This is a genomic window from Massilia mucilaginosa (genome assembly GCF_011682145.1).
Lineage (GTDB): Bacteria > Pseudomonadota > Gammaproteobacteria > Burkholderiales > Burkholderiaceae_D > Telluria_A > Telluria_A mucilaginosa.
Genome location: NZ_WHJH01000017.1, coordinates 1 through 56,536 on the forward strand (window position 1 = coordinate 1; position 56,536 = coordinate 56,536).

A 56,536-nucleotide genomic window follows, 5' to 3' on the forward strand; every position below is an offset into this window, starting at 1 on the left:
GCGGATCGGTGACGATCCGGCTGGTCCGACTGGGATAGGCAAATGTGTAGCGCTGCGCACCGCCGGCGTGCTCCGACAACACGGCTTGCCCGTCGCCGTTGTATGCATACGTGGCAAAGCGTTTTCCGTGTTCATCGGTAATGCCGGTGAGGAGGAAGCGATCGTTGGGGGCTTCGTAGTGATACGCGCGCGATGACAGCTCGGAACCGGAACGGTCGAGGTGATGCACACCAATCAGGCGGTCCATGCCTTCGATGGGTCCGTCGCCGGGTACGACAGCATGCTCATACTCGTAGCGCACACTGCCGGTGGCATTGGAGATCGACGCGATGACGTCACCCTCCCACGTGATCGCTAGGCTGCGACCGCTGGTGTCGACAATTTTGCTGAGCTGGTTTTTTGCGTCGTACGTGTAATGCGTGGCTATGCCGGTGCGCGTATGAACGCTGCTGAGCCTGAAGTCATCGCCATCCCGGAGAAAACGTTCGACCGTGCCGTCCGGCGTTGTCAGAATCCAGACAGTTTCATCGGGGCCCTGCACTTCCAGAGCCGTGCCTCTGTCGTGGCTGGATTTGTATGGGCCATTGCCCTGCCGCGAGAACTCAAAAAAAGTGCCGTCGCTGAGTGCGCCAATAATTCTCTGCCTGATACCGCCAAACAATGCACGCGGGGCGAAAAAGGCCCGCTCGAAGGAAAACGACCAGCCCATGCCAGCTGATTGCCCGAGTCCGTTTTCGCGCGCACTGCGGTAGATGCGCCGAACGGCCAGGGCGTCATTGGCGCCGCCGCCCAGATCGGTTTCATGCTGGACTTTGGTGCCGCTGGCGAACTGGACCGGGTTTCCCGCTGTCTCTCCGCATTTCAAGGGTACAGGACGCTCCGGCCTTACCTTACGACAAACGCCCTGCGAATACGCTCGATAACCCGGTTTACAGTGCAGGATGGCATCCGCAAGCCAGACGCCGCGGCCTTCTGACGCGTACCACCGATAGGCGCACTCAAACATGTCGCGGCGCCCTGGGTATGGCCGCATTGCGGCCAGCGGCTGTCGCGCGTGGTTCCACGCAGCGTTTTTACAGGCAGTAATCGGGTCGGATGCATAACGAGCGTCACTGTTTATTCCGCTGTAATACCACCAGCCAAGCGTTCCCTCTGGCAGGCCACTCTCTGCGCGGACACCGCCGTGAACTAAGGGCAGCAAGATCAACGCGGAACGTGCGAGATAAGTAAACGATGGAAACAGGCGTGCATTCGGCATGATCATGGTTTTCCTGTCCTCTACGAGAGAATGCCGGCGGCATTGCCAGCAGGAAAACCAAGAATATTCATTTCAATAATTCGAACATTACCGCATCGCAAACGATTAACTGCACCGACCAGTTCCAGATCAACCTTACCCGGCCGACTACTTCAGTGCCCGACAATTTCCCCTCCGTCCGAACTTCTCCCATGCAAAACGAAAGCCGCTGACACAGCGGCTCGATCCGCCTGCTCGCACCTTGCAACTGGCACGCCGCCAGGACTGCGCGATATCGCCTCGGGTAGCGCCTCGCCCCTGATCGGGCAACCCTTGTTTTTCCCAGTTTACGACTGTACATCCATACAGTATATTAACTCCCGGTTACATCGTTTTCCAGCTCCCACGCACAGCCCGGGGCGCCGGCGTGCGTCCATCGTTTCTTGTGTATTGAGCTCAACAATTTTGACAGGGATGCTATGAAGAAGAAACTCGCGGTTGGCGTGATGATGGTGTTGATGGCGGGCGGCCGAGCATGGGCCAGCCCCGCGGCAGCCGGCGTGGACACCGTCCTCCCACCGATCATGCACGATGAGGCATCGACATTGCACCCGGCCGGCACCGCGCCGGCGACCATTGTGGGCACGGCGTTCGGTGATCATCGGTCACTATGCGCCTCTGCGGGCCTGTTCCGACACGTTGCCGGCGGCGATCCACTGGCCAACCTGCGCGACGCGCACAAAGATCCGCAGCGCTGCAAATTATCGATTTGCATACCCGCCTCGATCAATCTGGATGCTGTCTGCGAGCTGACGACCGCGCGCGATAGCGAAGGCCGTTACAACTGCAGAATGGTGATCAACGATTTTCTGCGACATTGCGCGGCAAGCTGCCATAGCGGCGACTGGAGCTGGCTGGACAACTATCGCGGCCCCTATTAATACCCTTCCGCCCGGCGAACTACCCATTCCTTTGCACGGTCCAATCCATTTCCCTGACTTGGAGATGGCATATGGAACAGCTGAAGGAAACCTACATCAGGGCGTGTCAGTTAGTCGTGCAAGGCAACTATCCCGATGCCTTGGAAGCATTCGTCTGGCTGCACGACAATCCGATGCCGGACGAACCCATCTCGGAAGTGTTCAGACGGGCGTGCGGCTTTCAGGCATGGGGACTATTAGGCAGGGTGTATGCGCCGGCCGCGGAAAAAATGCACGAGATCCTGTCGATAAAGATCGTTTCCATGAACAAAGGCAAGCCGGACAAAGCGGTCGAATCCGATATTTTGGTGATGAAAGGTATTCTCGCCACCATCAACAATCCGTCGCCCGATCAGACCGCCGCACAATGCCGCTGAATCCCGCCCGTGCGGCAAGCAGATACGTCGACGGTTTGTGTGCGGGGTTCTTTTTGTTCGAAGCCAATGTCGCCCCCCAGCGCGCATCGGCGCACACCGCAAGCAGCGCCTGTCAGTTGCGCGGTGTTGCCTGGGCCTTGAGCGCGACCGCCGCCGTACGCGTACAGCCGTTCCGCGCCTTGGGCAATCGCGATGCGGGCGTCGCGCTCGCCACGCATCGTGGCCAGGCGTCCGATTTCCTCAAGCGATTCTTCGGCGGACGGCGTCGCGCGCTCGGCAGCCATAGCCGGGACCGCGATTAACGGCGCGGCGCTCAGCGCAAGGAGAGCGAAAAATTGGCGCATATTTGTCAATCAGCAAGTAAAAATGCATCGTGATATATATACAGGTGCTTGGGAATTGCCATCAAAAACTATTCGCCTGTGTAGGCTGGCATCGTCACCCCGGCGTACAGGCCGCTGATAGCGGCCTGTCCGGGAAGCAAAGGTTTACGCCATGCGTGTGGCCGAGTCTTCCGGCTCGAAGCCGATCTCGGTCACCAGGCCGGCTTCATCGAGGAAGAAGGTAACCCGGCCGGCGATATATTCCAGCGTAATCACCTCGCCAGGCCGCACCGTGCGGACAGGTCGGCCGATCACATCGCGCAGGGAGAGTGGCACGCTTTCCGGAAATTTCCAAGGCAAGGTGTAATGGTCCATATTGTTCTCCAATCGTTGACATGAGCAAGCTGCGGCAGTCGGCACGGCTGTTGAACGATCATAGCGGCGTGGCCGCGCCCGCATAGCGATCACATCAACGATCCGCAGGATCGGCCACGCCCGGTCCACAGCATCGCATTGGAGCAGCTAAATACACAATTTCCAATTAGAAATTTTGGTCAAATCATTAGCTTGAGTGCCCTGCAACTACAAAACGGGAGCGTTAACTTCCTGATCGAGTTCAGACAACATGAAAACACTTACCTTATCGCTTGCCATGCTGGTGTTGCTGGCAGGCTGCGCGGGCGGCGTCAAAATGCCCAAGCCGACTTACCCGGCGTCGTATGACGCCAACCTGGAAGCCGATTACGCGCCATTTCTGGTGGACGGCACGGCTGAACTCAGCGGCCAGGCCTTCCTTGTCCAAAAAGGCGGCGGAACAGTCAAGGCTGCGGGTCGCGTCATCACGCTCGGCCCGGTGACAACCATCAGCCAGAACTGGTGGATGCAAGCGGGCCGCGTGTGGATCCACCGCGCTTCCCTGCCGCCATCCGAAGGCTTCACCAAGGCGCGCCCCAGCGTCACCGCGGATGCGGACGGCCGCTTCAACTTTACCAAGTTGTCAGCCGGCTCTTACTACGTGCGTAGCGAATTGACCTGGACTGTGCCTTTCCACGGCGTTCAGGGCGGCTTGTTAACCTCGAGCGAAGATGTTGCTGCTGGCGAAACCAAGACAATCATGCTGAACGGCACGAAGTAAAGCGTGCCCGGCCGGCCCCAACGCTCCCAAAGGGGCCGGCCAGGCTGGCACTCAGCGCTTGCTCAAAGCGGCAAGTGCCTCGCTCAGCTGTGCCGCTATCTCGGCGTCGATTGCCTTGCGGTAGTCCGCGCCGCGCTTTTTCCGCAAATGCGCGTCCATCACGGCGTTGTACGCCGTGGAGTAGGCCGCCTGCCAGCGCGCCGCCTGCATGTCGCAGCCGCCGGCGCTGATGACCGCCTCGATCCCATGTTTCTTCATGACCTGCACCGGAATCTCGGCGTGCAGCCGCAGGGGCTCGACTTCTTCCGGACGCGGCGGTGGCCCGCCGCCCACACTGAGTTGCAGCCGGTCCTTGCCTTGCGCAATCGCAATGCGCGCATCGCGCTCCCCTTCCCTGGCCCGCTTGACGACGTCCGGATCGGGCGCGGACTGGGCATCCTCAGGCTTGGGCTGCCTGGCCTGGTCCGCCGACCAGGCCAGCGTGGCCAGCCCGGATACAGCGCTCAAGGCCACGATGGCGAAAAACAGACGCATGATTGTCACTCAGCAATTAAAAGTCCATAGTGACATACATACAGGCGCTTTTGGATGGCGGCGCTGGACTTAACCCTTCCAGGTCCGTTTCAGCCCGGTATCGGCATGAATCCAGCCGCCGCGCGGTCCGGAACGGTAGTAGTAGCCCACCCCGCCCTGGCGGAAGCTGCGCACCAGGCCGCCGAGCACTTCGCTGTTCAGGTTGGCGATACGGATATCGGCCGCCTTGCCTTCGATATGCAGCGACTGGCGCGCCGCCGGTACGCCCGCCTCGCGCAGCTTGTCGTTCGACTTGGAGGTGCGGTAGCCGGACAAAATCTCCAGCGGCTGAGCGATCCCGTAGCGCTCCAGGAAAGCCTGGGTGCCCCACAGGGTCTCGAACAGCTTGGGATCGATCGGCGCGGTTTCCTTGCCATTGACGTCGCGCATCAGGTGGCACAGTTCCTGGTAGGCGGCATCGATGACCTGGCCATCCTTCCAGTACAGCACCTTGGTCTTTTCGCCGCTTTGTGGACGAATCATCGTCAGCACGCGCGGCTTGAGCCAGAAATCGAGATCGAGTGCTTGCGCATCGAAAATGTCGGGAGGGGGCGCCAGTTCGCCCGCAGCGGACGCGGCGCCGGGTGCTGCGCTACGGGACACCGGCGCCGCGGGGACGGACTTGCCCGCTTTGCCGGCCTGGACCGGCCGCCTGGCTTTGTCGGAAGCCGACGGGGCCGCGCTGGCGCTGCCGCAGCCAATCAGCGGAACGGAAATCATGCCCATGGTGGACAGGCATAAACCTTGATGTAGAAAATCTCTGCGCGTGGCCATGACGAATACTCAGTAAACAAGGCGCACACTATAGCGCAAGCTTGCCCTGCGCACAGGGCGCACGCGTCTTATTGACCGCTACAGTGACAAAAACGTTTGCCCGGGGCCGGATCGCAGGCCTCGGTCGCGTTCAACTTCTTCCAGAAGAAGTCGCATTCCAGGCCATAGCAGCTCATTTCCTTGCCCGCGAGGATGTAGCCGTTGCGCTCGTAAAACTTGCTGGCGGTGACCGTGCTGTTCAGACGCAACACGCTCACGCCCCAGGCGCGGGCCTGGGCTTCCACGCCCTGCAACAGGGCCTTGCCGACACCGCAGTACAGCGCTTCGGGCAGCACGTAGCACAGCGACAGTTTGCCGGCCTGGGTCAGCAGGGCCACCCCCACCACCACGCCGTCGCGCTCGGCGATGAGGACGTGGTTGGCCGGCGACACGAACCAGCTCGCCACATTCTGCGGCGTCTTGTTGCCCAGCCACGCCTTGAGCAGGCCGGGGTCGTTGCGATGATCCGCCACGCAGCACTCGGAAATCGAGCGGCGCAACACATCGCACGCGGCGAACGCGTCATCAGGCCCAGCTATGCGAATCTCAATACCCATGTGCGATCACAATTAATAACAAGAAGAAATAATTGTTGCCAATACTCAAGCGCAACTCACCAACTATACCAAGAACAGGCCGGATGACCTGTTGCGAATTTGCCCAATCCAATCAGCCTACCCCGACCCGCGGCCGAACCCAACGAAGAAAATCAAGGAAGCTTATGCAACACTACCCGCATGGTGTATCTAAGCATATGACAAAACAATCCTTCCGTTTTGGCTGCGGATTTTAGACCATGCGTCTCAGTTCCTACAATAGAAAGCCGAAGAGAACACCATGAAAACAACATGCAATTTGCGTACCCGCCGCGCGATGCTGGCGCTGGCAGCCGGCCTGACCATCCTGCCGCTCGGCGCCAGCGCGGCCGACGCCCAGTTACTCAACGTGTCTTACGACGTGGCCCGCGAGCTGTACAAGGAAATCAATCCGGCCTTCATTGCGCACTACAAGAAGACCACCGGCGCCACGGTCAGCATCAACATGTCGCACGGCGGCTCGAGCAAGCAGGCGCGCTCGGTTGCGGACGGGCTCGAAGCGTCGGTGGTGACCATGAACCAGGCCAACGACATCGACATGCTGGCCGACCGCGGCGCGGTGTCGCCCGACTGGGCCAAGAAATTTCCCCACAATGCAGCACCGTTCTATTCCACGATGATTTTTTTGGTGCGTAAAGGCAACCCGAAACAGATCAAGAACTGGGACGACCTGGCCAAGCCGGGCGTCAAAGTGGTCATTCCGAACCCGAAAACGGCGGGCAACGGCCGCTACACCTATCTGGCCGCCTGGGGCGCCACGATCAAGAAGGGCGGCACCGAAGCCCAGGCGCGCGAGCTGGTCACGCGCATCTTCAAGAACGTGCCGGTACTCGACGGCGGCGGCCGCGCGGCCACCACCACCTTTACCCAGCGCGACATCGGCGACGCCCTGGTGACCTTCGAGAGCGAAGTGCAAATGGTGCGCACCGAATTCGGCGACAACTTCGAGGTGGTCTATCCGCCCGTCTCCATCCTGGCCGAATCGCCCGTGGCGGTGGTGGACAAGGTGGTCGACAAGCGCGGCTTGCGCAAGCAGGCCACCGCCTACCTGAACTTCCTGTACTCGGAGGCGGGCCAGACCATCGGCGCCAAGCACTTCCTGCGTCCGCGCTCGGAAGCGGTGGCCAAGAAGTTCGCCGCCAACTACAAGCCGATCTCGCTGTTCACGGTCGACGACGTCTTCGGCGGCTGGAAAAAAGCCCAGAAAACCCACTTCGACGACGGTGGCGAGTTCGACAAAATCTACCAGGCCAAGTAAGCATGGCCGCCGCTTCCGCCACCGGCGCGGAAGCGGTTTTTCGCCCCTCCTCCTCCCCCTTCCGGTAGCATTTTCGCCACCCACATAGCATACGAGAAACTTTGCTTTCTTGAAATAATTCAGGCACTTACGTGACTTTATTAAGGTGTTTATTGCGCTCGCGCTCGTTTTGCCGCGTGCACGCTAGACATAGCCGCGCCTTTGATGCTATCGTGCCCCTATAGTAGTTGCCACATAGAATTAATCCATCCAGCAGCTGCCGCGCCTACCTGGCGCCGCCCTTGACCCAGCCTTACTGCAAAGACCCACCACATGATCAAGAAATTGCTTGTCACCCTACTGATGTCGATGTCGGCCGCGGCCGCCATGGCCGTGCCATTCGGCTCGCAATCGGTACTGGTGATCGAGGACGACACCGGCAAGGTTCTCCTCGAAAAGAATGCCAACCAGGTCGTTTCGATCGCCTCGCTGACCAAGCTGATGACCGCCATGGTCGTGCTCGACGCGAAGCAGAACATGAACGAACTGATCGCCATCGACCAGCGCGATGTCGACATCGTCAAGCACAGCACCTCGCGCGTGCCGGTCGGCGGCGTGATCAGCCGCCAGGACGTGCTCGCGCTGGCCCTGATGAGTTCCGACAACCGTGCCGCCGCCGCCCTGGGCCGCACCTTTCCGGGCGGCGTGGTGGCCTTCAAGTCGGCCGTGCGCGCCAAGGTGGCCGCGCTGGGCATGACGCAAACGGTCATCGAAGAGCCGACCGGCCTGTCGCCGAACAACAAGTCGACCGCGCTGGACCTGGTCAAGATGGCCAAAGCGGCGTCGGCGTATCCGGAAATTGCGCGCATCACGACCGAGTCAAGCGACACGATCAATATCAGCGGGCGCGAGGTCGAGTACCGCAACACCAACCGCCTGGTCGGCGCCAAGGGCTGGGAAATCGGCCTGTCGAAGACCGGGTATACCGAAGAAGCGGGACGCTGCCTGATCATGAAGATCAAATCGGCGGGCAAGAATGCGACCCTGGTGCTGCTCAATGCCAAAGCCAGTTCGGCGCGCATCGTGGATGCGCTCAGCATCCGCCGTTTTATCGCCGGCGATGAAGCACCGGCGCCGGTGATTGCCCGCGCCAGGGCGCGCCAGCGCACCAACCAGCCGGTGATCGTGCTGGCGTCGGCGGCGCGTGCCCCGGTGATCAAGGCCAGCCTGCGCGGTCATGGACGCCATCAACCGCGCGTGGTGGCCTCGGCCAAAGCCCCGGTGGTCAAGGCGCGCCTGAACAGCCGCGTGAAGCTAAAGCAGAACAAGCCAGTCATCCACGTTCACCGCCGCGCTTGATCGAAACACGGCACGGCACCGGGGTGCTCGCGCAAGCCGTCACCCCGCAATCATTTCCCTTAGCCCGCTGGCGCGCTGCGTGCGCTGCGCAATCGACTCCCCCAAAATCGCCGCCCCCGGCGACACCAGGGTGAACTGCGCGCTGGCCCGCGTAATCCCCGTATAAATCAGCTCGCGCGCAATCATCGCCCCGCGCTCGCGCGGCAGCACCAGCACCGTGTGGGCAAACTCCGATCCCTGCGATTTGTGCACCGTCATCGCGAACGCGGTCTCCACGTGCCGCAACCTGGTCGCCAGCACGCTGCGTACCTTGTCGCCCTCCAAAAAGTACACGCGCAGCGATCCCGGACGCGCCGGATCGCCCAGGGTCAGCCCGATATCGCCATTGAACACACCGGTGCCGTAATCGTTCCGCGTAATCATGACCGGCCGCCCCACATACCACTCGCCCCGGCGCCGGATCAACCCCGCCCCATCGAGCCGCTGTTCGATCGCGTCGTTCAAACCACCCACGCCCCACTCGCCCTCGCGCACCGCGCACAGCACGCGGAACGCCTCGAAACGGTGCAGCACCGCGCGCACCCAGGTCTCGTGCGCCTGGCCGCCATCGCCCTCTTTCAACAACGACAGATACGGCGCATAGCCGTCGAACGCCAGCTGTACCACATGCTGCTGGTGCCCGTGCTCGATCCAGCGCACCGTGCCGTCGCCTCCGCGCAGCACTTCCTCGGCACGCGCCACATCGCCCGCGTTCACCGCCAGCGCCAGTTGCCCGATCGGGCCACTGAAACGGCGGCTGCTGCGCAGCATGACGGTCTGCTGCGCCAGCGCCCCGCCAGTGCCGCCATACTCGGCCGGAATGGTCTCGCCACTGGCCGCCAGCGCATACGCCATCGTGGCCGCCGAATAGCCGCCCGCCTGGGCGTCGCGGCACAAGTCGCCCAGCACCGCGCCCGCCTCCACCGACGCCAGCTGGTCTTTGTCGCCGAGCAGGATCAAGGTCGCGCCGGCGGGCAGCGCGTCCAGCAGGGACGCCATCATTTCCAGATGCACCATCGACGCTTCGTCGACAATGAGCACGTCGATATCGAGCGGATTGCCCTTGTTGTGCGCGAAGGTGCGGGTGTCCGGACGCGCACCCAGCAAACTATGCAAGGTGCGCGCCGCGCCCATGCGGGCGGTCAGGTCGCGCAGCGGCAGTGTGGTGCCAACCTTGTCGGCCAGCTCGGTGAGCGCCTTGTCGATCGATTGCTTGAGGCGCGCCGCCGCCTTGCCGGTCGGCGCGGCCAGGGCGATGCGCTGGCGTCCGGCGTCCGGCGCCACCGCGAACAGCAGTGCCAGCAGGCGCGCCACCGTGTAGGTCTTGCCGGTGCCCGGACCGCCGGTGATGATGGCGATCGCGCCGCGCAGCGCGATCGCGCAGGCCAGCTTTTGCCAGTCCGGCCCCTTGACGCGGCGCTCGGACGCGAACAGCACATCGAGCCAGATGCGCACCGCCGGCGCATCGACCTCGCGCACCTGCTCGGCACGCGCGCGGATGGTGTGCGCGACCAGGGTTTCGTCGCGCCAGTAACGGCGCAGGTACAGGCGCTCGCCGTCGAGCACCAGCGGCTGGTCGAAATCGAGATCGCCCACGCGCCACACCTGGCTTGATGCCGTCAGCTGGTCGATCCAGCCCTTGCGGTTCTTCGGCAGCGCCCCGGCCGACTTGGCCAGCGCATCCCATTGCTCCTTGTCCCAGGCCATCAGGGTGGCCGGGTCGAGCGCCAGCTGGTCGAGCATCAGGCAGCTGTGGCCACGCCCCTCCAGCTCCGACAGCAGCACGCAGGCCAGCATCAGCGCCGGCGTGGCGCTGCCGAGCGAGCCGACGAAGCGCGCAAAGGTGCCGGACAGGCGCCGCAACTGGCCGTCTTCGGTCAGCGTGGCGACCTCGATCCACAGGGCGTCGAGCGTGATCGCCGGCTTCATGCGTCACCCCGCGTCGACACGCCAAGCAGCGCGTCCAGGGCATCGAGCAGCATCACGTCCGGCTCTAACAGGTAGCAGCCGCGCGTGCTGGTGTTGGCGATCCCGCGCAGGAACAGGAAGATCGCGCCGCCCAGCTGGCGCGCCGGCTCGTACGCCTCGCCCAAACGGCTCTTGAGCAGGCGATGCAGGGCCAGCATGTAGATGGCGCCCTGGATGTCGTAGCGGTGCGCCGCCATGCCCACCGCCATCCCGGCCTTGCTGTAAGCGGCGTCGCTTGGGCCGAGCGCGTTCGATTTGTAATCGATCACCCAGTAGCGGCCCTCGTGCTCGAACACCAGGTCGGCGAAGCCCTTGAGCATGCCGTGCAGGTAGCGCTCCGGCAGCGACGGGCGCGCCGTCTTGCCGAGCAGGTTGGCGCTGCACAGCCGGTCCAGCGCGGCGCTGTTCAAGTGCTCGCTGGGGAACCAGAATTCCATCTCGGGGATCACGCGCCCGAGCGCCGCCAGCGGCGCGCCAAGCTGCGGCAGCGGCGTGGTCGCCACCGCGCGCAGCCAGGTCACCGCATCTTCCTGGCGATGGCCCCAGCCGGCGCGCTCGCAGCGCTGGCCCAGGCGCGCGCTGAACTGCTCGTCGTCGGCAATCGCAAAACCCTCCTGTCCCATCCACTCAAGCTGTTCGTGCAAAAAATTCCCGGGCACGGAACCGCGCGGGAAGCGGTGCCAGGGCGCGTCGTCGGTACGCGGCGCCTGTTGTTGCTGTTCTTCGTCGAACAGCGTCTCTTCCTGCGCGCGCATGGGCGCCGCGTTGGTCTGGCGCGTGAGGGACGTGAACGACCCCACCGCCCAGTTGCGCTCGAAACTGGCGCCGAATGCGGCCGCGTCCACCAGCGCCGGACGGGCTTCGTCGCGCGCCAGCATGGTGATGCCTTGCGGCGTATCGAGCGCCTGCAGGTCGATCGCTTGCGAGCCGCCGCGCAGCTTTTCCCAGTACGGGCCGATGTCGGCCGCGCCAATCGGCTGCCCGCCCGTAAGCAGGTAGCCGAGCGCCGATTCGTGCAGCTTGTTGTCGCCCGCCTTGCGCGCCGTGACCGCAGCCACGCCCAGCCACAGGAAGTGGCGCGCACGCGTGACCGCCACGTACAGCAGGCGCAGGTCTTCTTCGATGCGCGCGCGGTCGACCGCGTTCATCGCTTCGTCCGACAGCGCCAGGTCGATGCGGCGCACGCCATCGCGTCCGACGAATTCGAAAAAGCTGCGGTTGCGCCGGTCGGTGGTGCGCGCCGTGACCGCGAACGGCAGGTACACCAGCGGATACTCCAGCCCCTTGGACTTGTGCACCGTGACCACCTTGACCAGCTCCGCATCGCTCTCCAGGCGCAGCACGCGTTCGTCGCCGCCCTCGCCCACCCCGGCAAGCTGCTCGGCGAACCAGCGGATCAGCGCCTGCTCGCCTTCGAGCTGGCTGCTGGCGCTTTGCAGCAGTTCGGCCAGGTGCAGCAGGTTGGTCAGGCGCCGCTCGCCGCCGGCCTGCCGCAACAGCGCGGCGGGCAGGCGCATGTCGTGGATGAAGCGGCGCAGCATGGCCAGCACGCCCTGGCGCTGCCACACAATGTGCAGACCCTTCAACTGCTCGACCCGCACTTCCCACGCCAGTTCGTCCGACGACAGGCGCGCCAGTTCGCCCAGCGACAGGCCGGATGTGCGGGTGGCAAACGCCGCGCGCGCCAGCGCCCCGTCGAGCGGATTGGCCACCGCCTGCAACCAGCGCAGCACGTCGGCCGCCTCTTCGCTTTCGATCACCGAGTCCTTGTCGGACAGGTACACGCTCGGTATCTTGCGCTGCGCCAGCGCGCGCCGGATCGCGGTCGCCTCGCGCCGGTCGCGCACCAGGATGGCGATATCGGCCGGGACCAGGCGCGTGAAGACGCCGTTTTCACTAAAACCGGCCTGCGGATCGTTCAGCAGGCCGACGATATGCTCGGCGCTGTGATGGGCAAAAAATTCGCGGTAGTCGTCGGCTTTCAGGTCGTCGCGGTCGGTGCTGCAAATGGCCAGCGCCTGATAGGGCCCGTCCACGCCCACCAGTTGCTGGTCCCGGCCTTTGGCCGCCACCGCGTCGAACGGCAGCGGATTGACGCCGCCTTTGCGGAAGCGGAAGGCGCCGGCGGCAAAGCCGGGATGGCCGTCGCGCCCTTCGGCGTGCAAGAACAGCTGGTTGACCGCTTCCACCAGCGCCGCCGTCGAACGGTAGTTGGTGCCGAGCTGGTAGTGGCGCCCTTCGGTGGCGGCGCGCGCGTCCAGGTAGCTGTGGATGTCGGCGCCGCGAAAGCCGTAGATAGACTGCTTCGGGTCGCCGATCAGGAACAGGCCGCGCGCCGGATCGTTGTCCGCCACCCGGTACAGCAAGTTGAAGATCGCGTACTGGTCGGGCGAGGTGTCCTGGAATTCATCGACCATCGCCACCGGGAACTGGTCGACGATGCGCTGGCGCAGCGCTTCGCCGTTGGCGCCTTCGAGCGCGCTTTTCAGGCGCTCGAGCATGTCGGCAAAACCGAACTGGCGCTTGCGGCGCTTGAGTTCCATCATGCGCCGCGCGATATGAAAGGCGGCGTGCCGGTACAGCGCGTGCGCCAGCGGGTCGATGGCCTTGAGCGCTTCCCACAGGTCGGTGGTGGCCTCGAAACATGGCGGAATCTCGGCGGAAAAGCCTTTGCTGAAAGCATCCGTGATGCCGTCGGGCGTGAGGCGGTGCCAGGCCGTGTCGGTCAGGGCCGGCATCAGCATGGCGGGCGCGCGCGCCCAGATGCGCAGCGCGTCGAACCACTTCACCAGCGAATCGGCGCGCAGCTTGTTCCCGTTGAAGCACTTGGGGGCGATCTCGCGCTGGCCGGCGATCCACTGTTCCATGGCGTCGGCGCGTTCGGCCCAACCGGCTTTGAGCCTGGCCAGTTCGGCCGCCTGCGTGCGCTCGACCCGGTCGATCGCTTCTTCCAGCGATTCGTCGGGCGGATCGCCCAGCACCGCGACCCGGCGCACCAGTTCGCGCACGGTGTTCTTGAGCGCGCGCACATCGGGCCAGCACGCGAGCAGCGCGCCGAGCGCACCGCTGTCGAGCGGGTACACGTTCTGGCGCCAGTAGTCATGCGCCGCGTCCTCGAACAGCGCGTGTTCGTCGCTGACCAGTTCTTCGTCGAACAGGCTGCCGCTGTCGAACGCGTGCTCGCGCAGCATGCGTTGGCACCAGGCGTCGATGGTGAAGATCGCCGCTTCGTCCATGGTGTCGGCGGCCAGCATCAGGCGGTGCGCGGCGACCATGCGCTCGCCCTCGCTGCCGCAGGCGTCGGCCAGCGCGTTCAGGTAAGGATCGACCAGATCGAGCTCGCCCCGGAAAAATCCCGCGGCTTCGACCAGGCGCTCGCGCACCCGGTTCGACAGCTCGCGCGTGGCGGCGCGGGTGAACGTCATCACCAGTATTTCGGACGGCAGCAGCGCGCGCGCAAAGCCGTTCTCGCCGCCGTGGCCGAGCACCAGGCGCAGGTAAAGGGCGGCGATGGTCCAGGTTTTTCCGGTGCCGGCGGACGCCTCGATCAGGCGCGTGCCGGACAGCGGAAAATTGAGTGCGTCGAGCAGCTCGCTCATGGCGTATCCCTGTCCATGGCCGCGATTTCGATGTGCTGGCCGAGCCAGCGCGCCAATGGTCCGTACAGCGCTTCGGCCACCGCCGGGAACTCGCCGCTGGCGGTCAAGGCCGCATAGTCGGGCCACAGGCGCGCCAGGCACTGGTCCAGCACTTCGCCGGACAGCTCGAAGCCGCCGTCGTAGGTGCTGCGCGGTTCGCCCTGCTGCAACAAGGCGAGCGCGGTCTTGCAGGCCACCGGCAGCGGTTGATCCATGTTGCGGCGCCACAGCGCCACCAGCTCGGCCAGCTGCGCGTACGATTCGTCGCGCTCGAGCGGCGCCAGCATGACGATGGCGTCGCGCGCCACCAGGTAGCCGGTGACCGGCTGGCCGACCGCCGCCGCCGCCAGTTGGCGCAGCCACGGGGCGATCAGCTTGTCGCCGCGCGGCGCGCCTTTCTTGTCGAGCACCTTGGACGAGATTTGCAGCAGCCACGCCGTTTCGCTGGCGTTGCGGCGCAGTTTGTCGACCCAGTCTTCCAGGTGCACGCCGTTCAGGTCCAGGCTCACCGCCAGCTTGGGGGCGATCTCGCCGAAGCGCGCGCCCAGGGTCAGCCAGGCGGTCCGCACCGGCACCAGGCCCTCGACCAGCTGCTCCTGCCACTGTTTGCCGACCAGGCCAATCGGCAGCACGCCTTCGCGCTTGAGGCGCTCGGCGCGCGCGCTCAAGCTGTCGCGCACTTCGTGCAGTTCCTCTGGCGTGGCGGCATCGTCAAGCAGGCTGTCTTCCAAAAAATAGCGTTCCAGCGCGTCGAGCGAAAACGGTTCTTCGTCCTCGCCCACGGCCTGGGCATCGCCGAACGCCACGCCCAGACGGCGCCGGAAGAAGTAGCGCGCCGGCTGGCGCAGGAAGTTCGCCAGTTCGCCCAGCTTGAGGCGGTATTCGGCTTCGAGTTCGAACGGCGGCAGCACCGCGTCGTCGAGTGAGTCGACAGCGCCATGCGCGGCGCGCCATTCGGCGGCGTAGGTCAGCATGCCGCCCTGCTCGAAATAGCGCCGGCTGAACGGTTGCAGCGCATGCTCGGTGGTCATGGCGGCCAGGTCCAGGTCCCAGCCCTCGGCCAGGTAGTCGCGCAGCTGCGAGACCAGCACCGACGCCGGCTGCTCGCTGTTGTCGCGCACATTGCGCCCGACCCAGCTGACGTACAGCTTGTCGCGCGCGGCCAGCACGGCTTCGAGCATCAGATAGCGGTCGTCGTCGCGGCGCGAGCGGTCGCCCGGGCGCGCCATGCCGGGCAGCGCCAGCAAATCAAAATCGGCCTGGCGCGCGCGGCGCGGGAAGTCGCCATCGTTCATGCCGAGCAGGCACACCACCCGAAACGGCACGGCGCGCATCGGCATCAGGGTGCAGAAGGTCACGCCGCCGGAAACGAACTGGTGGTTCAGGGTCGGTTCGTCGAGGGCGCCCAGCCATGCTTCGCGCAGCACCGCCAGCGGCACCGCTTCGTCGAAGCCGGCGCTGTCGCAGGTCTCGAGCCAGCGTTGCAGGGCGTCGTGCAATTGCGCGAGCGTGAGGCGGTCGCCTTCTTCGGACGCGGCGAAAAATGCCGCCAGCAGCGCGCGCGCCTGCTCGCCCCATTGCGCCGGCGTGCGCGACTCGGCCAAGGTGGCGCGCCAGGCCAGCAGGGTTTCGATCAGCTGCGCCAGCGAGCCGGCCAGCGCGGCGTCCAGCCCGCCCACTTCGGCGTACGGTTCGATTTGCCGGAAGCTGCCGCCGGCGCCGCTGGCGTAACCGAGCAGCATGCGGCGCACCCCGAAAATCCAGGCATTCTGCTCGCCCGCCGAACCGAGACCCAGGCCGTCGCGGTGCTGCTGGTCGAGGCCCCAGCGCACGCTGGCGCCCTCGATCCAGTTGCCGAGGATCGGCAGTTCGTCGTCGGTCAGGCCGAAGCGCGCGGCCAGCGCCGGCACGTCGAGCAGGTCGCGTACTTCGCTCTGGCGGCAGCGCTGCTGCGGCAGGCGCAACAGCCATTCGAGCGACACCAGCAGCGGGTTGACGCTGCGGTCCTTGACGTCGCCGATTTCGAACGGGATGAAGCGCGGGTCGCTGCGCTTGTGCTGGTCGAAGACGGCGTGGATGGCGGCCGAAAAGGTGTCGATGTCGGGCACCATGACCACCACGTCGCGCGGACGCAGCCTGGCGCCGGGCGTGCCGAACCACGAGAGCAGCTGGTCGTGCAGGACCTCGACTTCGCGCTGCACACTATGGGCGACGTGGAATTCGATCGAGTCGTCGCGCGGCGCAGGGTTGGCCAACGCGCCGGGTTGCGCCTGGCCCCGGGCGCACGGATGCTCGCGCAGCGGCAGCATGTCGCGCACGGCCGCCTGCACCTGCGCCAGCAGCGTATCGCCCTCGCCTTCGCTGAACAGGTCGATGCGCAGCTTGTCGGCGCGTTCGGCGGACTCGGTGTCGAATTCGTCGAGCATGCGGATGAAGTCGCGCCCTTGCCTGCCCCAGCTGGCCAGCAGCGGATGGCTGTGCGCGTGCAGTTCTTCGAGCGGCACGCCGGACAGGTCGATGCCGCCGCGCTGGCGCTGGCGCTTGTGGGCGGCCTTGAGCAGTTCGCGCCCTTCGATGATGTCGCCCCAATAGAACTGGCACGGGTTCGGCACCGCCAGCAGCACCTGGGTGTGATGCGAGAGCGAGGCAATCGCCTGCAAGGTCTGGTACGGCAGGGCCGACATCCCGAACAGCACCACGCGGCGCGGCAGGCGTCCGGCCGGCGCTGCGCCGCTCTCGGCCGCGCGCACGAACTGCTGGTGGATGGTGGCGCGGCCCGACTCGCGCAACTGGGGCGGCAGGCTGTCGTTGACGGCGCGCCACAGGCAGCCCTGCCAGCGCTGGTCGGGCGTGAGCGGGGTCAGGTCGCCGCGCGCGCTGCGCAGGCGGTCGCGCCCCGCGCTCCAGTCGTCCAGCCAGTCGGCGCGGTACACCTGGTACTGGTCGTACAGGTCGGCCAGGCGCTCGGCCAGTTGCAGGCGCCGTTCGGGGTCGCCGTCGCCCAGGAAGTGGCGCAGCGGGGCGAAGGCGTCGTCGGCCAGCAGATGCGGCAGGAGCCGCATCAGGCGCCAGGTGAGCGGACCTTTGTCGTACGGGGAGCGGGTCGGCACCCTTTCGCGGCCAAGCATGCCACGGTAGGCTTCCCACAAAAAACGCGCAGGCAGCGCCACCCGGGTGGCCGCGCACACGCCCATTTCTTCGGCCAGGGCGATTTTCAGCCACTCGGCGACGCCGTTCGATTGCACCAGGATGGTTTCGGTTTCGAGCGGGTCGAGCGGGTGGTTGCGCAGCCAGGCAAAAAGCGCGGCACGCAGTTGCTCCATCTGGTTTCCGTGAAGGATAAGGAGGCCGGGCGTGACAGAGGAAGACATGGCGCACAGCATACTAGCTTTGGGCTGGGCGCGGTAGGGTGATACGTGCGGTCAAGGGGGTAAAGCGGACTCGACTTTAAGGATTTTGGCTGCGGAACGAAATTGGGTTCCCGCCTACGCGGGAAGTCTTTTCTGCCAATGGCAGGAAAGACGGTTTTTAGTGCTTGGGTACTAATTTTGCAAGCATGACTTATCGGCAAGCGGGCTCAGCTTGCGGATTCGGTCAGTTCGTGCGCGATGTGCTCGTTCAGCTGGTCAAGCAGCGTGTACATGTTCGCCACCAGCGTGCGCGCCTGGTCCATCGTGCCGCCGTCGCGCAGGCGTTCCAGGTCCTGGCACAGGCCCGCAAACCGCATCGCGCCGACCGCCTTGGCCGAGGCCTTGATGCGGTGCCCCAGGTCCGCCATGCGTTCCACGTCGGCGCGGTCGAGCGCTTCGCTCACGTCGGCCAGGCCGTCGCGCGCCGAGTCGAGGAACATGAACGCGTATTTGCGCATCTTGACCGGATTGGCCCCGAACGTGAGCGACAGCGCGCTCATATCGAGCAGGCCGGCGTCGGTCGATACCACCGGCGCGGCCGACATGCGGGTCGGCGCCTGGTCGGCCGCCACCGCCACGCGCCGCCGGCCGTTGCGCGCCGGGCGCGTGGCCAGCCATTTGGCGATCACCTCGAACAGCAGCTTGGGCGAAATCGGCTTGGTCACAAATTCGTTCATGCCCGCTTCCAGGCAGCGCGCCTGGTCGTCGCGGCCGGCGTTGGCGGTCATGGCGATCACCAGCGCGTCGCGCAGGCGCGGGTCGGAACGGATCATGCGGGTCGCTTCGAAACCGTCCATCACCGGCATCTGCACATCCATCAGCACGCAGTCGAAGCGCTCCTTGAGCATCAGGTCGATCGCTTCCTTGCCGTTGTTGGCCACCACCACCGTGGACCCGGCTTCTTCGAGCAGCTCCTGGCCCACCTGCTGGCTGAAGATATTGTCTTCGACCAGCAGAATATAGGCGCCGCGCAGCTGGTCGAGCACCGCCGGGTCGACCGCACCGCTGCCGCCCTGCAGGAAGTTGAGCGCCTTGCCCAGGCGCGCGGTGAACCAGAAGCAGCTGCCGTGGCCGGGATTGGAATCGACGCCGACGGTGCCGCCCATCAGCTCCGCCAGCTGCTTGCTGATCACCAGGCCCAGGCCCGTGCCGCCGTACTTGCGCGTGGTCGAGGGATCGGCCTGGTGGAAGGACTTGAACAGGTCGGCGATTTCGGCTTCGCTCATGCCGATGCCGGCGTCTTCGACTTCGAAGCGCACCATGATCTCGTCCCCGCTCTCGCTCTCGCCGCCGGCCAGCGCGCGCACGCGGATACGGCCGTTTTCCGAGAACTTGATCGCGTTCGACGTGAAATTGAGCAGCACCTGTTCGAGCCGCAGCGGGTCGCCCCGCAACTGCTGCGCCAGCGCCGGGTCGATCTCGAATTCGAGCGACAGGTGCTTGTTGGCGGCCGCGTCGCCGAGCTGGTTGGCGATGTTCTGCATCAGCGCGCTCAAGCCGAAGTCGAGCACTTCGAGTTCCAGCTTGCCGGCTTCGATCTTGGAAAAATCGAGAATGTCGTTGATGATGCCGAGCAGGTGCTGGCTCGAATGATGGATCTTTTCCAGATAATCGCGCTGCTTCGGATTGGCCACGGTGCGCAGCGCCAGGTGCGACATGCCGATGATGCTGTTCATCGGCGTGCGGATCTCGTGGCTCATGTTGGACAGGAAGTTGCTCTTGGCCTGGTTGGCGGCGTCGGCCTGCGCCTTGAGCTTGTGCAGCTCGGTCACGTCGGTCGACAGGCCGATCACGGCGCTCACTTCGCCATCGAGCAGCACCGGCACCTTGACGGTCCAGAGCTGGAGCACCTCGCCGTCGGGCTGGGTGAATTCGACCTGGCTGGCATGGCGCGCGCCGTCGGCGAAAATCCTGCTGTCCTGGCGCCAGTAGAAATCGGCCTGCTCCGGCGTCATCACCTCGCGATCGAGCTTGCCGATGATGTCTTCGGCCGGCTGGCCCATCGCTTCGGCGGTGCGCGCGTTGACATAGATATAGCGGCGCTCGCGGTCCTTCATGTACACGTGGGCGTCGATGCTGTCGAGGACCGAATCGAGCAGCACGCGCTGTTCGATGGCGGTGCGGCGCGAGCGGTACAGGGTAAAGAAGTAGGCGTAGGCCAGCATCGTCACCAGAAAGCCGGCCGCGAACGTGGCCGGCGGCAGGATCACGTCGAAGTCGCTGTACAGGTCCGCGCGGGCGATGCGGAAATGGGCCTTCCACAGGCTGCCGTTGTAGTCGACCGGGAGCACGGTGTCGAAGCGCTCGCTCTCGGTCTCGCCGGCGGCCACCGGATCATGGTCGTTGTACAGCTGGCGGTCCTGGCCGCCCAGCGCCAGGGTGCGGCGCTCGGGATCCGCGCCGCCGTCGGCGTACAAGGCAAGGCGCAGGCGCCGCTGCGGCATTTCTTCGAGCGCGCTGCCGATCAGCGCCGGCACCGAAAAACCCACGCCCACGCTGCCGATGTAGGCCGCGCGGCGCGCCTCCACGCTATAGAGCAGCGCGCCGCTGCGGTACACCGGCATGCGCATGCCCAGCGCCACATGCGGGCGCGGTTGGTTGACCACGATCGGCAAACCCGAGGCGCTGATCTTGCCGCTGTCGCGCGCCTGGTCGAGGTGGATGGCGGCAATCGGATTGGCGCCGATGTCCAGGCCCATGCGGCCGGTGGCGCGCGCGGCCTCCGGCTCGATATAGGTCAGCACCGTGTAGCCGGGGCGCTCGCCCTCGGGACGGATGCTGAAGTCGGGGTAGCCGCCGGCGTCGACGCTGCGGTCGGCGCGCACCGTGGCGACGAGTTCATCGCGCTCGCCCGCCGTCACGTAACGGGCGAAGGTGACGCTTTCGATCGCCGGATAATGCGCGCGCATGCCGAGTGCCTGCACGTAGCGGTGAAAATGCAGGCGGCTGGGCACCTCGGTGCTCTGGAACAGGGCCGACATGCCGCGCGCCAGGTCGGAATACGACTTGATGCGGGTCGACAGGCTCGATTGCGCACTGCGCGCGATCGCGTCGAAACGCTGGCGCGCATCGGCATCGACCGTTTTGGTCGCGCCCACATGCAGCAGCGACGCGACCAGCGTCGACAGCGACAGGCCCACGCCCCACCACACCAGGCGCGAAACAGGACGGCTGCCGACGGTGCCTGTCATGCTGCGCTTGATCGCTTGCGTCATTGTTCAACCCCGTTATTTTCGCGCGCCGGTATTTGGAAACACCCCGGCAGGCAGCATACTATTGACGAAACAGAAGGCGCGCGCAACCCCGCCGCGCGCATGCATCACTAACGCAAGGGTACTTTGCAGCAAGAGAACATGCAATTGATAAATTTTACTGTCGCGTCCGCGCCATGGCAGAACGTCAATACAGACACAATACAGGAGCAGGAATGCGGCAATTGATTGGTGAAATCATATCGGAAACGAACACAACGGCGCGCAGCGATGGCGCCGACGATCCGCATCTGTGGCTGGAAGACGTCAGCTCCGGCGCGGCGCTGGACTGGGTGCGCGCGCGCAACGCCGCGTGCGAGCGGGAACTCGAAGGCCGCAGCGGCTTTGCGGCGCTGCGCGAGCGCCTCGGCACCATCCTCAACGACAAGGCCAGGATTCCCTACATCAGCGAGCACGCCGGGCTGGTCTACAACTTCTGGCGCGACGCCGTCCACGTGCGCGGCGTGTGGCGGCGCACCACCCTGGAGAGCTACCGCGATGAGGCGCCCGTGTGGGAAACGGTGCTCGACCTCGACCAGCTGGCCGTCGCCGAACGCGAAAACTGGGTCTGGGCCGGCGCCTCCTCGCTGCCGCCGGCCGGCACGCGCTGCCTGCTGTTCCTCTCGCGCGGCGGCGGCGACGCCCACGTGGTGCGCGAATTCGACCTGGCCGGCAAAGCCTTCGTGGCCGGCGGCTTTGCGCTGCCCGAGTCCAAGTGCAGCGCGCGCTGGCTCGACATCGACCGGCTGGCCGTGGCCACCGACTTCGGCGAGGGCAGCATGACGACGTCGGGCTATCCGCGCATCGTCAAGGAATGGCGGCGCGGCAGCGCGCTGGCCGACGCCGCGACCCTGTTCGAAGCGCGCGCCGACGACCTGAGCGTATCGGCCTACAAGGACTTCACGCCGGGGTTCGAACACGAATTCGTCGAGCGCCAGATCGGTTTCTACAGCAGCGAACTGTTCCTGCGCAGCGAAGACCGCCTCGCGCGCGTCGACAAGCCCGACGACGCCAACGCCTACACCGTGCGCGACCAGCTGGTGATCGAACTGCGCTCGGACTGGCAGGTGGGCGGGCGCACCTACCCCCAAGGGGCGCTGGTGGCGGCCGATTTCGCCCGCTTCATGGCCGGAGAACGCGATCTGGCCGTGCTGTTTACGCCGAGCGCCACCGGTTCGCTGGACGGGGTGGCCATGACGGCCAGCGCCCTCCTCCTGACCGAGCTCGATAATGTGAAAAACCGCATCGTCGAGCTGCGCCATGTGGACGGCCGGTGGCAGCGGCGCGAGGTGAGCGCGCCCGCCTTCGGCGCCCTGGGCGTGAGTGCGCTCGACCCGGCCGGTTCGGACCAGTACTTCCTCACCGTGACCGACTTCCTGACCCCGACCAGCCTGTACCTGGGCCGGGTGGGCAGCGACCGGCGCCAGCCGCTCAAGGCGATGCCGGTGTTTTTCGAGGCCGGGCCGTACATCGTCAAGCAGTTCGAGGCGGTGTCGAAAGATGGCACGCGGGTGCCGTATTTCGTGGTCATGGACCGGAAAACACGGATGGACGGGCGCAATCCCACTGTCTTGTACGGGTATGGCGGCTTCGAAATCGCCATGAAGCCGTTCTACAGCGGCGTGACCGGGGAAGCCTGGCTGGCCCGGGGCGGCGTGTACGTGCTGGCCAATATCCGCGGTGGCGGCGAGTTCGGGCCGCGCTGGCACCAGGCGGCGCTGAAGGAGCAGCGCCAGCGCGCGTTCGACGATTTTCTGGCGGTGGCGCAGGACCTGATCGAGCGCAAGGTGAGCAGTCCGCGCCATCTGGGCATCATGGGCGGCAGCAATGGCGGCTTGCTGGTGGGCGCGGCGATGACGCAGCGGCCGGACCTGTTCAACGCGGTGGTGTGCCAGGTGCCGCTGCTCGACATGCGGCGCTATCACAAGCTGCTGGCCGGGGCCTCGTGGATGGGCGAGTATGGCGATCCGGAGGTGGCCGCCGAGTGGGAGTATATCGCGCGTTATTCGCCGTACCACAATGTGTTCAAGGACAAGCGCTATCCGCGCATGCTGTTGACCACCTCGACCAGGGACGACCGGGTGCACCCGGGGCACGCGCGCAAGATGGTGGCGCTGATGGAGGCGCAGGGGCATGACGTGCTGTATTGGGAGAACCTGGAGGGCGGGCACGCGGGGGCGGCCAACAACGACCAGCAGGCGCAGATGTGGGCGCTGACGTACACGTTCTTGCTCGAGCAGTTGCGCTGATCAGCGATCATTGAGGCCCATGCCATCGAGGATCAGCGGTATGCACGCTTCCACCCGCGCGGCGCGGGTCCTGGCCAGCCTGGCGCCGCCAAAATGCAGCAGGTAGGCGCGCTGGCGGCCGGGCGTGAGCGCGTCGAAGGCGCTCCTGAGCGCGGGCAGCTGCGCCAGCCTGGCCTGGAATTCTTCCGGCACCGGAAACTCGGCCGTCTCGCGCCTGGCGACCGTGAGGCCTGCGCGTTCGACCGCGATCGCGTCGGCGATGCAGGCTTTCAGGGCCGCGCGCCGGCGCGTGATCTGCGCCGTGGCGGTGAAGCGGATCTGGCGCGCCGACTGCACGTTCTCGGTCTGCCTGACCAGGATGCCCTTGGGGTCCTTGAGCAGCGCGCCCTTGAAGAACAACAGCGCGCAGTACTCCTTGAAGCCGTGGATGAGGACAATGTTCGCGCCTTCGTGCACATAACATGGCTGGCCCCACTTCAATTCCTCGGTCAGGCCGCAGTCGAGCGCGATCGCTCGCAATAGCGCAAACTCCTCGCGCCAGCTGGCCGCCCGCCGCAGCATCGCGTCGACCTTGGGATTGGTGCCGCTATCGTCAGTCATCGCCGGATTCTCCCTCATGTGTCAATCAGTCCTGGCTGGACAGCACCTGGTCGAGTGCGGCCATCAACCTCGGCCAGCCATATTGCGCCCCACGGTATGCCTGCTCCTGCTCCGCACGGAAGCCCGTCTGCTCCATGCGCAGGCGCGTTCCGGTGCCGACGGGCGACAGCGTCCAGGTCACCACGCTGTCGAGCCCCATGGCGGACCAGGTGTACGACAGGGAGCTCTCCGCTTCGATCACGAGAACCTGGCACGCGACCGCGCCCCAGTCGGCGCTGAAGGTGAAGCGATGGTCGGGCGTGAGTGCGAAATCGCTTTTCATCAGCCAGGCGTCGATCAGGTGCGGCTGGGTCAGCGCGCGCCAGATCTTCGCGGGCGCATGCGCAAAGTCGCGTTCGACGACAACGGTGCGGGTGTCGAGCGAGGCGTCGTTCATTGGTCCATCCTTTTCAAGAGCTCGTCCAGGGAGTCGAAGCGGCTTTCCCAGAAAGCGCTCATGCGCGATGTCCAGTCCAGCATGGGAGCGAGCGCCTGCGGCTGCGCGCTGAAATGGGTCTGCCGCCCGGCGTGCCGGTCGCGCACCAGGCCCGCTTCTTTCAGATGCTTGAGGTGCTTGGAGACGGCCGGCTGCGACACGCCGGCCTGGGCGGTCAGCGCGCCCACGGTCAGTTCGCCGTCGCGGCACAGGCGCTCGAAAATGGCCCTGCGGGTCGGGTCCGCCATGGATCTGAACAGCGCGTTGACATCATTTTGCATGTGGAACTCATAACTGGTTGGCTATGAATCCAATTATAACCATGCGGTTATGAATAGATCAAGCGGAATTCGACACGTTGCGGCGCTGTCGCGTCAGCGCAAAAAAATCCGCCTTGAATATCGATTAACGCAAACTTGCGTGCGATTGCGTGTATCGCGCCAGCCATCGAGCGTCGCCGCGACGCCCTTCCCGCCCCGCTTTCCGCCTGTCCACCCTGACAATCCTGCCAGCTTTCCGCACCCGGCGCACGGGTTTGTAATAGTTCGTCAAGCGAACTTGTCCACGCGCCGATCAATCCAACCACGACTGGAGCCATCACCATGGCACACCTGACAACATTTCCTCCGCAGCTCTCCCCCGCCCAGCCGGCGGCCCTGCGCGAGCCTTCCCCGCGCATGCCGGGCGGCGGCATGTTCTGGAGCCCCGGTATCGGTCTCGGCGCGGGCATCATCCTCGAACTGTCGGGCGATATCGACAGCCTCTCGCAGCGCATCGCACAGCTGCCCGAGCGCGCCGGACGGGGCCGGCCGATGGTCACCCAGTACCTGTTCATGGTCAAGACCCTGGCGGCGGCCTGGGCCGCGCGCAGCCGGCCCGCCCTGCACACCGCCCTCGACGGCCTGCGCCACCTGGGCGAGAGCCTGCTCGCGCAGGATGCGCCGCCGCTGGCCACGGCGCTGCTGAACATGTTTCACGGACGTCCCTCGGGCGGCCCCGGCGCGGTGCGCCTGATCGACGGGCTGGTGCGGCGCCTGGCGGCCCCGGCCGATGCGCTGTCCGCTCTTGAACAGGATGTCGGCAGCTACCTGGCGCAGATGGGGCGCGCCTCGGGCGAACTGGAAACCGACACGGTGATGGTGACCGAGCGCCTGCAAGCGGACCATGTGCACGCTTTCATCCTGGCGCAACAGGTCAATACCTTGCAGGGACGGCTGGCCGAAGCGCGCGCGCGCTGCCACAGCCACTGGCTGGCCGGCCCGGACGCGGGGGAAGCGCGCGCCGATATCGAGAAACACAGCAGCGCACTCGACAGCGTGATGCGCCAGCTCGACCATATCCGCGAGGGCCAGAGCGCGATGATGGCCGAAGCGGTATATCTGCAGGGCTTGCTGCCGACGCTGTCGGCCTATTTGAGCGGCATGGACCGGATCGGCGCCGGCATCCGCATTGCCGCCGCCGGCACGCGCGCCCTGCGCGCCGAGCTCGACGACCTGAAAAATGTGTTGCTGGCCGGGCCTGCGGCAAGCAGCACGGCGCACACCCAGTTGCAGGCGGCCCTGCCGTCCTGGCGCATGCTGACGGCGCGCATTGCCGCCTTTCCGTCCGCCGCCGCCGTGGGCAGCGAGTGACTCAGGAGGCCAGGCGCGCTTCGAACATCGCTTCGTAAGTGCCGGCAATGTCCACATACAGGGCGACCGCGCGCTCGACGCCGATCTGGACCGGATCGCCGAAGCGCGTGGTCAACACCCCGGCGCGGCGCAGCAGGCGCTCGATGGCGACCGTGGTGACCGTCACATACTGGTCCAGCCCGGCGTGATGGCCATAACTGATGATTTCGCCAATTGATTCCATGGTAATCTCGGAAAAGCCGAAGCGCGGGTTGCCGTCGGTTTCGATGGCGAAGCGCGACAGTTCCCAGATGCGGGCATTCTCGGGGGCATCCTGGCCGTGCAGGAGCTGCGCAAAGGAATCCTTGAGCATATAGGGGCCTTCGGTCGGCAAGATGCGCCAGCAGCCGCGCAGCGGTCCGCCGCCCGGCTCGCGAATCATCATGTACAGTGGCTCGAGGGCGTCGTAACCATCAATCTCCATGCCGCTCATGATCGGCACTTCCCAGCCCAGCCGGTCCTTGAAGACCTTGGCACGCAGTTTGTGCATCTCCCACAGGTCGCGCGACTTGAATTCGCGCCGTGCAGCGATTCGAATATGCAGAGCCATCTTAGGTACCTCGCTTTAAGTAAAAGTTATGCTGCTTGCATGAAGAATCATGCAAAAATTGCATTAGCATAACTAGTAGAGTTGCTAGGTGGCCTGTAAGCACAGTGAATGGAATACTGCCCTTTTGTTTGCGAGGAACGGTATGGCTCAGGATTTCAACTACCAGACGACGGCCGTGGCAGAACAGCGCGGCGAGATCGATCACGATGGCGGCGCTGCGCATGCAGGTACGATAGCCAGCACGCCCCACAGCGAGTTAAAAAGGTTCAGGATCAGCAAGCGCGAAAGCCAGGAAAAATTCTGGGGACGTTTCGGCGTGACGCAGTCGAGCGGCAGCCGCTTCGAAACCGGGCTGGGCATTCCAGCGCCGGTGGCCATCCTGGTGAAGCTGTATGTGAAGGGTAAGCTCAGCGATGGGGATCTTCCGGGCTGATGATGCCCAGGCTGATCGCCTTGACCAGTGCCTGCTGCCGGGTGTTGACGTTGAATTTCACGCGGATGTTACCGATATGAAAATTCACCGTCGCCTCGGAGCAGAGCACGATCTTCGAGATTTCCCATGAGGACTTGCCGACCATGACCCAGTTGAGCACCTCCAGCTCGCGCTTGGTCAGGCGCGGCAGCGGTTCGGCGCCCGGCTTGGGCGCGACGAATTTGAGCGAGGACTCGAAGGCATAGTCGCGGATCAGCGACAGCGACGGCATCAGCTGGCTGATTGTGCTGTCGAACTCGCCGTTGGGCGGGGCGTCGGAAGCAAAGCTGACCACCCCGAACTCCCCGCTCGGCCCGTGGATCGGAAAGGTAATGCCGGAGCGGATGCCGTAGCCGCAGGCTTCCTCGTACATCTCGCGCTGGCCGGGGGCGTGGAAGGTATCCGGTTCCCACACGATCGGCAGCGAGCTGGTCATGCAATGGGCGACGGTCGGGTCGACATAGTGGAGCTTGTCGGCGTCGTAGCGGGTGCGCCAGGCAGGCGCGTAATTGCTGTGCAGGAACGCGGTCTCGAGCTTGACGTGCTTGGAGCCGACCGATCCATACAATACCTGGTCGAATCCCTGGTCGTAGGCCAGCGAAAACAGGGCCGAACTCCAGCCATTCTCCTGGTCGCTTTTCAAAAGCGTCATCAGTTGTCCCATTTTCACCATTGCCGTCACTCCCTTTTGTTGCCTATTTTACACAAATATCGCGTAGTGACACTAGCGCGTGCTTTGCGATTAACTAAAACGCTGAGAAATGTAACTATTTGTTAGCATTCTAGGCGCTTCGCAAGGGCTGCGCCGGACAAATTCAACTTACAATTCCCAACAGAAATGAAACTAATAGTTACGTCGGGTTGACTTACGCCGTACAGCCAAACCCGTAGCGTAATCACAACATTGCCATGGCTGGCAACGAATTGTGCGTCGTGGAAATCTATTCTTGGGTAGGCTCTGGCAACTCGACGTTACCATCGTATCCGGATAGGGTAAGCTACCGGCCGGGAGGCTGATGAGGCCGTATTACCCGGCCCCACTTGACTGGCTGGCGCACTGGTATACAGTTGCTGTTCCCGTCGTAAAGGGGCCCCTGAAGAATGTGATCGGCAGCCAACTACAACCAGACCTACCGCACCGTGCAGATCATCCCGAAAGTGTTACTAGTCAACGATGACGCAGCCAGCCTGCTGGCGCTCGAAAGCCTGCTGTCCGCGGCCACGCGCGCGCAGCACTACGCGCTGCTCAAGGCCAGCTCCGGCCACGAAGCGCTGCGCATGGTGCTGACCCACGATTTCGCCGTGATCCTGCTGGACGCGAACATGCCCGGCATGGACGGCTTCGAAACCGCCGAGGCGATCCATTCGCACCCGCGTTCGAGCGCGGTGCCGATCATCTTCATCACCGCCCACTACGGCGACGAACGCCATCGGCTGGAAGCCTACAGCAAGGGCGCGGCCGACTATTTGTTCACCCCGGTTATCCCGCAGGTGCTGCAAACGAAGGTGGCGGTGTTCGTCGACCTGACCCGCAAGAACCTGGAGCTGCAAGCGAAAACGCGCGAACTGTCGCTGCTCAACCAGGACCTGCGCGTGCAGCGCGTGCAAGACCTGGAGCGCATCAACCGCGCGCTGGAGCAGGAGGTGGCCGAACGCAAGGTGGCCGAGCAGCGCGCGCAGGCGCTCTCGATCCGCGATCCGCTGACCAACCTGGTCAACCGCCGCTCGCTGATCGCCCAGCTCGAACACGCGGTCGCCACGGCCGACCGCCACGGTGGCGAATTCGCGCTGCTGTTCCTCGATCTGGACCGCTTCAAGCAGATCAACGACACCCTGGGACACGAAGTGGGCGACGAATTGCTGCGCCAGGTCGCCGCGCGCCTGCTGGCGGCGGTGCGCGTGTCGGACGTGGTGGCGCGCCTGGGCGGCGACGAATTCGTGGTGCTGCTGGAGGGGCGCGGCGCGGCCGCCAACGCGGCCAGGGTGGCGCGCAAGATCGAGCAGGCGCACACGCGTCCCTTCGAGATCAACGGCCAGCGCATCGCCACCTCCACCAGCATCGGCATCGGCCTGTACCCGCAGGACGCAAACAGCGCCGCGCAGCTGATGAAAAACGCCGACACCGCCATGTACCACGCCAAGCAGCACCGGCGCGGCAGCATCGAATTCTTCCGCGAAGAGCTCAACACGCGCGAACGCGAGCGCGCCCAGTGGGTGGCCGAACTGCAGGCCGCGCTCCAAGGCAAGCAATTCGAACTGCTGTTCCAGCCGCGCGCCGCCCTGCCCGACGGCGCGGTCGTAGCGGTCGAAGCGCTGCTGTACTGGCGCCATCCGCGCCACGGCCTGATCGCCGCGGCGCGCTTTTTGCCCGACGTGGCCGATAGCCTGCTGCTCGAACAAGTGTGCGAATGGATGCTGGGCGCGGCCTGCGCCGAAGCGGCGGCCTGGCGCGCCGGTTCAGCGCGGACGGCGGCGCAGGTGGCGCGGGTGGTCATGGCGGTCGACCTGGCGCTGCTCCAGATCCGCCCCGAACTGGCCGCGCGCGTGCTGGCGCACCTGCGCGCCTGCAAGCTGCCGGCCGGCTGGCTGGAGCTCGAAATTCCCGAACACCTGCTGCTCGACACGCGCGACAGCGCCGCCGTGCTGCGCCAGCTCAAAGCGGCCGGGGTGCGCCTGACGGTCGACGACTTCGGCAGCGCCGGCGCGGCCCTGGCCATGCTGCGCGACCTGCCGTTCGACGCCATCAAGATCGACCGCGCGTTCGTGCGCGCCATCGGGGTCGAGCGCGGCACCGACATGGCGGCCGCCATCGTCCACCTCGGGCGCGCGCTCGGCCTGCGCGTGCTGGCCCAGGGTGTGCACAGCGCCGAACAGCTGGCCGTTTTGAAGTCGCTCGGCTGCGACGAGTACCAGGGCGAACTGCTCAGCCCTCCCCTGTCCGCAGCCGGCATGCTGGCACTGCTGCAGGCCCGACCGACCAACCAGATAACGAGCCCGAACACGAGTCAGGCCGCTCTTTCAACTCCCAAAAAACGAGGACAAAGCCGATGAACAACATGACCGACATGGCCGATGAACTGGACATCAAGCTCCTGCTATCGACCCTGATGGCGCTCAAAAAAGGCGACTTCACGGCGCGCATGCCATCCGACTGGAGCGGCATTTCGGGCAAGATCGCCGATACCCTGAACGACATCATCGAGACCAAGGAAAAGATGGTGCAGGCGGTCACCGACGTCTCGCGCGTGGTCGGCGCCGAAGGCAAACTGGCGCAGCGCGCCTCGGTCCCGAACGTGGTGGGCGGCTGGGCCACCATCATCAGCTCCGTCAACACCCTGATCGACGACCTGGTGCGCCCGACCACGGAAATGGCGCGCGTGATCGGCGCGGTGGCCAAGGGCGACCTGTCGCAGACCATGGCGCTGGAAGTGGACGGCCATCCGCTCAAGGGCCAGTACCTGCACGCCGCCACCACCGCCAACACGATGGTGGCGCAGCTCTCCTCGTTCTCGTCGGAAGTCACGCGCGTTGCGCGCGAAGTCGGCACCGAAGGAAAACTCGGCGGCCAGGCGCAGGTCAAAGACGTTGCCGGCACCTGGAAGGACTTGACCGACTCGGTCAACTCGATGGCGGGCAACCTGACCTCGCAGGTGCGTAACATCGCCGAAGTGACGACGGCCGTGGCCAATGGCGACTTGTCCAAGAAAATCACGGTGGACGTGCGCGGCGAGATCCTGCAACTGAAAGACACCATCAACGTCATGGTGGACCAGCTGCGCTCCTTCGCGTCGGAAGTCACGCGCGTGGCGCGCGAGGTGGGTACCGAAGGAAAACTCGGCGGCCAGGCCTACGTGCCGGGGGTGGGCGGCACCTGGAAGGACTTGACCGACAACGTGAACTTCATGGCGTCCAACCTGACCGGCCAGGTGAGGAACATCGCGGCGGTGACCACCGCCGTGGCGAACGGCGACCTCTCCAAAAAAATCACGGTGGACGTCAAGGGCGAGATTCTCGAACTCAAAAACACCATCAACGTGATGGTGGACCAGTTGTCTTCTTTTGCGTCGGAAGTGACGCGGGTGGCGCGCGAGGTGGGTACCGAAGGCAAGCTCGGTGGCCAGGCGCAGGTGAAAGGCGTGGCCGGTACGTGGAAGGATTTGACCGACTCGGTCAACTCGATGGCGGGCAACCTCACCGGCCAGGTGCGCAACATCGCGGACGTGACCACCGCCGTGGCGAACGGCGACTTGTCGAAGAAGATCACGGTGGACGTCAAGGGCGAGATCCTGGAACTGAAAAACACCATCAACGTGATGGTCGACCAGTTGAACTCCTTCGCGTCGGAAGTGACGCGCGTGGCGCGCGAGGTGGGCACCGAAGGCAAACTCGGTGGCCAGGCCAACGTGCCCGGCGTGGCCGGCACCTGGAAAGACTTGACCGACGGCGTGAACTCGATGGCGGGTAACCTCACGGGCCAGGTGCGTAACATCGCCGACGTGACCACCGCCGTGGCGAACGGCGACCTGTCCAAGAAAATCACGGTGGACGTCAAAGGCGAAATCCTGGAGCTGAAAAACACGATTAACGTGATGGTGGACCAATTGTCCTCCTTCGCGTCGGAAGTGACGCGCGTGGCGCGCGAAGTCGGTACCGAAGGAAAACTGGGCGGCCAGGCCTACGTGCCGGGCGTGGGCGGCACCTGGAAGGACTTGACCGACAACGTGAACTTCATGGCATCCAACCTCACCGGCCAGGTGCGCAACATCGCGGCGGTGACGACCGCCGTGGCGCGCGGCGACTTGTCGAAAAAGATCACGGTGGACGTGAAAGGCGAGATCCTGGAACTGAAAGACACCATCAACGTGATGGTGGACCAATTATCGTCATTTGCATCGGAAGTGACGCGGGTGGCGCGCGAGGTCGGTACCGAGGGCAAGCTGGGCGGTCAGGCCAACGTGTCCGGCGTGGCCGGTACCTGGAAGGACTTGACCGAAAACGTCAACCAGCTGGCCGCGAACCTGACCAACCAGGTGCGCGCGATTGCCGAGGTGGCGACGGCGGTGACGCGCGGCGACTTGTCGCGCTCGATCCAGGTGGAAGCGCGCGGCGAGGTGTCCTACCTCAAGGACAACATCAACGAGATGATCCGCAACCTCAAGGAAACCACGCAGAAGAATGCGCAGCAGGATTGGCTCAAGACCAACCTGGCGCGCTTTACGCGCCTGCTGCAAGGGCAGCGCGACTTGCAGGCGGTGACAAAGCTGATCCTGTCCGAACTGGCGCCGCTGGTCTCGGCCCACCACGGCGTGTTCTACATGATGGACTCGCAGGAGCTCGACGCGCGCCTGCGCATGATCGCCAGCTACGGCTACCGCTCCAGCCGCAAGCTGGCCACCTCCTTCCTGCCGGGCGAAGGGCTGGTCGGCCAGTGCGCGCTGGAGAAAACCCGCATCTGGCTGACCGACGTGCCGCGCGATTACATCGTGGTCTCGTCGGGCCTGGGCGCGGCGCCGCCAACCAACATCGTGGTGCTGCCGATCCTGTTCGAGCAGCAGGTCAAGGCGGTGATCGAAATCGCCTCGCTCGACCGCTTCACCGAAACCCACCTCTCCTTCCTCGACCAGCTGATGGAGTCGATCGGCGTGGTGCTCAACACGATCGAAGCGAACAGCCGTACCGAGTCGCTGCTGACGCAGTCGCAGTCGCTGGCGCAGGAACTGCAGCAGACCAACCAGGAACTGGCCGAAAAGGCGCGCCTGCTGTCCGAACAGAACATCGAGGTGGAACGCAAGAACCGCGAGGTGGAGCAGGCCAAGCTGGCGCTGGAAGAAAAGGCGACCCAGCTGGCGCTGTCGTCCAAGTACAAATCCGAGTTCCTGGCGAATATGTCGCACGAGTTGCGCACCCCGCTCAACTCCCTGCTCATTCTCGCGCAGCAGTTGTCGGATAACCCGGAGGGCAACCTCTCGGGAAAGCAAGTAGAGTTCGCAAAGACGATCCACGGTTCCGGATCGGACCTGCTGACTCTGATTAATGACATTCTCGACCTGTCCAAGATCGAATCCGGAACCGTGACACTCGACGTGTCGGAATACCGTTTCTCGAACTTGCGTAACTACGTCGACCGCACCTTCCGCCACATGGCCGAAGCCAAGCACCTGGGCTTCACGGTGCTGCTGGCGGACGCCCTGCCGACCGCCGTGATGACCGACACCACGCGCCTGCAGCAGGTGCTGAAAAACCTGCTGTCGAACGCCTTCAAGTTCACCAGCCACGGCGAAGTCGCGCTCGAAATTTCGATCGTCACCAGCGGCTGGACCAGCGACCACCCGAACCTGGTGCATGCCGACGCGGTGCTGGCGTTTTCGGTGCGCGACACCGGCGTGGGCATTGCGTCCGACAAGCTGCAACTGATTTTCGAAGCCTTCCAGCAGGCCGACGGCTCGACCGCCCGCAAGTACGGCGGCACCGGCCTCGGGCTGTCGATTTCGCGCGAACTGGCGCGCCTCCTGGGCGGCGAAATCCGGGTCGAATCGGTGGTCAACACCGGCTCCACCTTTACCCTGTTCCTGCCTTACAACCGGGCCGGCTTCATCAACTACGACCAGGCGCGCCAGCCGCAGCCCGCACGCCTGGCGCCGCCGCCGTCGACCGTGGTGGTTGCCAGCAGCGTGACGGCGCACGACGGCAGCGCGGCGGCGGCGCAAGGGCAACTGGTCGAATACCCGCCGATGCTGGACGACCGCGGCCTGATCGCGCCGGGCGACCCGTCGGTGCTGATCATCGAGGACGACGAAACCTTCGCCAAGGAGGTGATGGAATTCGCGCGCGAGAAGAACTTCAAGGCGATCGTGACGCACCAGGGCGACTCGGCGCTGTCGCTGGCGCGCGACTACCTGCCGTCGGCCATCCTGCTCGACCTCGACCTGCCGCACATCGACGGCTTCACGGTGCTCGACCGCCTGAAACGCGACCCGAGCACGCGCCACATTCCGGTGCACGTGATGTCCACCCTGCACGAGCGCGAACGGGCACTGCGCCAGGGCGCCATTTCGTATATCGGCAAACCGGTCGAACGCGACGCGCTGCAAGAAGAATTCACGCGCATCCAGAAGTTCTTATTGGGCGGCAAACGCAGCCTGCTGGTGGTCGATGACGAAAAAATGCAGCGCGATTCGATCGTGGCCCTGATCGGCGACGCCGACCTGCGCATCGTGGCCGTGGAAACCGGCGAAGCGGCTTTGGCGTCGCTGCGCGGCTCGCACTTCGACTGCATGGTGCTGGACCTGACCCTGCCCGACATCAGCGGCTTCGATCTGCTCGACGTGATCGGCAAGGACCCTGCCCTGCGCGACCTGCCGATCGTGATCTATACCGCCAAGGAATTGAGCCGCAAGGAAGTGACCAAGCTCAAACGCTACGCCAAGACCATCGTCATCAAGGATGCGCGTTCGCCCGAACGCCTGCTCGATGAAACGGCCCTGTTCCTGCACCGCTCGCACGCCTCGCTGCCGGAACTGCAGCGCCGCATGCTGGAAGAAATCCACGCGGCCGATGGCGGCCTGGCCGGACGCAAGGTGCTGATCGTCGACGATGACCTGCGCAACATCTTCGCCCTGTCGTCGCTGCTGGAACGCCAGCAGATGCAGGTCTCGTTCGCCGAAAATGGCCGCGACGGCATCGAGGTGCTGGAAAACGACCCGACCATCGAGATCGTTTTGATGGACATCATGATGCCGGAGATGGACGGCTACGACACCATGCGCGCGATCCGGCGCATACCGAAGTTCAAGTCGCTGCCGATCATCACCTTGACCGCCAAGGCGATGAAGGGCGACCGCGACAAGTGCATCGCCGCCGGAGCATCGGACTACATCACCAAGCCGGTCGACGTGGCCCAGCTGCTGTCGCTGATGCGGGTGTGGCTGCATTGAACGGGCCGCTTCGGCAGGCCGGTGCGCCGGCCATCGAGGAGCTGGAAATCGACCTGCTTCTGGAAGGCGTTTTCCAGCGCTACGGCTTCGACTTCCGCGCCTACGACCGGCCCGGCCTGAAACGGCGGGTGCTGGGCTTGATGGCCGAGCGCGCACTGGCGACGGTGTCGCTGTTGCAGGACCGGGTGCTGCACGACCCGGCTGCCGCCTCGACCCTGCTGCGCGCGCTGAGCGTGCGGCCGGCGTTGCTGTTCGACGACCCGGAACAGGTGCGCCAGACGCGCGAGGTGCTCGCTGGCTGCCTGCGCGCGTCGGCGCTGCCCAAAGTGTGGCTGGCCGAATGCGCGCATGCGGAGGAAGCGTGGTCGCTGGCGATTTTGCTGGCCGAGCAGCAGATGCATCATCGCACCGAGATTTTTGCCACCGTCGCCAACGAGGAACTGCTGGCCGAAGCGCTGGAGGCCAGCATTCCGATGGAGCGCATGGCGCAATACCAGGAGAACTACCTGAAAAGCGGCGGGACGGCCCACCTGGCCGATTTTTTCGAGGTGCGCGGCAAGCGCGCCGTGCTGCTGCCGGCGCTGCGCAGCCGCATCACGTGGGCCCAGTACAACCTGGTGACGGATGCCTCGTTCAACGAATTCCAGCTGATTTTATGCCCGCGCGCACTGGCCGATTTCGGCCCGCTGCTGCGCCAGCGCGCGCTGCGCCTGTTCCACGACAGCCTGGCGCTGTTCGGGGTGCTGGGCATCGACCGCGAACTGGCGCCGGGCGACACGCTGGCGACCAGCTACCAGCCGGTGTTCGCGCACCAGGCGTGGTACAAGCGCGTCGCGTAGCGCGTCGCGTAGCGCGTCGCCTAGCCGATATTCAGGCGCGCCTGGTCATCGCGGTCGATCAGGCGCTCGATGAGCGCATCCATCTGTCCGGAAATCAGCGCGTCCAGGCTCATGCTGCCTGTCAGTTTACCTTTCAGCATGGCCTTCACTTGCGGGAGCATCTTGTTCCAGTTGTTCTGGTCGTAGGCAAGGCTGCCGAAACGGCCCTCGCGGTCGAAGAACAGGTGCGTGTATCGGTTGTCGCTGTTCTTGACGTGGCCGAAGATGAAGAAATTCGCATCGAGGCGGCTGATCTCGGCCTCCGTGAAAAACTCCTCGAACTCCCAGCGGTCGCCCCACAGATTGCAGATCATGTGAACAAAGCCGCCGAACAGGATCATGCTGCGGTGCTGCGCCGCGTAGATCCGCAGCGAGCCGTCCGCTTCCGGGTCCTGCACCTCGATGCTGCCGCGTTCGAGGTAGAGCGCGCGCAAGGCGGCAGGTAGCGTGAGGTTCCATGTTTGTTCGCGCGCAGCCAGATCGGAAGGTGCGACCGCTTTGCATTCGACAGTGAAGTAACCGTCCCACACAGGGCTTTCGCGCACCACGCGCAGTTCGTGGGCAATCGCGCGAAAGCGTTCGAGAGCCGCTTGCCATGTCTCGCCAGGCTCGCCTTTGCGCAGGCGCTCGACGGGATGGGCCGCCTTGAACGCCAGATAGTCCGGGTCGTTCAGGTACGCCAGCAGCGCGGGGGCGTCGATGTTGATCGCATGGATTCTGCCGGCCTTGTATGCCAGGTGGTGCAGGCTGTCGAAGAAGCCATCGCGGTAGCGCTGCGGCGCGCTTTGGCAGGCGCCCAGGTAAATGGCGGCACGTTGCTGGTATCTGTCCAGGAAGGGATCGTCGTCCTCGGCGTCGCTTGCGACCAGGCGAAAGCAACGGTCGATCAGCGCCACGGCGGTGTCGGCATCGCCCCGGTCGGCGGCGAGTCGGGCGAGGCCGGTCAATGCGGCGCGCACATTGGCCAGCGTGATGAGCTCTTCATCGTCCAGGTCGTCCTCGTCAATCGGAAAACGTTCGAGCACGGCCTCGCAGGTCGCCGCCAGGTCGCCGGGCAGGCCGAGTTGGTCGAGGCACGCAAGCCGAAGCTGGAAGTACCCGCTCCAGGTGGCGTCTTCGTCGTCAAGCGCGTCGTCGTCGGACAGTTCTTCGAGTATCGGCAGCGCCTCGTCGGCCAACGCCAACGCCGCGGCATATTCTTTTTTACGTAACTGGACGCCAGCTTTACGCAGCAGTCCGGTCAGTTTGGTGAGGGTCTTTTTCGGCATTTTCCAGCCAGTCTGGTCAGATAGCAGGCATGGCGTTGATTTGCGACATTGAAGAATGACTTGCAATCATCTGCTATTTGCGACAACAATACAAGCTGCGGCAGGTCATTCGAGATGAGACGGGAGCATTACCATGACACAGGAAACGATTGATCACGCTACCTTGGCCAAGCTGACAGAAGCCAACGGCGTACAGGGTGCCCGTATCATAGGCCAGCCTGGCGGTTGGGGGATCGTGATCAAGTCCGGCGCGACCGAACGCGCCCTGACCGCCCAACGCAGTCGGCAAGCTCGCCTCTTCCGTAAATTTGAGACACTGGTTGGCTATCTGAAGGGTGTGGGAATCGTCAACTTCGATGTTGACGCCACAAATTGGAATGCCGACACACTCGCCAACCGGCAGCGACCGGATACGTCTGCCGCCATGAAGCAGACTCACGAAGCGGCTGCGTACGACAAATGGCTAAAGGCGGAAGTTCAGGAAGCCATTGATGACACCAGTCCGACAATTCCCCATGATGAGGTGGCTCGTAACATTCGCGCAGCCATCACGGCGGTAAGGTCGAAGCGTGTACCGGCTTGAATGGAAAAAGCAGGCAAATAACGATCTGCACAGGATCGTGGTACACATTGCGGAAGACAACAAACGCGCCGCTGAACAATTGGCTGAACTGATCCTTGGTAAAGTCGAACAACTGAGTGACCGACCCGAGTTGTACCGAGCCGGCCGTCAGCGTGGAACGCGCGAAATGGTCGTGCATCCGCACTACCTCGTTGTCTACCGAATACGGAAAGAGACTGTCGAAATCCTCCGGGTAAAGCACACTGCGCAACGCTGGCCGCCCAAAGGAAAAACGTGATGCGTCCCTATGACCATTAAGTTGCGAACCATGCCGGGACTCGCGGCCTAACCCGGATATTTCATGAGCGAGTCAATCAGCCAGGGTGAGTGCGCTAAACGCCCCGTTCGCAAACTGTTGAGGTGATTTCTGCCGTTGGTTCTTCCGCGCGGCCTGATCGCAGGCGCAACTCCCCCAACCCCCGTTGATTTATATCGTGCCGGGGACAGCACTCGGCAGGTTTATGGTGCCAGCGCTCGGGCGGCGGTGAGAAAGACGTGTTTGAGTGGGTGCTGGGAGGCGAGCAGGACGCGAATGCGGCGTGTGTTGTGTACAATGGCCGCGCCCATCTTGAGCAGTTTGATGCGGATCGTTGCCGTGCAGGCGCGCTCCAGTGTGAGTGTTTCGCCCTGCACGTCACAGGCCGCGCAGCGTGCCCGTGAATCTGCCGCAGTCGCATTCGTGAAAGAGCACCGTTCCGCGCTCATGGAACCTGATCGCCGCATGGCAGGTATCGCAGCTTATCGTATTCGCGCCGGTGCGGTGGTGCTCTTCCAACGCCCGCACGAAATGCGGCAAGTCGTCCGGATTGGCATTCTTTTTCATCGTTTTCCTGTTCCGGTTGAATCAACAATTCAATGGACCGTGCATCGTGTCGGCTCCTGACGCAACCGCAGTTTGTCGTATGCTGCACTCAGCTGGCCTCATCGATCGCGATGCGGGTGGGAGCATCAAGCGCAATGATAAACTGTGCGCTCACTTTCAGGGTACTACAAGCACAGTTTCATCCCTAAGCGTCGACGGCAATGGCAAATGCAGGTAAATTATGACACCGTCAAGACGGTGCTTCATCCTGTTGCCCGGCGCTGGAAAGAGAGGCAAAGGTGATCAGAACCAGGGCCAGAAAGAACATTGTGCGAACAGGATAATCGGGGAAACTGACGCCACTGACGATCAACTCCGCCTCGAACGAGAGCAAGAAGCGATCGTCGGATGCAAGAGCCTCAAGCGCCACATAAAGCGATGACAGATACACGGTCAGCGCAAACAGGCACTTTTTCCGCAGGTTGCCCTTTTTGGCCCGGATGGACATCACGTTAGCCAGCGCGGCAAGGCACAGCGCCTGCACGAGCCAGTAGAAGACGGCCAACACGTAGTCAGACGATAACGATGCAAGCACAAGCTTGCTCGATAGTGCCCACATATATAGACATTCGACGATCAGAAGCAGCGGATAAAATACCTGCGGCGCCCTCAACTGCTTCAGCATGATGACCTTGTAAGATAGAACATCAGCGTCCCGCCGACGGCCGTTCGGCGATGCGGTCGCGCCAGGCCTGCAAATGCGGCATGCCTTCCGCGCCCGGCCTGAATTTCATCAGCCCGCGCGCAAACTCCAGCGCGCACCAGGCCGTGATATCGGCCACCGTGAAGCGCGCGCCGGCCACGAACGGGCGCTCGGCCAGTTCGCCATCGAGCCAGCGCGCGTGCTCGCGCATCTTCTCGCCCTGCGACGCGCCAAACTCGGGAAACTGCGGCTGCTCGAGCACCGCCAGCCCCGGATGCGTGTGGCGCACGCTGTTGGCGATGCCGAGGAACAGATGCATCTCCACCCTGCGGTCGGCCATCTCGATGAAGGCGCGCTCCTCGAAGCCGTCGCCCATCAGGTTCGGCTCCGGATGCAGTCCTTCCAGGTAGGTGCAGATGGCGCGCGTTTCGCACAGCACGCGGCCGTCGTCGAGCTCCAGCGCGGGCACGCGCGCCAGCGGGTTCTTGGCCACATAAGCCTCGCTCTTGTGCTCATTGGCAGCGAGGTCGATCATCACCTGCTCGATGCCGGCGATGCCTTTTTCGGCGATGAACATGGTGACCCGGCGCGGGTTCGGCGCAAACGTGCTGACGTACAGTTTCATGGCATCCTTGCGAATGGTTAGTTGTTGCGCGACTGGCCGGTTTCGAGCATGGTGCGGGCGGCGGCCGAGAATTTGGCGGCTTCTTCTTCGTTCGACGAACTCAGTTCGCGCGGCGAGGGCGGCATCTGCAAGCCCTTTTCCACGGCCGGGCGGGCGCGGATGGCGTCGATCCAGCGCGCCAGGTGCGGCAGTTCCTCGATCGAGACACCCGACCATTTGTGCGTGCGCACCCAGGCCCAGTTGGCGATATCGGCAATCGAATAATCACCGGCCAAAAATTCGTGATCGCGCAAGCGGCCATCGAGCACCTTGAACAGGCGCCGGCTCTCGCCCTGGTAACGGTCGATCGCGGGCTGGATCTTTTCGGGGAAGTAGCGGTAGAACACATTGGCCTGCCCCATCATCGGGCCGACCCCGCCCATCTGGAACATCAGCCACTGCATGACCTGCGAACGGCCCTTGGCGTCCGTCGGCATCAGCTGTCCGGTCTTTTCGGCCAGGTAGACCAGGATGGCGCCCGACTCGAACACCGCGAAGTTGTCTTCGGCGCGGTCCACGATCGCGGGGATGCGCCCGTTCGGATTAATCGCCAGGAACCAGTCTTCCTTCTGCTGGTTCCGATTGAGTTCGAGGGTGTGCAAGGTGTACGGCAAAGCCAGTTCTTCGAGCGCGATGGAGACTTTGTGGCCGTTCGGCGTGGGCGCCGAATACAGGTCGATCATGGCATTCCTTTCCGGGTTGATGACGAAACAGCAAGTCGCATCATAGCGCCAATTTGGCGGCCATGCTCACGCTGTGCCACAATCGCCGGATGACCCGCCATCGCCCTCTTCCCGCCCTGCTGCGCGCGCAGCTTTTCGTGCATCTGGCGGCCATGGAAAAGGCCGGCCTGCCGCCCGACCGGGCCTACGCGCTGCTCGACCTGGGCCGGGCCGGGAGCGCGCGGGTGGCGGCCTTTCGCAAGATGGCGGCGCGCCGCAACGAGCCGGCCGGCGCCGGCCTGGCAAGCGGCTTGTTTACCCCGTTCGAAGCGCGCCTGCTGCGCGCGGCGTTCGCCGCCGGCAGTCCGCTGGCGACGTATCAGCGGCTGGCCGCTTTTCATTCCACCCGGGCGCAGCAACTGGCCACGCTGCGTTCGCGCATGGCGCTGCCGGTGGCGATCCTGACGATCGCCTTGTTCGTCCAGCCGCTGCCGGCGCTGGCGGGCGGCACGCTGTCGGCCGCCGGCTATCTGTGGCGCGTGCTGGCCCCATTGCTGGTACTCGGCGGCGGCGCGCTGCTGGCGGCGCGGGCGATTCAATGGTTCGGCGCCGGCAGCGCATCGCCCGCGCGCGCCGGAGTCGAAAGCGCCCTGCTGGCGCTCCCCGTCTTCGGCCCGGTGCACTTGCGCCGCAACATGCGCGACTTTGTCGACAGCCTGGCGCTGCTGCTCGATGCCGGCCTGCCGCTGTTCGACGCCATGCCGGTGGCGCTGGACACGGTCGGCAACCGCCTGGTGCGCGCCGACCTGGAAGCCATGCTGCCGAAGCTGACATCCGGCGCCACGCTGGCGCAGGCGCTCCAGACCCTGCGCCTGGCCGATACCGGCCAGCTGCACGCGCTGGTGCTCACCGGCGAACAAAGCGGCACCCTGCCCGAGATGCTGCGCCGGCACGCCGCCAGCGAGGGCGACGCCATCAACCGCTTCCAGCTCGAGATGATGGCCTGGCTGCCGCGCGTGTTCTACGCGCTGGTGGCGCTGTGGATGGCGTTCAACATCATCGTCAGTTCGCTGGGCGCGGTGGCGCCTTTGTGAGCCGCGCATTGGCCCGATTCGTGCCACAATCGTGCCATGAAACCGATCCGAACCTACCTTCCGCTGCTGGTCCTCGTTGCCGGGTGCGCCAGTACGACTGCGCCGCCGCCGGCGCCCACGCCCGCCGCACCGGCGTTCGGCTGGTACCAGGATGCCGTGCGTGCGCGCCAGGTGCTGCGCATCGACTCGGCGCTCTCGCTGATCACCGTGACGGTACGCCGCGGCGGCACGTTTGCGCGCATGGGCCACGACCACGTTGTCGCCAGCCGCAGCATCGAGGGCTTCGTGGCACCCGATGCGGGGCGCGCCGACTTCCGCTTCCGGCTCGACCAGATGACGGTCGACGAGACCGGCTTGCGCGCCAAAGCCGGGCTGACCACCCAGCCCGACCTTGATGCCATCGCCGGTACCCGTACCAACATGCTCACGCGGGTGCTGGACGCGGAGCGCTTTCCGCTGGTGGAGCTGCACGCCGAACGCGCCGCCGGCAAGAGCGACAAGATTGAGACATTGCGCCTGACCGTGACACTGCACGGCGTCTCGCGCACGGTGGACGTGCCGACCACGATCGAGCGCAGCGCCGGTGGCCTGACCGCCAGCGGCACCTTGATCCTGAACCAGAGCGATTTCGGCATCACGCCGATGTCGGTGATGGGCGGTGCGCTGACGGTGCTGGACCCGATGGAACTGGCGTTCCGCATCGTGGCGGCGCCGCAGGGTTGATGGCGACCGGGTTGGCCGGGTCGCCGCTCCACTCGTACCAGCCGCCGTCGTACACGCTGATGCGCTCCCAGCCGATCACCCACGCATAGAAGAAGGCCAGCGAAGCGCGCCAGCCGGTGCCGCAGTAGAAGGCGTTGTGGCTGGCGCGATGGATGCCGCCGGCGCGCCACCGCGCCTCGATCGCCGCGCCATCGAGCATGCGCCCGTCCGGGTGCTGGAAGTGGCTCATGCTGTTCACATCGCCCTCGCGCCCGGCCCTGCCCCACAGCGCGCCGGGGATCTCGCCGCGCGCCTCGATGTAGCTGTAGCCCGAGGTGGCGCCGGTGTATTCGTTCCAGGTGCGGGTGCTGACCAGGGCGCACCCGGGCTGCGCCAGCATGGCGCGCGCCTGCGCCATGCCGGTCAGGTAGTCGGGACGGCCGGGGAACGGCGCGCCGAAATCGCACGCGGGAAGCGGCGCCATGGCGCGACCGGCGACGCCGGGCAGGCCGGCCGCGCACCACGCCGCAAAGCCGCCGTCGAGCATGCGCACATCGATCACGCCGGCGTACAGCATCAGGTGCGCCGCGCGCGCCGCCGCCAGCGGATTGCGGCTGTAGACGATGACGGTGGTGTCGTGGCGCACGCCGTGCGCGAGCAGCACCCGCAGCAGGTCCGCATCGTCGACCTTGTTGAACAGCGGCGCCGCTTCCAGCTCGCGCGTGTCGAGGTAGCCGGCGCCGTCGATGTGGGCCTGCTCGAAGGCGGCGGCGCCCGCGCAGCCGGCTTCCAGCAGGCGCACCGCCGGATCGCGCATCAAGCCGGCCAGCTCCCGGGGCGCGACCAGCGCGCGCGCGCGCGCCAGGGGGCGACGGGCGGCGGGCATGGGCGGGCAGATGGGCGGGCGGGCATTCACGGCGGACTTTTCAGAGAGCAAACCCGCTATTTTAAATGGTCGGACACGGGCGGCCCTGAACAGCCCGCCAACACTTTCATCGAACACAACAACTCGTGCTTTATTACTCATGCCCGATCTGATATAACAGACGTGAAAACAGGGTCAAGAATGCCATGGCAGGAGCCGCACAGGCCCGCTCAATCGATCAAGGTGCAATTCAATGAACCCCATTTTTTCTCTTCGTCCCGCCCATCGCGGCGAGCGCGGGGTCACGTTGCTGGTGCTCGGCTTTGCCGGACTGATCTTCGTCTGCATCGTCGCCAATCTCGTGTTCGAGCTGGTCCAGTCGCGCGACAACGTCCTCACTCAAAAAAGCAACAGCGCGCGCGTGCTCGTCAAGGTGCTCGAGGAACAGGCGGCCGACAGCATCTTCGCGGTCGACTTGGCCATGCAGACCACCATCAAGGCGGTACAGATGGTACCGCAGGGACCTGCCGACCGCGACCGGCTGGTCGATGAATTGCTCGACAGCAGTATCACCAACCTGCCCTTCATCCGCGCCATCTGGCTGCTCGATGCCGACGGCAAGATGATTCACGACAGCCAGAAATTGCCGGGTAGCTACAACCTGTCGGACCGCGCGTATTTCCGGGTGCATCGCGACCAGCCGACATACGGCATGCACATCGAAGGGCCGATCATCAGCAAGCTGGGGGTGCCCTTCATCAGCTTCAGCCGCCGCATCAACCGGCCCGACGGCAGTTTTGGCGGGGTCATCGTGGCTGCGCTGGAGCCGAAGTATTTGCGCCGCTTTTACGATGCGATCAAGGTCGGCAAGGATGGCGTGGTGGCCCTGGTGCGCACCGACGGCGTGCTGATGCTGCGCATGCCGTTGGCCACCACCGCCGAAGGCAAGCGCCTGACGTTCTTTCCGAATTTCCACGAGACGCCCGGCGCGGCCGAGGCCGGCAGCTACATCGCCGACAGCAGCATCGACGGGATCCGGCGCCTGTATTTCTACCAGCGCGTCAGCGGGCGTCCGCTGGTGGTGGTGGTCGGGCTGGGCGAGGATGAACTGCTGGCCGACTGGTATGGCATGGCCGGCGCCTATATCGGCGTGTCGCTGGCCTTTTTGGTGGTGCTGGCGGGCATGAGCGCCCTGGCGCTGCGCGAATTGCACAAGCGCTACGGCCTGAACCAGGCGCTGCGCAACAGCGACGATGCGCTGCGGGCGGCGCAGCAACTGGCGCTGATCGGCAGTTGGCGGCTCGATCTGAGGACCCGCAGCGGGCACTGGTCGCAGCAAATGTATCGGCTGCTGGGACTGCCGCTGGCGGAGCAGCCGCCGCCGCTCGACGTGTTTCTGCAGCAAATTCACCCGGACGACCGCCATCTGGTCGAGTCGGCCGTGCAGCATGGCATGAACTGGGCGGGTGAGCTGCGCAGCAATCCCGCGCTCGGTCCGCAGCGCTACTTTCATTCGCGCAGCACGGGCGTGCATGACGCGGCCGGCAACGTGATCGCGCTGATGGGCACCGTGCAAGATGTCACCGAGCGGCGCCAGTCCGACGAAAAACTCGAACTGGCCGCGCGCGTGTTCGAACACACGCACGACGGCATCGTGGTGACCGATGCGGCCGGCAACATCGTGGCCGTCAACGCGGCGTTCGAACGCATCACCCTGTACAGCGAGGCCGATGTGCTGGGACGCAATATCCGCATGCTACGCTCGAACCTGCACGATATGGATTTCTACCGGCAATTGTGGAACACCGTGGCGCGCGATGGGCATTGGCGCGGAGAAATCTGGACCCGGCGCAAGAATGGCGAAGTGTTTCCCGAGTGGTTGACGGCGAGCGCGGTGGCGGGTCCGGAACACGGCACGGCCGGCTATGTGGGCGTGTTCACCGACCTGAGCGATATTACCGAGGCCAATGAGCAGTTGCAATTCATGGTCAACCACGATCCGCTGACGCGCTTGCCGAACCGTTCCCTGCTGAACGACCGGCTGGAACAGGCGATCGAGGCGGCACACCAGGCGCAACGGGCGATTGCCGTGCTGCTGCTCAATATCGACCGCTTGCAGCGGGTCAACGACAGTATCGGCCACGACGCCGGCGACCTGCTGCTGCGCGAAATGGCGCAGCGCCTGCTGGCGCGCCTGCGTCCGGGCGACACCCTGGCGCGGATCGGCAGCGACGAGTTCGTGCTGGTGCTCTCGCACGTGGACGACAATGACGACAGCAACGCCGCCGCCCAGCAAATGCTCGACACGGTGGCCGCGCCCTGCCAGTTGCTGGGGCACGAGGTGGTGGTCACGGCCAGCGTGGGGATTGCGCTGTTCCCGCTCGACGGCGTCACGCCGGGCGACCTGATCAGGAATGCGGACACGGCGCTGTCGCACGTCAAGAACAGCGGTCGCAACAGCTTCCGCTATTTCACATCCGAAATGAACACGCGGGCACTGCACTGGATGGCGCTCGAACACCGGCTGCGCAGCGCGCTGGGGCGGTCGGAGTTTTCGCTGTTCTACCAGCCCCAGGTGCGGCTGGCCGACAAGCGGGTGTGCGGCGCGGAAGCGCTGATCCGCTGGCGCAGCGCCGAGCTGGGCATGATTTCGCCGGCCGAGTTCATTCCGCTGGCGGAAGACTCGGGCTTGATCGTCGAGATCGGCGAATGGGTGATCCGCACCGCCTGCGCGCAGAACAAGGCGTGGCAGGATGCCGGCCTGCGCGCGCTGCCGGTGGCGGTGAACGTGTCGGCGCACCAGATCACGGCCGGCACCATGCCGGCGATCGTGAGCAGTGCGCTGCGGAGCAGCGGCATGGAGGCGCGCTACCTTGCCATCGAACTGACCGAAAGCGTGCTGATGCAGGAAGCGGAGCTGGCCATGGCCCAGATCGCCGAACTGCGCGGGATGGGGGTGGCGGTGGCGCTGGACGACTTCGGTACCGGCTATTCGTCGCTCAGCTACCTGAGCCGCTTTGCGCTGGACAAGCTGAAGATCGACCAGAGTTTCGTGCGCAACATTATCGACGATGCGAAAAGCGCGGCGATCGCCAAGGCCACGATTGCGCTCGCGCATGGCCTCGGCATCACGGTGGTGGCGGAAGGCGTGGAAACCCGCGAACAGCTCGATTATCTGGATGGTGCGGGCTGCGATGAAGTGCAGGGCTATTTTTTCAGCCGGCCGCTGCCGGCCGACGAGTTTGTCGCCCTGCTGGATACGCCCGGAAAGATGGGCTAGCGGGCTGGGGTGCTCACCTTTGATGTATTCGTCATATCTGTTGCGCAATGAATTTTTCCACTGCCAGCTCTGCGCTACGTGCAGTCGAATCAGTCTGTTCCCTATGCAGTGCCATCGCGCGGTATTTATGGCCATCCATGATCATTTTCTTCGCTTCCGCAGACAGGTCGAGGACCGAGGTATCGATATCCGGCTGCGACAATATCAGCATCTCGATTTTCTTTAATCTCTCGGAGTGAGTACTGGCCTTGGAGAGCAAAACAATCACACATGCCAGATTTGTAAGAATTAACAGCCAACCCATATTTATGGCATCCATTATATGCTCCTTGTAGTGCCGGCCAAGGGGAATAGATCGCACTGCCCCTTGCCGACAAGGTAATTGTTTAATTGGCCGTCATGAGCCGCCAGCCGCCATACCCGGCACAGCCGACAATTGCCACGACGGCAAGCGGACTCAAAGCGAAAGCCGCACCCACAGCTAAGGTACCCCAACCGGCACCAAAGGCAGCCGCGCCAATCCCTGCTCCAGCACCAAAAGCGGCAGCACTGGCTTTATATGCGCCGCCCACTACGTCAATTTCACTCGCAGATAATTCTTGCATATAACTTCCTTTTTAAGAGTAAAAATGAAAGATGAGATAAACATCAGTTGAAATCAATAATCGCCATACATTATCCATCCGCGCAATTCAATTATTTTCTCAACAATTTCAGAATATCCATTGTTCGAAATTTTTTCTACAAACAATTCATTTATTACTGACAATTGTCAATCCGCTACAGATCAAATGACATTGTCAAGGTGGAAGACGCAAGGCAGAATATGTGGCAATCCGCATGCGCGCCTCGTCAACCTCATGAGATAGATTAATTTCGCTGGAGTTTTTAGATGCAGTCATGCCATTTTTTAGCAGCGGAAGGGAAACACGGTCAAGGACGAATATCTGGATGGCGCGGGCTGCGATGAAGTGCAGGGCTATTTTTTCAGCCAGCCGGTGCCGGCCGACGAGTTTGTCGCCCTGCTTGCCGGGGACGCGGTGCCGTCGGATTAATCGCGGCGGGCGATATAGCTTCTGATAACCGACTCGGCTTCGCCGAACGAAATCGCCTCGATGCTGCGATGCAGGATGATGGCCGCGCTGATCTCCCCGGCAACAAGCTTGGCCCTGACCCGTGGGTGGATATCCTTGTAGCCGTCGCCGACGCCTGGAACCGAGCTGAGCATGTTCTCGAGGCGCGTGAGCTTCTTGTACTGCTCCTCCTGCTTCAGGTACATCATGTACAGCCCGCACATGAACATGAGGAACATCGTTAACGCCAGGTCGTGTGATTCCATGCTGGATTCTCCGGAGTGAGGGGGATGGCAATGAAGTTGCCGCATTCACAGTAATTGAATGTCTACACAAGTGCCAGCGCAACGGCTGTTTTCGGTGACAACCATCAACAGCGGCAGGCCGTCAGGCCCCGGCGGGGGTGAGCGCATTGCCCAGCACATCAAGCAGCAATTTGACCTTGGGAAGATGCTGGCGCGCCTTGAGCCAGACCAGATTCATCGGCAAACCGTCGGTCGCCAGTTGCGGCAAGACGTCGACCAGCAAGCCGCGCTCGATAGGCTGCCTGACCAGCCAGGTCGGCAACTGGGCGATGCCCAGACCGGCAAGCACGGCGGCGGTCTGCCCTTCTCCATCCCCCACAGCAATGCGTCCCGGCATGAAACGCTGCTCCATCGCGCCCTGCTCGCTGCCCGCGAACAACCACGAATTGACCAGACCGTCCGCGCGGCCGTACACGACCCGGTCGTGCTGGTCGAGGTCGGCGTCGGTCAGCGGCACGCCCTTGCGCTCCAGATAGGCCGGCGAGGCGCAGAACACCAGGCGCTCCGATCCCAGATAACGATGGCCCAGCGCCGCGGGCCACACGTTCGAGCCGCCGATGCGCACCACGATGTCGACCCGCTCCTCGACCAGGTCGATGAAATGATCGGAAAAGGAAATGTGCGGCAGCAGCAGTTCATGGCCCACCAGCGAGCGCAGGATCACCGGCAAGGCGTGCAGGCGTCCGTACGAGGCCGGCAGGTCGATGCGCACTCTTCCGGTCGGTTCCACGTATTCGGCGCCGATCAGGGTCTCGGCCTCTTCCAGGTCGGCCAGCACGCGCAGGCAGGTCTGGTAGAACACGGTGCCGGCGTCGGTCAGCGCCAGGCGCCGCGTGGTGCGGGTAAACAGGCGCGTGCCCAGCCGGCTTTCGAGCCGCGCAATGCTTTTGCTGACGGCGGAGCTGGTCAGGTTGAGACGGCCGGCGGCCGAGGCAAAGCTGCCGCGCTCGACCACGCTGACGAACACGTCGATGCCCTTGAGGCGCTCGGAAGAGAACACGGTTGATGAATTCCAGTCATGAATAGCGGTAAATCTTACCATCAATGCGAAAGCGATTCGCCAATACACTGACGGCTTGTTCCTTTCGCCTACAATCATATGAATACATCAACACTGACAGCCGGTGCGGCCGAGCTGGACAGCCCACGCTCCGGCTTGCAGATCGCCATCATGGCGGTGGCGGCGTTTGTCATCGTCACCACCGAATACCTGATCCTCGGCCTGCTGCCGGCCCTGGCGCTGGACCTGAAAATTTCCATTTCGGCCGCCGGGCAACTGGTGACCCTGTTCGCGTTCACGGTGATGCTGTTCGGCCCCTTCCTCACGGCGCGCCTGTCGCACGTCGGGCGCAAGGGACTGTTCGTGGCGATCCTGCTGGTGTTCGGCGCCGCGAATGCGCTGGCGGCCCTGTCCGCCAACATCTGGGTGCTGGCGCTGGCGCGCTTCATCCCGGCGCTGATGCTGCCCGTGTTCTGGGGCACCGCCAGCGAAACAGCGGGCCAGCTGGCCGGCCACAAGAACGCCGGCCGGGCCGTGGCCCAGGTGTACCTCGGTATTTCCGCCGCCCTGGTGTTCGGCATTCCGCTGGGCACGCTCGCCGCCGACACCGTTGGCTGGCGCAACACCTTCTGGATCCTGTGCGGGCTGTCGGTGCTGATGGCGGGCATGATCCAGACCTTCATGCCGGCCCTGCCGGCACCGGCCACCAAAGCCGGCGAACAGCAGACCGCGATTTTCAAAGACTGCCGCTTCCTGGCGCACGTGGCCCTGTCGGTGCTGGTGTTTACTGCCATGTTCAGCGCCTACACTTACCTGGCCGACATGCTCGAACGCCTGGCCGGCATTCCCGCAGCCCAGGTCGGCTGGTGGCTGATGGGATTCGGGGCGGTCGGCATGATCGGCAACTGGATCGGCGGGAGGGTGGTCGACGGCAGCCCGCTCGGCTCGACCGTGGCCTTCCTGCTGCTGTTAATCGGCGGCATGCTCGCGACCTTGCTGGCGGTGGGCAGCCACGGCTGGCTGGCACTGGCACTGGCGCTATGGGGACTGGCCTACACCGCGCTGTTCCCGATCTGCCAGGTGCGCGTGATGAAGGCCGGCTCGTCGGCGCAAGCATTGGCGGCGAGCATGAATATTTCGGCGGCGAATGCCGGCACCGGACTGGGCGCGATTGCCGGCGGTGCTGCCATCCACCAGATCGGTTTGCCGTCGCTGAGCTACCTCGCCGCCGGCATTGCCGTGCTGGCGATCGTGCTGGCGCTGGCGATGGCGCGTGCCCGTTCCGCTACGGCAAAATGATATCAACCAGGTCGAAATGCAGCGTGACGAACTCGACGCCGTCATGCAAGTCCAGGTGCGGCAGGCAGCGCACGTGGCATTGCCTGAACTCGTCCGCGCTGGAAAAGGTTTCACCACGCCAGACTTCCTCGGGAATGTTACCGAACTCAATGGTATACACCTTGGTCGCCCTGATCGTGCAGCGCAGGCGCTGGCGCAAATCGTAGACCTCGATCAGGTCGCCGGGCAGGTAGCCGCCGTCGCCGTAGTCGCCATAGGGTTTGCCGTATTCCTCGACGGTGTCGGCGGTGACGGTCTTGCGGCCTGCCATCACGCTGCGCGGCAGGCTGTCATCGTCGTCGTGCGCGCCCCAGAACGTCAGTCGTTTCAGCCGCGTCATCGTGCTCCTCCAGTTTGCCAGGACAGGTGCGGCGAGGGTTCTCCCGCAGCGTGAAAATAGTGTATCGCAGCCAGCGCGGCGGCCGCGGAAACGATCTGATTCGCCGCAAAATTGCCGAGCTGGCCGCCGACCAGCAAGTCCTCGTGCTCCGTGTCCGCCTTGCCGGGGTCGAGCAAGGTATGCAGTTCCCGATCCACGTCGACGCAGATGATCACCGACAAGCGGCCGGCGCCTCCCCCGATGAGCATGCTGCGATCCTCGCCCACATCGAGCTGCAATTGCGTCAGCCGTCGACCGTCGAGCCGCTGCAACGCCGCGTGCGCCATTGCCGGGTTCCAGTCCGCATGCACGATGGTATTGAGGCCGCTGCCGGTCCATTCTTCTTCGCTGAGCATTCTCTTGTTCATCGACATCCTTTCAGACAAAGTCCCAGCCCGTATTATGCGGCGCCGGGCTGTCCGAAACGCCGCCCCCGGAGCAAAAACAGTACACTTCAGGAGGACCAACTCTCGTCGCGATCACTGTAATGATGCAATTCGACTTACTGAACAAGCCCGACGGACGCACCGCGATCCTGCTGCCCTCAGGCTTCGTGCTGGACCTGCTCACGCCTGACGCGACCGGGTTGCCGATTACCGACATCGCGCTGTGCCTGGCGTCGCAACCGCGCTGGGGCGGTGCCGCACGGCCCTGGTATTCGGTGGCCGAGCACTCGGTGATGAGTTCGCGCCTGGTGCCGCCGGCGCTGGCATATGCGGCGCTGATGCATGACTGCGAAGAATTCCTTGGCGACTGGCCTTCGCCGGTCAAGGTCATGCTGGGTCGCGATTATGTGAAGCAACGGGTCCATCCCATCAAGAATGCTCTGCGGCAGCACTTCGGCTTCAACGACGATGTGCCGGCGATCAAGGAGGCCGACCTGGTCTGCATGGCCACCGAACTGCGCGACTTGCTGCCAGCCGCCTGGATCGACTGGAGCCACCTGCCGCCGCCCCACCCTGCCAGGATCATTCCGGTCGGACCGGAGCGTGCCTACGCACTGTTTCTTGACCGTTTCGAGGAATTGAAACATTTGGCACAGTTGTCGCCGCGCAAAAAAACCAGGCGCGGCGCCATGGTGCAACCGCCCGGTATCGGCTAAGCCCCGGATTTATCAGGCTTTTTGAGGATATCCACAAGAAGTGTGGATAACATTGTGGATAAGCCTGCCCCGGCAGCGCTTAAGGCCCGGATTCAAGCGGGTTTCTACAAAATGCCCGTTCAAAAGGCAAAAAAAATCATGAATGAAATCAGGGACTTAAAACTCGCGGTGGCGCTGTCATAAACTGTCCATTCGGCAAATTCCTACAAATGGGCAAAACAGGGGATAACTCGTGTGGTCTTTGACAAAGCGCCCCGGCTGACATAGTGTGGGTGAATGTCCGCTTCCGCTTCCGACGACGCCAATAACGGCTTCCTGATCATCGAGGACGACGCCCCGTCCGATCCGCTTGCGTCCTCTGCGCAAGAAAAACCGCCCTGGCGCATCCTGATCGTGGACGATGATGTCGACGTGCACGTCGTCACCAAGTTCGCGCTCAGCAATACCCAGTTCCAGGGACGCCGCCTGAGCTTCCTGCACGCCTACAGCGGCAAGGAAGCGCTCAACACCCTGCGCGCCACGCCCGATATCGCGCTGGTGCTGCTCGACGTCATCATGGAAACGCACGATGCCGGCCTGCAGGTGGCGCGCCAGGTGCGCGCGGAACTGCACAACGAACTCGTACGCATCGTGCTGCGCACCGGCCAGCCGGGCCAGACGCTGGAGCACAGCATCATCTGCGATTACGACATCAACGACTTCTGGTGCAAGGCCGACCTGACCACGCGCAAACTGTTCACCACCGTGATCGCGTCGCTGCGCGCCTATGCCAGCCTGCAGGCGGCCGCCGCCGACCGGGCCGCGCTGGAGGCACAGCTGGCCGAGGCGCGCAAGGTGCAGGAACTGGTCGGGCAGCAGGCCCTGGTGCTGACCCTCGATCCGCAGGGGCGCATCCGCGACGCGAGCGAACGTGTGTGCGAACTGAGCGGGAAGCAGCGCGAGCAACTCATCGGGCGCGAGCTGCCTGCCTTGCACCCGGCGCCGTTTCCCGAGCCGCTCGCCAGCGAGATCCGCCTGGCGCTGGCGTACGATGGCGCCTGGTCGGGCGATATCCTCACCCAAGCGGCCGATGGCCGCGCCCTGCACTTGCGCTGCTGCGTGCAGGCGCTCAGCGAACCGGGCGGTGCGCCATACGAATACGTGGCAGTGGCAACCGTGCTGGAGTAACAGCCCGGCTGGCCGCGCGCTTGCTTCGCATTACTTCCAGGCGTTGCGGGCGCGGTCGCGCACCAGCATGCGCACGCTTTCGGGCATGGGTTTCCGGCTTTGCCGGGTGTCGGCCGTCATCCACACCGATTCATCGAAATGCTTGAGCATGGCCGGGCTGACGAAGCGCGAGCGCGCCGCATACACGTGGCGGTCGCCCATCTGCGCCTGCTGCTTGATGAAAAACCGGTTCGGCACCACCAGATGCAGATGCTCCTTGGCGCGCGTCATCGCCACGTACAAGAGGCGGCGTTCCTCCTCGATATCGTCCGAGTTGCCGGTGCTCATATCCGACGGGATGCACCCATCCACCACGTTGAGCACATGCACCGACTTCCACTCCTGCCCCTTGGAGGAATGAATGGTCGAGAGAATCAGGTAATCCTCATCCAGATGGGGCGGCCCGGCGCGGTCGCTGGTGGCTTCGGGCGGATCGAGGGTGATCTCGGCCAGAAAGGTTTCGCGCGAGCCATGGCCGGAAGCGAGACGCGCCAGCTGCTCCACATCGGCCACCCGCACTTGCGCATCGTCATGCATGCGTTCGAGGTGCGGCAGGTACCAGTTCTTGACCAGCTCGATATCGGCCGGCCAGCGCAGGCCAGGCGCGCGCAAGGCGCGGAACAGGGTCACGAACTGCTCCCAGTCGCCGCCGCTCCTGGCGGGCGCGGCAAATTGCTCGACCGCGCGCAGCGGCTCGGCCGACTCGGCGAGCGCGTCCAGCAGGCGGGTGGCGGTGGCGGCACCGATGCCGGGCACCAGTTGCACCACGCGAAAACCGGCCACCCTCCCGCTCGGATTCTGGGCAAAGCGCAAGACCGACAGCACATCCTTGATATGGGATGCTTCGAGGAACTTGAGACCGCCGAACTTGACGAAGGGAATGTTGCGACGCATGAGTTCGAGTTCCAGCGCGGCGCTGTGGCTGGCGGTGCGGAACAGCACCGCTTGCGCCTTGAGCGCCATCCCGGTTTCACGGTGCTCCAGGATGCGCTTGCAGACCCAGCGCGCCTGTTCGGCCTCGTCGGGAATGAGCACCAGTTGCGGCAGCACCGTCGAGACCTTGTCGGTCCACAAGGTCTTGGCGTGGCGTTCGAGCGCGGCGCCGATCACGGCGTTGGAGGCGTCCAGGATCGGCTGGGTCGAGCGGTAGTTGCGGTCGAGCGTGACGATGCGCGCTGCCTGCGCGAACTGCTTAGGGAAATCGAGAATATTGCGCACCGTGGCCCCGCGGAAAGAATAGATCGACTGGGCATCGTCGCCGACCACCATCACGCCCGCGCCGCCCGGCTTCATGCCCATCAGAATCGCCGCCTGCAAGCGGTTGGTATCCTGGTACTCGTCGACCAGCACGTGGTCGAACAGGCCGCCGATGTGCGCGCCCAGTTCTTCATCGGCCGCCATCTCCGCCCAAAACAGTAAAAGATCGTCGTAATCGAGCACGTTCTGCTCTTGCTTGGCGTCCACATAGGCGCCGAACAGCGTCTTGAGTTCGGCCTCCCACTCGCTGCACCACGGAAAAGTACTCTGGAGCACCAGCGCCAGCGTCTCGCGGCTGTTGACCACGCGCGAGTAAATCGCCAGGCAGGTGCCCTTGAGGGGAAAACGTTTCTGGGTCTGGCTCAGGCCGATCTCGTGGCGCACCATGCCCATCAGGTCTTCCGAGTCGCCACGGTCGTGGATGGTGAACGATTCGTCCAGGCCGATGCGGCCGGCGTAGTCGCGCAGCAGGCGCGCGCCGATGCTGTGAAAGGTGCCCGCCCACGGCAGTGTGGCCGGTGCCTGGCCGCCGCGCACGCCCATGATCTTGTGCAGCACCTTGCCGGCGCGCTCGGTCATCTCGTTGGCGGCGCGGCGTGAAAACGTCAGCAACAGGATGCGCTGGGGATCGGCGCCGCTGGTGATCAGGCGCGCCACGCGGTGTGCCAGGGTATTGGTCTTGCCGGAACCGGCGCCGGCAATCACCAGCAAGGGCCGCGCATCGGCCGGGGCCACGCCGATGTCGTGCTCGACGGCGGCGCGCTGGGCGGGATTCAGGCTGGCGAAGGGATCGTCGACGGCGTCGGCGTGGGCGTCAAGGTGAAAAGCTGCGGTCATATCGGGCATTCAAACTGGAACTGACACGACTGTACATTTATACAGTATTATTGCGCAAGTTAATCCGCCACCCCTATTTTGCCTGAGCCAACGCGGCACGACCGCGCCCGCCGTGAAAGCGACAGTCAAAAATCGCCGTGCCTGCGCTAAGTAGCCGTTTCTAAAGTACTTTTTGGGATATCCACAATCGCTGTGGATAACTTTGTGGATAATCCCCCCTTGACAGTCCGCAAGCGTGTAACGATGCGGGTTTCAACAAAATGCTCATTCGTGAGGCAGAAATTATACCTATATAAATCAAGCACTTGCAAAGTCAATGGAGAAGGCGGTAAAAAATATTAAGAAATTTCCTACAAGATTTTTTTGTGCATAACCGCCTGTTTTGCACGCAGCTGACGAGGGGTGGTTCGATAACATTCTGATATGCGTACAGCATCCGCTGCGCGCGCCGCGCCGCTTCCGCCGCCCCACCCGGTAGCGCTCAATGGTGGAGCGCTCCTCGCCGGCGCTGCGGTTCCAGCAAGACCCGCTCGATCACGTCGGGATGGATGTCCTGCGATTTCAGGTACTCGATGGCGGACATGGTATTGCTGGCCTCCTGGACCAGGATGGCATGGTTGACGATGTCGCGCTGGCGCAGATCCTGGCGCTGGTAATCCGGTTCGGCCATGGCGAGACCGCCGCTGTCGTGGCTGTGCTGTCGATTCATGTTGTGATTTCCTTACAGGGCATTGCGAGAACGTCGAAGGGAACCCGATGTTGCCTAACGAGTATCCATCAATAAAGTTCAAAGTCAATGTCAAGGTTCCATCGAAATGGCAAAAAAATATGCTTCGGGCATAGTTTTTTTATGCGCCATGGGTGTCTTCGGCAACGCGGCGCCGGACGCTGTCGGGGTCTCTTAAAATGACGAATCGCGCCCGCGCGCATGCCAAGCCATCATTGCCGAGGACATCATGACGATCCCACCTGACACGGACAATACGGAACCCACCCTCAACCCCGGTGACGAAGCGGCACCCGGCACGCCTGGCGCCGCCGAAGACATCTGCGACCTTTGCAGCGGCACGGGCAAGCTGGGCGACGGCAGCGCCTGCCCCGACTGCGGCGGCACGGGGCGCGTGATGCGCGGCATCGGCGGCGGCTGAGCTTGCATGGACAGGCGCACGGGCCGGCGCGATAATGGGGCATGACCAACCCGTCCCTGACCGAACGTCCGCGCCCCCGCTCGCTGACCGACCTGTTCGTTTCCTTTACCCTGCTGGCGCTGCAAGGCTTCGGCGGTGTGCTGGCGGTCGTGCAACGCGAAATCGTTGAACGCAAGCAATGGCTGACGCATGAGGAATTCCTGGAAGACTGGGCCGTCGCCCAGATCCTGCCGGGACCGAACGTGGTCAACCTGTCGCTGATGATCGGCGGGCGCTATTTTGGCCTGGCCGGCGCCTTGACGGCGCTGGCCGGCATGCTGGCCCTGCCGCTGGTGCTGGTACTGCTGCTGGCGCTGCTCCATGCGCGCTTTATCGACCATCCGGGCGTGGCCGGCGCCTTGCGCGGGATGGCGGCGGTGTCGGCCGGCATGATCGGCGCCACCGGTCTGAAACTGTCGCTGGCCC

The 56,536-nt window shown here is 64.2% G+C and carries 50 protein-coding genes and 1 pseudogene (1 of these 51 cut by a window edge); 22 read left to right on the forward strand and 29 right to left on the reverse strand.

The annotated features are described in order from the left end of the window. Window positions 1-1,264 (reverse strand): RHS repeat domain-containing protein (locus F2P45_RS15690; RefSeq protein ID WP_166876763.1); only part of this gene is annotated, 1,264 nt, incomplete at its 3' end. 452 nt (window positions 1,265-1,716) lie between these two features. Between F2P45_RS15690 and F2P45_RS15695 the strand changes: the two genes are divergently transcribed. The 3 genes from F2P45_RS15695 (at window position 1,717) to F2P45_RS15705 (ending at window position 2,896) form a co-directional block, all read left to right on the forward strand. Continuing rightward, window positions 1,717-2,178 (forward strand): hypothetical protein, encoded by a 462-nt coding sequence (locus tag F2P45_RS15695; protein ID WP_166876765.1) that lies wholly within the window; start codon window positions 1,717-1,719, stop codon window positions 2,176-2,178. Between the two features lie 71 nt (window positions 2,179-2,249). Further along, window positions 2,250-2,594 carry a hypothetical protein gene (locus F2P45_RS15700; RefSeq protein ID WP_166876768.1) on the forward strand — a complete coding sequence of 115 codons (345 nt, stop codon included), beginning with the start codon at window positions 2,250-2,252 and terminating at the stop codon, window positions 2,592-2,594. A gap of 53 nt (window positions 2,595-2,647) precedes the next feature. Continuing rightward, window positions 2,648-2,896: a hypothetical protein gene (locus tag F2P45_RS15705; protein ID WP_166876771.1), complete on the forward strand. Its 249-nt coding sequence runs from the start codon at window positions 2,648-2,650 to the stop codon at window positions 2,894-2,896. Between the two features lie 186 nt (window positions 2,897-3,082). Here F2P45_RS15705 and F2P45_RS15710 read toward each other — a convergent pair whose 3' ends face one another. After that, window positions 3,083-3,292: an I78 family peptidase inhibitor gene (locus tag F2P45_RS15710; protein ID WP_166876773.1), complete on the reverse strand. Its 210-nt coding sequence runs from the start codon at window positions 3,290-3,292 to the stop codon at window positions 3,083-3,085. Between the two features lie 250 nt (window positions 3,293-3,542). Here F2P45_RS15710 and F2P45_RS15715 point away from each other — a divergent pair, with 250 nt between their 5' ends. Then, window positions 3,543-4,052, forward strand: coding sequence for a hypothetical protein (locus F2P45_RS15715; protein ID WP_166876776.1), 510 nt, complete (start codon window positions 3,543-3,545; stop codon window positions 4,050-4,052). Between the two features lie 51 nt (window positions 4,053-4,103). On the opposite strand, the gene F2P45_RS15720 is transcribed toward F2P45_RS15715, so the two are convergent. The 3 genes from F2P45_RS15720 to F2P45_RS15730 all read right to left on the reverse strand — a co-directional run bounded on the left by F2P45_RS15720 (window position 4,104) and on the right by F2P45_RS15730 (window position 5,911). Continuing rightward, a complete protein-coding gene (locus F2P45_RS15720; protein WP_166876778.1) occupies window positions 4,104-4,586 on the reverse strand; it encodes a hypothetical protein in 483 nt (160 codons plus the stop codon). Between the two features lie 69 nt (window positions 4,587-4,655). Then, the gene (locus tag F2P45_RS15725; RefSeq protein WP_229505102.1) at window positions 4,656-5,351 is read right to left on the reverse strand and encodes a YcbK family protein; all 696 of its coding nucleotides are present in this window, start codon (window positions 5,349-5,351) and stop codon (window positions 4,656-4,658) included. A gap of 116 nt (window positions 5,352-5,467) precedes the next feature. Beyond that, on the reverse strand, window positions 5,468-5,911 hold the full coding sequence (locus F2P45_RS15730) for a GNAT family N-acetyltransferase (protein WP_370663260.1): 444 nt from the start codon (window positions 5,909-5,911) through the stop codon (window positions 5,468-5,470). A 364-nt stretch (window positions 5,912-6,275) separates the two neighbouring features. Between F2P45_RS15730 and F2P45_RS15735 the strand changes: the two genes are divergently transcribed. Beyond that, window positions 6,276-7,292 carry a sulfate ABC transporter substrate-binding protein gene (locus F2P45_RS15735; protein WP_370663261.1) on the forward strand — a complete coding sequence of 339 codons (1,017 nt, stop codon included), beginning with the start codon at window positions 6,276-6,278 and terminating at the stop codon, window positions 7,290-7,292. A gap of 312 nt (window positions 7,293-7,604) precedes the next feature. Beyond that, a complete protein-coding gene (locus tag F2P45_RS15740; protein ID WP_166876783.1) occupies window positions 7,605-8,630 on the forward strand; it encodes a serine hydrolase in 1,026 nt (341 codons plus the stop codon). Window positions 8,631-8,669: 39 nt separating this feature from the next. On the opposite strand, the gene recD is transcribed toward F2P45_RS15740, so the two are convergent. The 4 genes from recD to F2P45_RS15760 all read right to left on the reverse strand — a co-directional run bounded on the left by recD (window position 8,670) and on the right by F2P45_RS15760 (window position 20,900). Beyond that, window positions 8,670-10,598, reverse strand: coding sequence for an exodeoxyribonuclease V subunit alpha (gene recD / locus F2P45_RS15745; protein WP_166876785.1), 1,929 nt, complete (start codon window positions 10,596-10,598; stop codon window positions 8,670-8,672). After that, window positions 10,595-14,236, reverse strand: a complete 3,642-nt coding sequence (gene recB, locus F2P45_RS15750; RefSeq protein ID WP_166876788.1) for an exodeoxyribonuclease V subunit beta — start codon at window positions 14,234-14,236, stop codon at window positions 10,595-10,597. Before recB ends, recD begins: the two co-directional genes overlap by 4 nt. Beyond that, window positions 14,233-17,646, reverse strand: a complete 3,414-nt coding sequence (recC, locus tag F2P45_RS15755) for an exodeoxyribonuclease V subunit gamma (RefSeq protein WP_166876791.1) — start codon at window positions 17,644-17,646, stop codon at window positions 14,233-14,235. The genes recB and recC overlap by 4 nt, the downstream gene beginning before the upstream one ends. Before the next feature lie 206 nt (window positions 17,647-17,852). Next, a complete protein-coding gene (locus tag F2P45_RS15760; protein WP_229505103.1) occupies window positions 17,853-20,900 on the reverse strand; it encodes a CHASE domain-containing hybrid sensor histidine kinase/response regulator family protein in 3,048 nt (1,015 codons plus the stop codon). Window positions 20,901-21,112: 212 nt separating this feature from the next. On the opposite strand from F2P45_RS15760, the gene F2P45_RS15765 reads away from it, so the two are divergent. Further along, window positions 21,113-23,185, forward strand: coding sequence for a prolyl oligopeptidase family serine peptidase (locus tag F2P45_RS15765; protein WP_166876793.1), 2,073 nt, complete (start codon window positions 21,113-21,115; stop codon window positions 23,183-23,185). On the opposite strand, the gene F2P45_RS15770 is transcribed toward F2P45_RS15765, so the two are convergent. The 3 genes from F2P45_RS15770 to F2P45_RS15780 are packed head-to-tail and all read right to left on the reverse strand — an operon-like array spanning window position 23,186 to window position 24,541. Beyond that, window positions 23,186-23,785 carry a YdeI/OmpD-associated family protein gene (locus F2P45_RS15770; protein WP_166876796.1) on the reverse strand — a complete coding sequence of 200 codons (600 nt, stop codon included), beginning with the start codon at window positions 23,783-23,785 and terminating at the stop codon, window positions 23,186-23,188. It lies immediately after the preceding gene. A gap of 25 nt (window positions 23,786-23,810) precedes the next feature. Next, window positions 23,811-24,221: an SRPBCC family protein gene (locus F2P45_RS15775; protein WP_166876799.1), complete on the reverse strand. Its 411-nt coding sequence runs from the start codon at window positions 24,219-24,221 to the stop codon at window positions 23,811-23,813. After that, complete coding sequence (locus F2P45_RS15780) at window positions 24,218-24,541, reverse strand: ArsR/SmtB family transcription factor (protein WP_166876801.1); 324 nt, start codon at window positions 24,539-24,541, stop codon at window positions 24,218-24,220. Before F2P45_RS15780 ends, F2P45_RS15775 begins: the two co-directional genes overlap by 4 nt. Window positions 24,542-24,862: 321 nt before the next feature. Between F2P45_RS15780 and F2P45_RS15785 the strand changes: the two genes are divergently transcribed. After that, window positions 24,863-25,891, forward strand: coding sequence for a hypothetical protein (locus tag F2P45_RS15785; protein ID WP_166876804.1), 1,029 nt, complete (start codon window positions 24,863-24,865; stop codon window positions 25,889-25,891). Between the two features lies 1 nt (window position 25,892). Here the strand turns inward: F2P45_RS15785 and F2P45_RS15790 are convergent, their stop codons facing one another. Continuing rightward, entirely contained in the window at window positions 25,893-26,480 is a 588-nt protein-coding gene (locus tag F2P45_RS15790) for an acyl-homoserine-lactone synthase (RefSeq protein ID WP_166876807.1), read from the reverse strand. A gap of 142 nt (window positions 26,481-26,622) precedes the next feature. Between F2P45_RS15790 and F2P45_RS36225 the strand changes: the two genes are divergently transcribed. Further along, window positions 26,623-26,913 carry a helix-turn-helix domain-containing protein gene (locus F2P45_RS36225; RefSeq protein ID WP_229505104.1) on the forward strand — a complete coding sequence of 97 codons (291 nt, stop codon included), beginning with the start codon at window positions 26,623-26,625 and terminating at the stop codon, window positions 26,911-26,913. Here the strand turns inward: F2P45_RS36225 and F2P45_RS15800 are convergent. Further along, window positions 26,888-27,604 (reverse strand): helix-turn-helix transcriptional regulator, encoded by a 717-nt coding sequence (locus F2P45_RS15800; RefSeq protein WP_166876810.1) that lies wholly within the window; start codon window positions 27,602-27,604, stop codon window positions 26,888-26,890. The genes F2P45_RS36225 and F2P45_RS15800 overlap by 26 nt on opposite strands. 488 nt (window positions 27,605-28,092) lie before the next feature. Here F2P45_RS15800 and F2P45_RS37260 point away from each other — a divergent pair, with 488 nt between their 5' ends. From F2P45_RS37260 to F2P45_RS15815, 3 genes are read left to right on the forward strand one after another with little or no spacing between them, the layout of a single operon-like run. Then, window positions 28,093-30,003 (forward strand): putative bifunctional diguanylate cyclase/phosphodiesterase, encoded by a 1,911-nt coding sequence (locus tag F2P45_RS37260; RefSeq protein ID WP_370663262.1) that lies wholly within the window; start codon window positions 28,093-28,095, stop codon window positions 30,001-30,003. After that, a complete protein-coding gene (locus tag F2P45_RS15810) occupies window positions 30,000-34,886 on the forward strand; it encodes a hybrid sensor histidine kinase/response regulator (protein WP_166876812.1) in 4,887 nt (1,628 codons plus the stop codon). The genes F2P45_RS37260 and F2P45_RS15810 overlap by 4 nt, the downstream gene beginning before the upstream one ends. Continuing rightward, entirely contained in the window at window positions 34,874-35,725 is an 852-nt protein-coding gene (locus F2P45_RS15815) for a CheR family methyltransferase (protein WP_370663263.1), read from the forward strand. The genes F2P45_RS15810 and F2P45_RS15815 overlap by 13 nt, the downstream gene beginning before the upstream one ends. Window positions 35,726-35,745: 20 nt before the next feature. Here F2P45_RS15815 and F2P45_RS15820 read toward each other — a convergent pair whose 3' ends face one another. Continuing rightward, window positions 35,746-37,032 (reverse strand): hypothetical protein, encoded by a 1,287-nt coding sequence (locus F2P45_RS15820; RefSeq protein ID WP_166876815.1) that lies wholly within the window; start codon window positions 37,030-37,032, stop codon window positions 35,746-35,748. A 133-nt stretch (window positions 37,033-37,165) separates the two neighbouring features. On the opposite strand from F2P45_RS15820, the gene relB reads away from it, so the two are divergent. After that, entirely contained in the window at window positions 37,166-37,615 is a 450-nt protein-coding gene (gene relB, locus F2P45_RS15825; RefSeq protein ID WP_166876818.1) for a type II toxin-antitoxin system RelB family antitoxin, read from the forward strand. Then, window positions 37,602-37,892 (forward strand): type II toxin-antitoxin system RelE/ParE family toxin, encoded by a 291-nt coding sequence (locus F2P45_RS15830; RefSeq protein WP_166876821.1) that lies wholly within the window; start codon window positions 37,602-37,604, stop codon window positions 37,890-37,892. The genes relB and F2P45_RS15830 overlap by 14 nt, the downstream gene beginning before the upstream one ends. Window positions 37,893-38,113: 221 nt before the next feature. Here the strand turns inward: F2P45_RS15830 and F2P45_RS15835 are convergent. From F2P45_RS15835 to F2P45_RS15855, 5 genes and pseudogenes are all read right to left on the reverse strand, one after another. After that, window positions 38,114-38,266: pseudogene (locus F2P45_RS15835) on the reverse strand (transposase); the annotation flags it as partial. A gap of 22 nt (window positions 38,267-38,288) precedes the next feature. Next, window positions 38,289-38,477 carry a hypothetical protein gene (locus tag F2P45_RS15840; protein ID WP_166876824.1) on the reverse strand — a complete coding sequence of 63 codons (189 nt, stop codon included), beginning with the start codon at window positions 38,475-38,477 and terminating at the stop codon, window positions 38,289-38,291. A gap of 229 nt (window positions 38,478-38,706) precedes the next feature. Then, window positions 38,707-39,141, reverse strand: a complete 435-nt coding sequence (locus tag F2P45_RS15845; RefSeq protein ID WP_166876827.1) for a hypothetical protein — start codon at window positions 39,139-39,141, stop codon at window positions 38,707-38,709. Window positions 39,142-39,163: 22 nt separating this feature from the next. Then, complete coding sequence (locus F2P45_RS15850; RefSeq protein WP_166876829.1) at window positions 39,164-39,784, reverse strand: glutathione S-transferase family protein; 621 nt, start codon at window positions 39,782-39,784, stop codon at window positions 39,164-39,166. Between the two features lie 17 nt (window positions 39,785-39,801). Continuing rightward, a complete protein-coding gene (locus F2P45_RS15855) occupies window positions 39,802-40,506 on the reverse strand; it encodes a glutathione S-transferase family protein (RefSeq protein ID WP_166876832.1) in 705 nt (234 codons plus the stop codon). Window positions 40,507-40,595: 89 nt separating this feature from the next. Between F2P45_RS15855 and F2P45_RS15860 the strand changes: the two genes are divergently transcribed. Further along, window positions 40,596-41,579 carry a type II secretion system F family protein gene (locus tag F2P45_RS15860; protein ID WP_166876834.1) on the forward strand — a complete coding sequence of 328 codons (984 nt, stop codon included), beginning with the start codon at window positions 40,596-40,598 and terminating at the stop codon, window positions 41,577-41,579. A 36-nt stretch (window positions 41,580-41,615) separates the two neighbouring features. Then, window positions 41,616-42,302 (forward strand): YceI family protein, encoded by a 687-nt coding sequence (locus F2P45_RS15865; RefSeq protein WP_166876837.1) that lies wholly within the window; start codon window positions 41,616-41,618, stop codon window positions 42,300-42,302. Here F2P45_RS15865 and F2P45_RS15870 read toward each other — a convergent pair. Next, the gene (locus F2P45_RS15870) at window positions 42,214-43,167 is read right to left on the reverse strand and encodes a sulfurtransferase (protein WP_166876840.1); all 954 of its coding nucleotides are present in this window, start codon (window positions 43,165-43,167) and stop codon (window positions 42,214-42,216) included. The two genes, F2P45_RS15865 and F2P45_RS15870, sit on opposite strands and share 89 nt — an antisense overlap. A 232-nt stretch (window positions 43,168-43,399) precedes the next feature. Here F2P45_RS15870 and F2P45_RS15875 point away from each other — a divergent pair, with 232 nt between their 5' ends. Further along, window positions 43,400-46,426, forward strand: coding sequence for a bifunctional diguanylate cyclase/phosphodiesterase (locus F2P45_RS15875; protein ID WP_166876843.1), 3,027 nt, complete (start codon window positions 43,400-43,402; stop codon window positions 46,424-46,426). Between the two features lie 31 nt (window positions 46,427-46,457). Here F2P45_RS15875 and F2P45_RS15880 read toward each other — a convergent pair whose 3' ends face one another. From F2P45_RS15880 to F2P45_RS15895, 4 genes are all read right to left on the reverse strand, one after another. Next, window positions 46,458-46,745, reverse strand: coding sequence for a hypothetical protein (locus tag F2P45_RS15880; RefSeq protein WP_166876846.1), 288 nt, complete (start codon window positions 46,743-46,745; stop codon window positions 46,458-46,460). A 67-nt stretch (window positions 46,746-46,812) separates the two neighbouring features. Further along, window positions 46,813-47,031, reverse strand: a complete 219-nt coding sequence (locus F2P45_RS15885) for a hypothetical protein (protein WP_166876849.1) — start codon at window positions 47,029-47,031, stop codon at window positions 46,813-46,815. Between the two features lie 446 nt (window positions 47,032-47,477). After that, entirely contained in the window at window positions 47,478-47,765 is a 288-nt protein-coding gene (locus F2P45_RS15890; RefSeq protein WP_166876852.1) for a hypothetical protein, read from the reverse strand. Window positions 47,766-47,886: 121 nt separating this feature from the next. After that, window positions 47,887-48,846: a LysR family transcriptional regulator gene (locus F2P45_RS15895; RefSeq protein WP_188130160.1), complete on the reverse strand. Its 960-nt coding sequence runs from the start codon at window positions 48,844-48,846 to the stop codon at window positions 47,887-47,889. A 57-nt stretch (window positions 48,847-48,903) separates the two neighbouring features. Between F2P45_RS15895 and F2P45_RS15900 the strand changes: the two genes are divergently transcribed. Beyond that, window positions 48,904-50,103: an MFS transporter gene (locus tag F2P45_RS15900; protein ID WP_166876858.1), complete on the forward strand. Its 1,200-nt coding sequence runs from the start codon at window positions 48,904-48,906 to the stop codon at window positions 50,101-50,103. On the opposite strand, the gene F2P45_RS15905 is transcribed toward F2P45_RS15900, so the two are convergent. Together F2P45_RS15905 and F2P45_RS15910 are read right to left on the reverse strand one after the other, a co-directional pair. Further along, the gene (locus F2P45_RS15905) at window positions 50,090-50,482 is read right to left on the reverse strand and encodes an ASCH domain-containing protein (protein ID WP_229505105.1); all 393 of its coding nucleotides are present in this window, start codon (window positions 50,480-50,482) and stop codon (window positions 50,090-50,092) included. The genes F2P45_RS15900 and F2P45_RS15905 overlap by 14 nt on opposite strands. Then, complete coding sequence (locus F2P45_RS15910; RefSeq protein ID WP_166876861.1) at window positions 50,479-50,889, reverse strand: Imm1 family immunity protein; 411 nt, start codon at window positions 50,887-50,889, stop codon at window positions 50,479-50,481. Before F2P45_RS15910 ends, F2P45_RS15905 begins: the two co-directional genes overlap by 4 nt. Before the next feature lie 119 nt (window positions 50,890-51,008). Between F2P45_RS15910 and F2P45_RS15915 the strand changes: the two genes are divergently transcribed. Both F2P45_RS15915 and F2P45_RS15920 read left to right on the forward strand, forming a co-directional pair. Continuing rightward, window positions 51,009-51,623, forward strand: a complete 615-nt coding sequence (locus F2P45_RS15915) for a hydrolase (RefSeq protein WP_223164758.1) — start codon at window positions 51,009-51,011, stop codon at window positions 51,621-51,623. A gap of 276 nt (window positions 51,624-51,899) precedes the next feature. After that, complete coding sequence (locus F2P45_RS15920) at window positions 51,900-52,790, forward strand: PAS domain-containing protein (RefSeq protein ID WP_166876864.1); 891 nt, start codon at window positions 51,900-51,902, stop codon at window positions 52,788-52,790. Between the two features lie 30 nt (window positions 52,791-52,820). Here the strand turns inward: F2P45_RS15920 and F2P45_RS15925 are convergent, their stop codons facing one another. Together F2P45_RS15925 and F2P45_RS15930 are read right to left on the reverse strand one after the other, a co-directional pair. Continuing rightward, the gene (locus F2P45_RS15925; protein WP_187367177.1) at window positions 52,821-54,923 is read right to left on the reverse strand and encodes an ATP-dependent helicase; all 2,103 of its coding nucleotides are present in this window, start codon (window positions 54,921-54,923) and stop codon (window positions 52,821-52,823) included. 481 nt (window positions 54,924-55,404) lie between these two features. Further along, window positions 55,405-55,632: a hypothetical protein gene (locus tag F2P45_RS15930; protein WP_229505106.1), complete on the reverse strand. Its 228-nt coding sequence runs from the start codon at window positions 55,630-55,632 to the stop codon at window positions 55,405-55,407. 247 nt (window positions 55,633-55,879) lie between these two features. On the opposite strand from F2P45_RS15930, the gene F2P45_RS15935 reads away from it, so the two are divergent. Both F2P45_RS15935 and F2P45_RS15940 read left to right on the forward strand, forming a co-directional pair. Next, window positions 55,880-56,071: a hypothetical protein gene (locus F2P45_RS15935; protein WP_166876871.1), complete on the forward strand. Its 192-nt coding sequence runs from the start codon at window positions 55,880-55,882 to the stop codon at window positions 56,069-56,071. Window positions 56,072-56,112: 41 nt separating this feature from the next. Beyond that, a protein-coding gene (locus tag F2P45_RS15940; protein WP_166876874.1) for a chromate transporter crosses the window boundary here: on the forward strand, window positions 56,113-56,536 show its 5' portion. Its footprint extends 152 nt past the window's final position; the window shows 424 of its 576 coding nt (coding positions 1-424); the start codon lies at window positions 56,113-56,115; the stop codon falls past the right edge of the window.

Excerpts from the sequence above, each read along its gene's own strand:
- F2P45_RS15695 (WP_166876765.1), top strand. The coding sequence starts at position 1,717 with ATGAAGAAGAAACTCGCGGTTGGCGTGATGATGGTGTTGATGGCGGGC.
- F2P45_RS15700 (WP_166876768.1), top strand. The coding sequence starts at position 2,250 with ATGGAACAGCTGAAGGAAACCTACATCAGGGCGTGTCAGTTAGTCGTG.
- F2P45_RS15710 (WP_166876773.1), bottom strand. The coding sequence starts at position 3,292 with ATGGACCATTACACCTTGCCTTGGAAATTTCCGGAAAGCGTGCCACTC.
- F2P45_RS15715 (WP_166876776.1), top strand. The coding sequence starts at position 3,543 with ATGAAAACACTTACCTTATCGCTTGCCATGCTGGTGTTGCTGGCAGGC.
- F2P45_RS15720 (WP_166876778.1), bottom strand. The coding sequence starts at position 4,586 with ATGCGTCTGTTTTTCGCCATCGTGGCCTTGAGCGCTGTATCCGGGCTG.
- F2P45_RS15725 (WP_229505102.1), bottom strand. The coding sequence starts at position 5,351 with ATGGGCATGATTTCCGTTCCGCTGATTGGCTGCGGCAGCGCCAGCGCG.
- F2P45_RS15735 (WP_370663261.1), top strand. The coding sequence starts at position 6,276 with ATGAAAACAACATGCAATTTGCGTACCCGCCGCGCGATGCTGGCGCTG.
- F2P45_RS15740 (WP_166876783.1), top strand. The coding sequence starts at position 7,605 with ATGATCAAGAAATTGCTTGTCACCCTACTGATGTCGATGTCGGCCGCG.
- recD (WP_166876785.1), bottom strand. The coding sequence starts at position 10,598 with ATGAAGCCGGCGATCACGCTCGACGCCCTGTGGATCGAGGTCGCCACG.
- recB (WP_166876788.1), bottom strand. The coding sequence starts at position 14,236 with ATGAGCGAGCTGCTCGACGCACTCAATTTTCCGCTGTCCGGCACGCGC.
- recC (WP_166876791.1), bottom strand. The coding sequence starts at position 17,646 with ATGTCTTCCTCTGTCACGCCCGGCCTCCTTATCCTTCACGGAAACCAG.
- F2P45_RS15760 (WP_229505103.1), bottom strand. The coding sequence starts at position 20,900 with ATGACGCAAGCGATCAAGCGCAGCATGACAGGCACCGTCGGCAGCCGT.
- F2P45_RS15765 (WP_166876793.1), top strand. The coding sequence starts at position 21,113 with ATGCGGCAATTGATTGGTGAAATCATATCGGAAACGAACACAACGGCG.
- F2P45_RS15770 (WP_166876796.1), bottom strand. The coding sequence starts at position 23,785 with ATGACTGACGATAGCGGCACCAATCCCAAGGTCGACGCGATGCTGCGG.
- F2P45_RS15775 (WP_166876799.1), bottom strand. The coding sequence starts at position 24,221 with ATGAACGACGCCTCGCTCGACACCCGCACCGTTGTCGTCGAACGCGAC.
- F2P45_RS15780 (WP_166876801.1), bottom strand. The coding sequence starts at position 24,541 with ATGCAAAATGATGTCAACGCGCTGTTCAGATCCATGGCGGACCCGACC.
- F2P45_RS15785 (WP_166876804.1), top strand. The coding sequence starts at position 24,863 with ATGGCACACCTGACAACATTTCCTCCGCAGCTCTCCCCCGCCCAGCCG.
- F2P45_RS15790 (WP_166876807.1), bottom strand. The coding sequence starts at position 26,480 with ATGGCTCTGCATATTCGAATCGCTGCACGGCGCGAATTCAAGTCGCGC.
- F2P45_RS36225 (WP_229505104.1), top strand. The coding sequence starts at position 26,623 with ATGGCTCAGGATTTCAACTACCAGACGACGGCCGTGGCAGAACAGCGC.
- F2P45_RS15800 (WP_166876810.1), bottom strand. The coding sequence starts at position 27,604 with ATGACGCTTTTGAAAAGCGACCAGGAGAATGGCTGGAGTTCGGCCCTG.
- F2P45_RS15810 (WP_166876812.1), top strand. The coding sequence starts at position 30,000 with ATGAACAACATGACCGACATGGCCGATGAACTGGACATCAAGCTCCTG.
- F2P45_RS15820 (WP_166876815.1), bottom strand. The coding sequence starts at position 37,032 with ATGCCGAAAAAGACCCTCACCAAACTGACCGGACTGCTGCGTAAAGCT.
- relB (WP_166876818.1), top strand. The coding sequence starts at position 37,166 with ATGACACAGGAAACGATTGATCACGCTACCTTGGCCAAGCTGACAGAA.
- F2P45_RS15840 (WP_166876824.1), bottom strand. The coding sequence starts at position 38,477 with ATGAAAAAGAATGCCAATCCGGACGACTTGCCGCATTTCGTGCGGGCG.
- F2P45_RS15845 (WP_166876827.1), bottom strand. The coding sequence starts at position 39,141 with ATGCTGAAGCAGTTGAGGGCGCCGCAGGTATTTTATCCGCTGCTTCTG.
- F2P45_RS15850 (WP_166876829.1), bottom strand. The coding sequence starts at position 39,784 with ATGAAACTGTACGTCAGCACGTTTGCGCCGAACCCGCGCCGGGTCACC.
- F2P45_RS15855 (WP_166876832.1), bottom strand. The coding sequence starts at position 40,506 with ATGATCGACCTGTATTCGGCGCCCACGCCGAACGGCCACAAAGTCTCC.
- F2P45_RS15860 (WP_166876834.1), top strand. The coding sequence starts at position 40,596 with ATGACCCGCCATCGCCCTCTTCCCGCCCTGCTGCGCGCGCAGCTTTTC.
- F2P45_RS15865 (WP_166876837.1), top strand. The coding sequence starts at position 41,616 with ATGAAACCGATCCGAACCTACCTTCCGCTGCTGGTCCTCGTTGCCGGG.
- F2P45_RS15870 (WP_166876840.1), bottom strand. The coding sequence starts at position 43,167 with ATGCCCGCCGCCCGTCGCCCCCTGGCGCGCGCGCGCGCGCTGGTCGCG.
- F2P45_RS15875 (WP_166876843.1), top strand. The coding sequence starts at position 43,400 with ATGAACCCCATTTTTTCTCTTCGTCCCGCCCATCGCGGCGAGCGCGGG.
- F2P45_RS15880 (WP_166876846.1), bottom strand. The coding sequence starts at position 46,745 with ATGGATGCCATAAATATGGGTTGGCTGTTAATTCTTACAAATCTGGCA.
- F2P45_RS15885 (WP_166876849.1), bottom strand. The coding sequence starts at position 47,031 with ATGCAAGAATTATCTGCGAGTGAAATTGACGTAGTGGGCGGCGCATAT.
- F2P45_RS15890 (WP_166876852.1), bottom strand. The coding sequence starts at position 47,765 with ATGGAATCACACGACCTGGCGTTAACGATGTTCCTCATGTTCATGTGC.
- F2P45_RS15895 (WP_188130160.1), bottom strand. The coding sequence starts at position 48,846 with ATGGTAAGATTTACCGCTATTCATGACTGGAATTCATCAACCGTGTTC.
- F2P45_RS15900 (WP_166876858.1), top strand. The coding sequence starts at position 48,904 with ATGAATACATCAACACTGACAGCCGGTGCGGCCGAGCTGGACAGCCCA.
- F2P45_RS15905 (WP_229505105.1), bottom strand. The coding sequence starts at position 50,482 with ATGACGCGGCTGAAACGACTGACGTTCTGGGGCGCGCACGACGACGAT.
- F2P45_RS15910 (WP_166876861.1), bottom strand. The coding sequence starts at position 50,889 with ATGAACAAGAGAATGCTCAGCGAAGAAGAATGGACCGGCAGCGGCCTC.
- F2P45_RS15915 (WP_223164758.1), top strand. The coding sequence starts at position 51,009 with ATGATGCAATTCGACTTACTGAACAAGCCCGACGGACGCACCGCGATC.
- F2P45_RS15920 (WP_166876864.1), top strand. The coding sequence starts at position 51,900 with ATGTCCGCTTCCGCTTCCGACGACGCCAATAACGGCTTCCTGATCATC.
- F2P45_RS15925 (WP_187367177.1), bottom strand. The coding sequence starts at position 54,923 with ATGACCGCAGCTTTTCACCTTGACGCCCACGCCGACGCCGTCGACGAT.
- F2P45_RS15930 (WP_229505106.1), bottom strand. The coding sequence starts at position 55,632 with ATGAATCGACAGCACAGCCACGACAGCGGCGGTCTCGCCATGGCCGAA.
- F2P45_RS15935 (WP_166876871.1), top strand. The coding sequence starts at position 55,880 with ATGACGATCCCACCTGACACGGACAATACGGAACCCACCCTCAACCCC.